At 70.5% G+C, this 57,671-nt stretch carries 49 protein-coding genes and 3 pseudogenes (1 of these 52 cut by a window edge); 31 read left to right on the top strand and 21 right to left on the bottom strand.

Annotated features, from left to right (window positions below; translation table 11 throughout):
- The 3 genes from GA0070624_RS20335 to GA0070624_RS20325 form a co-directional block, all read right to left on the bottom strand.
- Window positions 1-274, bottom strand: partial view of a diacylglycerol/lipid kinase family protein gene (locus tag GA0070624_RS20335; RefSeq protein WP_091343402.1) — the 5' portion only. Its footprint begins 656 nt before the window's first position; 274 of the gene's 930 nt are visible here — the first part of the coding sequence; the start codon lies at window positions 272-274; its stop codon lies beyond the left edge, outside the window.
- Window positions 275-438: 164 nt separating this feature from the next.
- Complete coding sequence (locus GA0070624_RS20330; protein WP_091343400.1) at window positions 439-2,619, bottom strand: M48 family metallopeptidase; 2,181 nt, start codon at window positions 2,617-2,619, stop codon at window positions 439-441.
- Between the two features lie 97 nt (window positions 2,620-2,716).
- Window positions 2,717-3,805, bottom strand: coding sequence for a serine hydrolase domain-containing protein (locus GA0070624_RS20325; protein ID WP_141715106.1), 1,089 nt, complete (start codon window positions 3,803-3,805; stop codon window positions 2,717-2,719).
- 182 nt (window positions 3,806-3,987) lie between these two features.
- On the opposite strand from GA0070624_RS20325, the gene GA0070624_RS20320 reads away from it, so the two are divergent.
- The 9 genes from GA0070624_RS20320 to GA0070624_RS20280 all read left to right on the top strand — a co-directional run bounded on the left by GA0070624_RS20320 (window position 3,988) and on the right by GA0070624_RS20280 (window position 13,648).
- A complete protein-coding gene (locus tag GA0070624_RS20320; protein ID WP_218105226.1) occupies window positions 3,988-5,535 on the top strand; it encodes an ABC transporter substrate-binding protein in 1,548 nt (515 codons plus the stop codon).
- 62 nt (window positions 5,536-5,597) lie between these two features.
- Entirely contained in the window at window positions 5,598-6,566 is a 969-nt protein-coding gene (locus GA0070624_RS20315; RefSeq protein ID WP_218105225.1) for an ABC transporter permease, read from the top strand.
- A gap of 49 nt (window positions 6,567-6,615) precedes the next feature.
- Window positions 6,616-7,506 carry an ABC transporter permease gene (locus tag GA0070624_RS20310; protein ID WP_218105224.1) on the top strand — a complete coding sequence of 297 codons (891 nt, stop codon included), beginning with the start codon at window positions 6,616-6,618 and terminating at the stop codon, window positions 7,504-7,506.
- Window positions 7,503-8,408: an N-acetylmuramic acid 6-phosphate etherase gene (gene murQ, locus GA0070624_RS20305; protein ID WP_091343392.1), complete on the top strand. Its 906-nt coding sequence runs from the start codon at window positions 7,503-7,505 to the stop codon at window positions 8,406-8,408. Before GA0070624_RS20310 ends, murQ begins: the two co-directional genes overlap by 4 nt.
- 11 nt (window positions 8,409-8,419) lie before the next feature.
- A complete protein-coding gene (locus GA0070624_RS20300) occupies window positions 8,420-9,583 on the top strand; it encodes an anhydro-N-acetylmuramic acid kinase (protein ID WP_218105223.1) in 1,164 nt (387 codons plus the stop codon).
- On the top strand, window positions 9,580-10,554 hold the full coding sequence (locus GA0070624_RS20295) for an ABC transporter ATP-binding protein (protein ID WP_091343388.1): 975 nt from the start codon (window positions 9,580-9,582) through the stop codon (window positions 10,552-10,554). Before GA0070624_RS20300 ends, GA0070624_RS20295 begins: the two co-directional genes overlap by 4 nt.
- Window positions 10,555-12,126, top strand: coding sequence for an RNA-guided endonuclease TnpB family protein (locus tag GA0070624_RS20290; RefSeq protein ID WP_218105222.1), 1,572 nt, complete (start codon window positions 10,555-10,557; stop codon window positions 12,124-12,126).
- Window positions 12,126-13,121, top strand: coding sequence for an ABC transporter ATP-binding protein (locus GA0070624_RS20285; RefSeq protein WP_091343383.1), 996 nt, complete (start codon window positions 12,126-12,128; stop codon window positions 13,119-13,121). Before GA0070624_RS20290 ends, GA0070624_RS20285 begins: the two co-directional genes overlap by 1 nt.
- Complete coding sequence (locus tag GA0070624_RS20280) at window positions 13,118-13,648, top strand: GNAT family N-acetyltransferase (RefSeq protein ID WP_176731792.1); 531 nt, start codon at window positions 13,118-13,120, stop codon at window positions 13,646-13,648. Before GA0070624_RS20285 ends, GA0070624_RS20280 begins: the two co-directional genes overlap by 4 nt.
- 19 nt (window positions 13,649-13,667) lie before the next feature.
- Here GA0070624_RS20280 and GA0070624_RS20275 read toward each other — a convergent pair whose 3' ends face one another.
- The 3 genes from GA0070624_RS20275 to GA0070624_RS20265 all read right to left on the bottom strand — a co-directional run bounded on the left by GA0070624_RS20275 (window position 13,668) and on the right by GA0070624_RS20265 (window position 15,752).
- Window positions 13,668-14,165, bottom strand: a complete 498-nt coding sequence (locus tag GA0070624_RS20275; RefSeq protein WP_091343379.1) for a CBS domain-containing protein — start codon at window positions 14,163-14,165, stop codon at window positions 13,668-13,670.
- Window positions 14,166-14,168: 3 nt separating this feature from the next.
- Complete coding sequence (locus tag GA0070624_RS34895; protein WP_176731791.1) at window positions 14,169-14,372, bottom strand: rhodanese-like domain-containing protein; 204 nt, start codon at window positions 14,370-14,372, stop codon at window positions 14,169-14,171.
- Window positions 14,373-14,573: 201 nt separating this feature from the next.
- Window positions 14,574-15,752, bottom strand: coding sequence for a CaiB/BaiF CoA transferase family protein (locus GA0070624_RS20265; protein WP_091343375.1), 1,179 nt, complete (start codon window positions 15,750-15,752; stop codon window positions 14,574-14,576).
- Between the two features lie 75 nt (window positions 15,753-15,827).
- Between GA0070624_RS20265 and GA0070624_RS20260 the strand changes: the two genes are divergently transcribed.
- The 7 genes from GA0070624_RS20260 to GA0070624_RS20230 all read left to right on the top strand — a co-directional run bounded on the left by GA0070624_RS20260 (window position 15,828) and on the right by GA0070624_RS20230 (window position 24,019).
- Window positions 15,828-16,154, top strand: a complete 327-nt coding sequence (locus GA0070624_RS20260) for a DUF4326 domain-containing protein (RefSeq protein WP_091343372.1) — start codon at window positions 15,828-15,830, stop codon at window positions 16,152-16,154.
- A 326-nt stretch (window positions 16,155-16,480) separates the two neighbouring features.
- Window positions 16,481-16,888, top strand: a complete 408-nt coding sequence (locus GA0070624_RS20255; RefSeq protein ID WP_091343370.1) for a hypothetical protein — start codon at window positions 16,481-16,483, stop codon at window positions 16,886-16,888.
- Between the two features lie 13 nt (window positions 16,889-16,901).
- A complete protein-coding gene (locus GA0070624_RS20250) occupies window positions 16,902-17,573 on the top strand; it encodes a zinc metalloprotease (RefSeq protein WP_091343368.1) in 672 nt (223 codons plus the stop codon).
- Window positions 17,574-17,718: 145 nt separating this feature from the next.
- Entirely contained in the window at window positions 17,719-18,102 is a 384-nt protein-coding gene (locus GA0070624_RS20245) for a hypothetical protein (RefSeq protein WP_141715105.1), read from the top strand.
- 15 nt (window positions 18,103-18,117) lie between these two features.
- The gene (locus GA0070624_RS20240) at window positions 18,118-19,749 is read left to right on the top strand and encodes an amidohydrolase (RefSeq protein ID WP_091343366.1); all 1,632 of its coding nucleotides are present in this window, start codon (window positions 18,118-18,120) and stop codon (window positions 19,747-19,749) included.
- A 152-nt stretch (window positions 19,750-19,901) separates the two neighbouring features.
- On the top strand, window positions 19,902-21,284 hold the full coding sequence (locus tag GA0070624_RS20235; protein WP_141715104.1) for an RNA-guided endonuclease InsQ/TnpB family protein: 1,383 nt from the start codon (window positions 19,902-19,904) through the stop codon (window positions 21,282-21,284).
- Window positions 21,285-21,310: 26 nt separating this feature from the next.
- Window positions 21,311-24,019, top strand: coding sequence for a penicillin acylase family protein (locus GA0070624_RS20230; RefSeq protein ID WP_091343364.1), 2,709 nt, complete (start codon window positions 21,311-21,313; stop codon window positions 24,017-24,019).
- Window positions 24,020-24,067: 48 nt separating this feature from the next.
- Here GA0070624_RS20230 and GA0070624_RS20225 read toward each other — a convergent pair whose 3' ends face one another.
- From GA0070624_RS20225 to GA0070624_RS20215, 3 genes are all read right to left on the bottom strand, one after another.
- Entirely contained in the window at window positions 24,068-26,122 is a 2,055-nt protein-coding gene (locus GA0070624_RS20225) for a beta-propeller domain-containing protein (RefSeq protein ID WP_176732029.1), read from the bottom strand.
- 210 nt (window positions 26,123-26,332) lie between these two features.
- On the bottom strand, window positions 26,333-27,115 hold the full coding sequence (locus GA0070624_RS20220; RefSeq protein WP_091343363.1) for an ABC transporter permease: 783 nt from the start codon (window positions 27,113-27,115) through the stop codon (window positions 26,333-26,335).
- A complete protein-coding gene (locus GA0070624_RS20215) occupies window positions 27,112-27,969 on the bottom strand; it encodes an ABC transporter permease subunit (protein ID WP_091343362.1) in 858 nt (285 codons plus the stop codon). The genes GA0070624_RS20220 and GA0070624_RS20215 overlap by 4 nt, the downstream gene beginning before the upstream one ends.
- A 1,058-nt stretch (window positions 27,970-29,027) precedes the next feature.
- Between GA0070624_RS20215 and GA0070624_RS20205 the strand changes: the two genes are divergently transcribed.
- Entirely contained in the window at window positions 29,028-30,092 is a 1,065-nt protein-coding gene (locus tag GA0070624_RS20205) for an alpha/beta fold hydrolase (RefSeq protein ID WP_091343360.1), read from the top strand.
- 335 nt (window positions 30,093-30,427) lie between these two features.
- Entirely contained in the window at window positions 30,428-30,991 is a 564-nt protein-coding gene (locus GA0070624_RS20200) for an NADPH-dependent F420 reductase (protein WP_245718892.1), read from the top strand.
- On the opposite strand, the gene GA0070624_RS36915 is transcribed toward GA0070624_RS20200, so the two are convergent.
- On the bottom strand, window positions 30,898-31,338 hold the full coding sequence (locus tag GA0070624_RS36915) for a helix-turn-helix domain-containing protein (protein ID WP_091343358.1): 441 nt from the start codon (window positions 31,336-31,338) through the stop codon (window positions 30,898-30,900). The two genes, GA0070624_RS20200 and GA0070624_RS36915, sit on opposite strands and share 94 nt — an antisense overlap.
- 319 nt (window positions 31,339-31,657) lie before the next feature.
- A complete protein-coding gene (locus GA0070624_RS20190) occupies window positions 31,658-34,375 on the bottom strand; it encodes a helix-turn-helix transcriptional regulator (protein WP_091349144.1) in 2,718 nt (905 codons plus the stop codon).
- A gap of 96 nt (window positions 34,376-34,471) precedes the next feature.
- Here GA0070624_RS20190 and GA0070624_RS20185 point away from each other — a divergent pair, with 96 nt between their 5' ends.
- Window positions 34,472-34,711 (top strand): hypothetical protein, encoded by a 240-nt coding sequence (locus GA0070624_RS20185; RefSeq protein WP_091343357.1) that lies wholly within the window; start codon window positions 34,472-34,474, stop codon window positions 34,709-34,711.
- Window positions 34,712-35,648: 937 nt separating this feature from the next.
- Here GA0070624_RS20185 and GA0070624_RS34165 read toward each other — a convergent pair.
- The gene (locus tag GA0070624_RS34165) at window positions 35,649-35,960 is read right to left on the bottom strand and encodes a hypothetical protein (RefSeq protein WP_176731530.1); all 312 of its coding nucleotides are present in this window, start codon (window positions 35,958-35,960) and stop codon (window positions 35,649-35,651) included.
- Between GA0070624_RS34165 and GA0070624_RS36910 the strand changes: the two are divergent.
- Window positions 35,877-36,246, top strand: a pseudogene (locus tag GA0070624_RS36910) (SpoIIE family protein phosphatase). The gene GA0070624_RS34165 and the pseudogene GA0070624_RS36910 sit on opposite strands and share 84 nt — an antisense overlap.
- Here GA0070624_RS36910 and GA0070624_RS20175 read toward each other — a convergent pair.
- Window positions 36,192-38,840 carry an AAA family ATPase gene (locus GA0070624_RS20175; protein ID WP_176731790.1) on the bottom strand — a complete coding sequence of 883 codons (2,649 nt, stop codon included), beginning with the start codon at window positions 38,838-38,840 and terminating at the stop codon, window positions 36,192-36,194. The pseudogene GA0070624_RS36910 and the gene GA0070624_RS20175 overlap by 55 nt on opposite strands.
- A gap of 1,373 nt (window positions 38,841-40,213) precedes the next feature.
- On the opposite strand from GA0070624_RS20175, the gene GA0070624_RS20170 reads away from it, so the two are divergent.
- A complete protein-coding gene (locus GA0070624_RS20170; RefSeq protein WP_091343354.1) occupies window positions 40,214-43,051 on the top strand; it encodes a helix-turn-helix transcriptional regulator in 2,838 nt (945 codons plus the stop codon).
- Window positions 43,052-43,285: 234 nt separating this feature from the next.
- On the opposite strand, the pseudogene GA0070624_RS36905 reads toward GA0070624_RS20170, so the two are convergent.
- Together GA0070624_RS36905 and GA0070624_RS20165 are read right to left on the bottom strand one after the other, a co-directional pair.
- A pseudogene (locus GA0070624_RS36905) lies at window positions 43,286-43,510 on the bottom strand (CoA-binding protein); the annotation flags it as partial.
- 330 nt (window positions 43,511-43,840) lie between these two features.
- Window positions 43,841-44,110 carry a WhiB family transcriptional regulator gene (locus tag GA0070624_RS20165; protein ID WP_218105221.1) on the bottom strand — a complete coding sequence of 90 codons (270 nt, stop codon included), beginning with the start codon at window positions 44,108-44,110 and terminating at the stop codon, window positions 43,841-43,843.
- A gap of 286 nt (window positions 44,111-44,396) precedes the next feature.
- Between GA0070624_RS20165 and GA0070624_RS34885 the strand changes: the two genes are divergently transcribed.
- Entirely contained in the window at window positions 44,397-44,546 is a 150-nt protein-coding gene (locus GA0070624_RS34885) for a hypothetical protein (protein ID WP_176731789.1), read from the top strand.
- A gap of 887 nt (window positions 44,547-45,433) precedes the next feature.
- Here the strand turns inward: GA0070624_RS34885 and GA0070624_RS20155 are convergent.
- Both GA0070624_RS20155 and GA0070624_RS20150 read right to left on the bottom strand, forming a co-directional pair.
- Window positions 45,434-45,766: an SDR family oxidoreductase gene (locus GA0070624_RS20155; protein ID WP_218105220.1), complete on the bottom strand. Its 333-nt coding sequence runs from the start codon at window positions 45,764-45,766 to the stop codon at window positions 45,434-45,436.
- Between the two features lie 786 nt (window positions 45,767-46,552).
- Window positions 46,553-47,051, bottom strand: a pseudogene (locus tag GA0070624_RS20150) (hypothetical protein).
- Window positions 47,052-47,177: 126 nt separating this feature from the next.
- Between GA0070624_RS20150 and GA0070624_RS20145 the strand changes: the two are divergent.
- Both GA0070624_RS20145 and GA0070624_RS20140 read left to right on the top strand, forming a co-directional pair.
- The gene (locus tag GA0070624_RS20145; RefSeq protein WP_091343352.1) at window positions 47,178-47,732 is read left to right on the top strand and encodes a hypothetical protein; all 555 of its coding nucleotides are present in this window, start codon (window positions 47,178-47,180) and stop codon (window positions 47,730-47,732) included.
- 186 nt (window positions 47,733-47,918) lie between these two features.
- Window positions 47,919-48,263 (top strand): helix-turn-helix domain-containing protein, encoded by a 345-nt coding sequence (locus tag GA0070624_RS20140; RefSeq protein ID WP_091343351.1) that lies wholly within the window; start codon window positions 47,919-47,921, stop codon window positions 48,261-48,263.
- 111 nt (window positions 48,264-48,374) lie between these two features.
- On the opposite strand, the gene GA0070624_RS20135 is transcribed toward GA0070624_RS20140, so the two are convergent.
- Window positions 48,375-48,572 (bottom strand): hypothetical protein, encoded by a 198-nt coding sequence (locus GA0070624_RS20135; protein WP_091343350.1) that lies wholly within the window; start codon window positions 48,570-48,572, stop codon window positions 48,375-48,377.
- Window positions 48,573-49,167: 595 nt separating this feature from the next.
- On the bottom strand, window positions 49,168-49,617 hold the full coding sequence (locus tag GA0070624_RS20130; protein ID WP_091343349.1) for a MarR family winged helix-turn-helix transcriptional regulator: 450 nt from the start codon (window positions 49,615-49,617) through the stop codon (window positions 49,168-49,170).
- A gap of 285 nt (window positions 49,618-49,902) precedes the next feature.
- Here GA0070624_RS20130 and GA0070624_RS20125 point away from each other — a divergent pair, with 285 nt between their 5' ends.
- From GA0070624_RS20125 to GA0070624_RS20085, 6 genes are all read left to right on the top strand, one after another.
- The gene (locus GA0070624_RS20125; protein ID WP_091343348.1) at window positions 49,903-50,211 is read left to right on the top strand and encodes a hypothetical protein; all 309 of its coding nucleotides are present in this window, start codon (window positions 49,903-49,905) and stop codon (window positions 50,209-50,211) included.
- A gap of 588 nt (window positions 50,212-50,799) precedes the next feature.
- Complete coding sequence (locus GA0070624_RS20115; RefSeq protein WP_091343346.1) at window positions 50,800-51,309, top strand: VOC family protein; 510 nt, start codon at window positions 50,800-50,802, stop codon at window positions 51,307-51,309.
- Between the two features lie 854 nt (window positions 51,310-52,163).
- Window positions 52,164-52,352, top strand: a complete 189-nt coding sequence (locus GA0070624_RS20105; protein WP_091343345.1) for a bleomycin resistance protein — start codon at window positions 52,164-52,166, stop codon at window positions 52,350-52,352.
- Entirely contained in the window at window positions 52,349-53,710 is a 1,362-nt protein-coding gene (locus GA0070624_RS20100) for a dihydrolipoyl dehydrogenase family protein (protein WP_091343344.1), read from the top strand. Before GA0070624_RS20105 ends, GA0070624_RS20100 begins: the two co-directional genes overlap by 4 nt.
- Window positions 53,711-54,519: 809 nt before the next feature.
- Complete coding sequence (locus tag GA0070624_RS20090) at window positions 54,520-54,867, top strand: hypothetical protein (protein WP_091343342.1); 348 nt, start codon at window positions 54,520-54,522, stop codon at window positions 54,865-54,867.
- A 14-nt stretch (window positions 54,868-54,881) separates the two neighbouring features.
- Entirely contained in the window at window positions 54,882-55,259 is a 378-nt protein-coding gene (locus GA0070624_RS20085) for a VOC family protein (protein ID WP_091343341.1), read from the top strand.
- Window positions 55,260-55,276: 17 nt separating this feature from the next.
- On the opposite strand, the gene GA0070624_RS20080 is transcribed toward GA0070624_RS20085, so the two are convergent.
- Together GA0070624_RS20080 and GA0070624_RS20075 are read right to left on the bottom strand one after the other, a co-directional pair.
- Complete coding sequence (locus GA0070624_RS20080) at window positions 55,277-55,573, bottom strand: MoaD/ThiS family protein (RefSeq protein ID WP_091343340.1); 297 nt, start codon at window positions 55,571-55,573, stop codon at window positions 55,277-55,279.
- The gene (locus tag GA0070624_RS20075; protein ID WP_091343339.1) at window positions 55,570-56,685 is read right to left on the bottom strand and encodes a WD40/YVTN/BNR-like repeat-containing protein; all 1,116 of its coding nucleotides are present in this window, start codon (window positions 56,683-56,685) and stop codon (window positions 55,570-55,572) included. Before GA0070624_RS20075 ends, GA0070624_RS20080 begins: the two co-directional genes overlap by 4 nt.
- Window positions 56,686-56,844: 159 nt before the next feature.
- On the opposite strand from GA0070624_RS20075, the gene GA0070624_RS20070 reads away from it, so the two are divergent.
- Window positions 56,845-57,666, top strand: a complete 822-nt coding sequence (locus GA0070624_RS20070; RefSeq protein WP_218105219.1) for an alpha/beta fold hydrolase — start codon at window positions 56,845-56,847, stop codon at window positions 57,664-57,666.
- Window positions 57,667-57,671 lie beyond the last annotated feature (5 nt).

The raw sequence follows: 57,671 nt of genomic DNA, 5'->3' as shown, positions 1-57,671 counted from the left end.
GGTGGGCGAGCAGGCGCGCGGCCGTCCCGATGGTGCCGTCGCCACCGCCGGCGACCAGGAGGTCCGGCCCGAGGTCGGCGGCCGCGGCGAGGCTCTGCTCGAGCTCGCCGGGCTGGTCGACCGGGTACGTGCCGAGCAGGGTGAAGCCGGCCGCGATCAGCCGTGAGCGGGCCCCCTCGTAGAGCCGGCGGCCCCGGCGGGAGTGGGCGTTGACGACGAGCGCCGCCCGCCGCTCCCGCCGGATGGCCGCGCCCAACTCCTGCTTCGTCCGCACAGGACCAGACCCTATCGCCGAACGCCGGGCCAGGAGCCTGGGTGCGGAGAAGCCCGCTCAGGTCAGCGGCGACCGCCCTATCGACGTCGATGGTTGTAGCGCTGATTCCCGCCACAGCGGAGGCCCCCGATGGGGGCCGAGCCGAACCTGCGGGTAGCTGGGCATCACTCCAGCCTTATGTTGAGGCCGATCACGATGCGTATCGCCATCGCGAGCCGGTCCCGCGCGGCGAGGCGGCCGAGCCAGTGCCGCGCCGACACCGAGGTTGAGCCGAGTACCGGCCCGGCCAGTTCGGTGCCCCACAGCAGCGCGCCGAGCACCATGTCGCGGCTGTCGAGGTCTCCGACCGTTAGCGCCTGCATGATGCGCCTGCGTACCTGCTGGGTCCGAGCTGCGTCGAACGGCGTGTGATTCGGGTCGGTGTTGCCGGAAGTGCCGGGCTGATAGAGGCCCATCAGCTCCAGCCGGCGAGCCGCCGCATCGGCGACGTCTGCTCCGAGCAGCTGCAGCCACTGGTACGCGGGGCGCGGCCAACCGGCCGCGACGCGAGCGAGCACACTGTCGAGGAACCGGTCCCCGGTGGACGTGACGTCATGGACGGCGACAATTGCCTCGTCGGTGTCGGTCAGTGACACGCGGGCCCGTAGCCGCAGTTCGGCGAGTGCGGCGGCGGCCAGCCCCGCCTCGAAGGCGTCAAGGGGCACTCGACGGAGGCCCTTCGGCTCGTGCGCGAGGAGGAACAGCTCGTCCGGCAGCAGCAGCTCGTTCTCCGTTGAGGGTTGGGTGCCGGAAGAGGTGGGGGTCACCGGGCCGATGTCCAGCGGGGTTCTCCCGGGCACTGCCCAGTTGATCACGCTTGCCTCGTCGACGCCCAGGCCGAGCAGGAAGGTCCGGAGCCGCGCTACGCCGGTGGCGTCGTGACACGCCCCGGTGACCAGCGGCCGCAGCGAGATCGGCTCGTCGTCGTCGGACACCAGCATCATGGGTTCCGACCACGAGTGCTGCCAGCGTGCCCCACCGCAGGCGACAACCGTTGCGGCCGCCGCGGCGAGTACGAGGTCGAGGATCTCGTCGTCGCCGTCCGCCGCGCCGTGCCCGTCCGTGCCACGGGGTTCCTCGGCCGAGCGTGGCTCCTCGAGACGGTGGACCGGAGGCGCCAACGCTTGGCGCAACTCGCTGCGTCGCCCCTCGGCGAGGAGGTCGAGCACCCGCCAGAGTCCAGATCGGCCATCGCCGGCGACGGTGGCCGCCGCCTTGTACAGTCGGTCGGCGTCGCGTTCGGCCTCTTCCTGGGCGACCCGTTGCATGTGCTCGTCGAACCTGGTGGTCTGGAGCGCGGCCATCGTGTCGAGGCCGGCCACGAGCACCGCGCCCCGTCGCGGGTCGGGCACGACGGAGGGATCCGCCTCGCGTGCCATCATCGCCACGCGCTCGGCGATCGGGGGGTGCGTTCTGAATGGTGGGGCTGGGCGCGGTCGGAGCTTCCCTGCCTGTTCCAGCTCGGCCGCACCACGTTCGACAAGCCGGCCGAACCGGGCCAGAATCACAACCGGGGTGTACCCCCGGGTGCGGGTCCATCTGACATAGCCGCCAAGAAAGCCGTCCCAGGCCTTGTCGAGGCGAATCAGATCCTGGAGCGCGAGCATCGCTGCCTGTCGCCCTGCGGCCCGCACCGCGGCACGGTCGGCCTCCAGCTCCATGCGCCGCACGACCGCCAGCGCAACGGGAACGAACAGGTAGGCGTAGCCGCCGTAGACCAGACCGGCGAAGCTCGTCGGGCCTGCCCCCAGGATGGTTTGCACGATGACGTACACGCCCCGGTACGTCACCGCACCCCACCGGGTGTGCTGTAGCGAGTAGTGGGCCAGTTCGTGCGCCAGCACCGCCCGGACCTGCGTCACCGTGAATGTCTGCAGCAGCGGCACGCCAAGGCAGAGATAGCGCCGGCCGGGCCGCAGCCCCAACAGGCGGGCGTCCTCCCGTACTCGGGCGTCCGCCTCGAAGACGAGCCGGATCTCGTCGGGCGGCCGGGTGCCCACCATGTCCGCGAGCTCGCGGACCTGTGACCACAACTCGGGCGCCTGCTGCTCGGACACCGGCAGACCCTCCGGCGGCGGCTGGGGCCGCGCCCGGAGCACCTTCCATGCCGGCACGACCAGTGCCACCCCGATGGGGGCGACAAGGTAGCTGAGGTCCCGGGCCGCTTGGCCGGGAAAGGCGAGCCACAGCCAGACACCCAGCCCGGCGAGACCGACAGGGAGCCCCACCACGACCAGGTAGAAGCCGGCGAGCATGCCGACGGCCAGTGCGGCACGGATCGTGATCCCCCGAGTCACGCGCTCCATACCGGAATGGTGGCAACCCCGCACCACCCTGGATATCGACGGGACGCTCGGACTGGCGTAGGCGCCGTCATGCCTGACAGCGTTCGCCACGCGTCGGTCAGCTGCCCGCAGCGAACTCCGCCACGGCCCGCCGGATCGCCGCGATGTCGGACCACTCGCGGCTGGGGTGCACGCGGTTGGTGAGCAGGACCACCACGAGGTCCCGGCTGGGGTCGACCAGGACGGACGTGCCGGTGAAACCGGTGTGGCCGTAGGCCCCGGCCGCCGCCAGCGGGCCCATCCAGTGCGGGTCTCCGATGCGTACGCCGAGGCCGTGGCGGAAGCCCGGGTCGATGGCCGGCGGCAGCTGATCGCGGGTCATCTCCGCCACGGTGTCCGGGCGTAGGACGCGGACCCCGTCGACGGCGCCGCCCTGCCGCAGCATCTCGCCGAAGCGGGCGACGTCGGCGGCTGTGCCGAACAACCCCGCGTTGCCCGCCGTCCCGCCGAGGGACCACGAGTTCTCGTCGTGGACGCCGCCGCGCAGCATGCCCCGGCCGATGTGGGGCTGGTACTCGGTGGCCGCTGCCCGGGCCGCACCCGCAAGTTCGGGCAGGAAGCCGGTGTCGGTCAGGCCGAGGGGCCGGCAGACCCGCTCGTGGACCAGGTCGGGCAGCCGCTGGCCGGTGGTCCGCTCGGCCAGCAGTCCGGCGACCATGAACCCCACGCAGGAATACTCGAAGGTTACGCCGGGTCGGTTGACCAGTGGAGCGTCCAGCACCGCCTGCACCCGGGACGCCCGGTCCGGCCAGTCGGTCCAGAGTTGCAGCAACGCCGGCAGCCCGGAGGTGTGGGTGAGCAGGTGGCGCAGGGTGATGCGCCGCCGCTCGCCGTCGCCGAAGGTCGGCAGCCACCCGGCGATCGGGTCGTCGAGGCCCAGCCTGCCCTCCTCCACGAGGGTGAGCAGAACGGTCGTGGTGAACAGCTTCGTCACCGAGGCGAGGTCGAAAATCGTCGACTCCACGGCGGGCTGGAGCTTCTCCGGTGCGATCGGAGTGCCGTCCGCGTCGGCGTACCGGGCCAGGTTACCGACGGTAACCAGGTCGGCGGGGTGACCGTTCCGCTGAATCAGTGCGACGGCAGCGCTGTAGTGCGGGCGGTGTCCGCCTTCCAAGCCGCTGACCAGCATTGCTCTCAGTCTGGACACGGAGAGCACGATAGCGCAGGCGGCAACTTTTTTCACCTCGCGCCCGCACTCCGGAAACTATTGACAGCGCTCCGTAACGCCTCGATACTCGGTCGCCGGGCGTACGGCTGCCAACGGCGGCGGAGAACGCAGCGCCCATGACACTCGCGGCGATCCGGCCGTGGCATACGGAGGGAAGGAACGTGAAGCTCCCCAGCGCGCTGAGCTCACCAGCGACCAGGTGTCTGGTGGCCGTCGCGGCCGCCGCCCTCGTCGCGACGGGCTGCTCCAGCGGCACACCCGGCAAGGAAGGCTCGGCCGGCGGCGGCACCCTGGTCATCGGCTACACCGCCGACCCCAACACGCTCGAACCATGGAAGGCCACCCAGTTCCAGGCGGTGCGTCTGCTCGAGCAGATGTACAGCACGCTCACCGAACTCGACGGCGACCTCAACGTCGAGCCCGGTCTGGCCGAGAAGTGGCAGTACTCCGACGGCAACAAGACGCTGACCCTGACCCTGCGTAAGGGCGTGAAGTTCCACGACGGCAAGGAGTTCAGCTCCGCCGACGTCAAGTCCTCCATCGAGCGGATCCAGAAGCCGGAGACCGCGGCGGTGGCCGCGGCCACCGTCAAGTCGATCCAGTCGGTCGAGGCACCCGACCCGCAGACCGCCGTGCTGCACCTGACGGCGCCGGACGCCGGACTGCTCGCCGGCCTCGCCACCACCAACCTGGCGATGCTGTCCAAGGACGACACCCCGGAGGCGGTCGGCAAGAAGCCCAACGGCACCGGCGCGTTCAAGTTCGACAGCCGCACGGCCGGCCAGTCGGTGAAGCTGACCGCCAACGGCGACTACTGGGGTGGCAAGCCGAAGCTGGCCGGCCTCGAGTTCCGCATCATCCCGGACCAGACGTCCGTCGTCGCGGCCCTGCAGTCCGGCAACGTCCAGTTCGCCACGCTCGACGATCCGCTGGTGGCCAAGTCGGCCGAGGGCAGCGGGCTCAAGGTGACCAAGACGCCGAGCCTGTCGTACCACGTGCTGCAGCTCAACGCCCGCAAGGCGCCGCTGGACAAGCGGGACGTACGGCTCGCCATCTCCTGTGCGATCGACCGCAAGCAGGTGCTGGACACGGCCGCTCTCGGTGAGGGCGAAGTGACCGGGCCGATCACCTCCCCGGCCTACAAGTCCGACCCCGACGCGCGCCCCTGCCCCAGCCGGGACGTGGCCAAGGCCAAGCAGTTGCTGGCCGGCGCCGGCCTCGCCAACGGCGTCACCATCCCCGCGATCGTCTCCCAGGGCGAGTACGCCACCTCCGTCAACGAGGCGCAGAACCTGCAGGCCCAGCTCAAGGAGGCCGGCATCAACCTCACCCTGCAGACGCTGGAGTCCGGCGCGTTCGTGGACAAGTGGGTCGCCGCCGACTTCAGCGCGGCCGTGGCGCTCAACGGCGGCCGGCCGGACCCCGACGGCATGTACGGGCGCTACTTCACCAGCACCGGCAACCTGAACAAGGTCGCCGGCTACTCCTCGCCGGAGCTCGACAAGCTCTTCGCCGAGGGGAAGGCGACCACCGACGCCGCCAAGCGCAAGGAGATCTACACCCAGGTTGCCCGGCACCTGGAGGACAACGCGGCATGGGTGTGGCTGTTCTCCAGCTACAGCTACACCGCGACCACCCAGGGTGTCTCCGGCTTCACCCCGCTGGCGAACGGCTCCCTGCAGAACCTGCGCGAGATCTCGCTGCAGTGACCGCACGACCTGCCGGGCGGTGCGTGCACCGCCCGGCAGGACCCTCACTCAAGGAGGTGCCGGTGCGGTCCATCGCACGTCACCCGCTGCTCCGCAGGCTCGTGGAGACGGTGCTCACCCTCTTCGGGGTCGCGGTGCTGGTCTTCACCACCCTGCGGGCGATTCCCGGCGACGAGATCACCGCCACCCTCGGCACCGAGGCCGCCGGGCTCAGCGCCGAGCAGCAGGAATCCCTGCGCGCGTACTACGGCCTCGACCAGCCGCTGGTCCTGCAATTCTTCTCCTGGCTGGGCAACGTGCTCACCGGCAACCTCGGCTTCTCCCGCCGAGCCGGCGCCTCGGTCCTGGAGATGACCGCGAGCGCCCTGCCGGTCACCATGGAGCTGGCGGTCCTGGCCACCATCATCGGTCTGCTGATCGGGGTGCCGCTGGCCATGCTCTCCGCGTCGCGCGCCAACGGCATCCGCGACGGGTTCGGCCAGCTCGTCGGCCTGGCCGCCCTGTCCGTGCCGAACTTCCTCCTCGGCGCCGCGCTGCTCACCGTGATCTCCAAGTACGCGCACTACAACCCCAACGCCCAGGGTTTCGCGCACCTCACCCAGGACCCGCTGCTGAACCTGCAGCAGATGCTCTTCCCGGCGGTGGTGCTCGGCTTCGGCCTCGCGGCCCCGATCATGCGTACCGCGCGGTCGGCGCTGCTGGAGGTGCAGACCCAGGACTTCGTCCGCACCGCCCGGGGCAAGGGCGTCGCACCGTGGCGGCTGCGGGTGCGCCATGTGCTGCACAACGCGCTGAACCCGATCGTCACCATGACCGGCATCCAGTTCGGCTACCTGCTCGGCGGCGCCGTCGTGGTCGAGCAGATCTTCTCCGTGCCGGGCCTCGGGCGGCAGGTCCTCGGGGGAATCCAACAGAAGGAGTACGCCGTGGTGCAGAGCACCGTGCTGGTGATCGCGACCACGTTCGTCGTGGTCAACCTCCTCACCGACCTGCTGTACCGGGTCATCGACCCGCGGGTGCGTGCCGCATGAGCCGGCGCAGCTGGTACGGAACTCGTGGCCTGCGCGGCGGAGCGCCGGCGTGACGGCCGCAGTTGCCGGGCAGCAGGTGCCGGTCGCTGCACCGCCGACCCGCGCGGCGGCGTGGCGGCGGCTGCTGCGCAGCCCCGCCGGTCTGGTCGGCGCGGTGCTGGTGGCGCTCGTCGTCGCCGCCGCGGTCACCGCCCTGCTCGGGATTACCCCGTACGACCCCATTGCCCAGCACCCGCAGGCCCGCCTGCAGCCGCCGTCGGCGCAGTACTGGTTCGGCACCGACCAGTTCGGCCGCGACGTCTTCTCCCGGTCGCTGGCCGGCGTGGGCAACTCACTGCGCGTCGCCGTCGTCGCGGTCTTCCTCTCCGCCCTCGTCGGCACCACCGCCGGCATCTGCGCGGGTTTCTACGGTGGCAAGGTACGCGGGCCCGTGCTGGCCGTGACGAACGTGCTCTTCGCCTTTCCGCCGCTGCTGCTCGCGCTGACGCTCGCGGCCACGTTCACGCGCAACTGGCTGACCATCGCGATCGCGATCGCCATCGTCTACGTGCCGATCTTCGTCCGGGTCAGCCGCGGGCCGGTGCTGTCGCTGCGCGAGACCGACTTCATCAAGGCGGCCCGGGTGCTCGGCATCCCGACCTGGCGGATCCTGCTGCGTCACCTGCTGCCGAACCTCGCCGCCATCGTCATCGTGCAGGTGACGCTGTCGCTGTCCTGGGCGGTGCTCACCGAGGCCGCGTTGAGCTTCCTCGGCCTGGGCAGCCCGCCACCCGCGCCATCGCTGGGGTCGATGGTCTTCGACGCCAAGATCCTGGCCGGTACGGCCTGGTGGAACCTGGCGGCCCCAGGTGCCGTCATCGTCATCTTCGTGGTCGGGCTGAATCTGCTCGGCGACGGGCTGCGCGACGCCCTCGACCCGAGAAATGGACGCAACGCATGACGGATCGCCTTGGTGACCTGTTGACCGAGCAGGTCGACGACCGGTACGCCGGCCTCGACACCGCCTCGGTCGCCCAGTTGGCGGCGGTCATGAACGACGCCGACGCGACCGTGCCCGGCGCCGTGCGTGCCGCGCTGCCGCAGATCGTGCCCGCCATCGAGGGGATCGCCGACCGGCTGGCGGCCGGCGGCCGGCTGGTCTACGTCGGGGCGGGCACCGCCGGCCGGATGGGGGTGCTCGACGCGTCGGAGTGCCCGCCGACGTTCAGCACCCCACCGGACCTGGTGCGCGCGGTCATCGCAGGCGGCAGCGAGGCGTTGCTCGCGGCCAAGGAGGGCGTCGAGGACGACGAGGCGGCCGGTGCGGCGGTGATCGCCGAGTGCGCGATCACGGCCGCCGACGCGGTCGTCGGTATCTCGGCGAGCGGCCGTACCCCGTATGTCCTGGCGGCGGTGCGGGCCGCCAGGGAGCGGGGCGCGCTGACGATCGGGCTGTCGTGCAACGCCGGCACGCCGCTGAGCGCCGCCGCCGATCGGGCGATCGAGGTGCTCGTCGGCCCCGAGGTGCTGGCCGGCTCGACCCGGCTGAAGGCGGGCACGGCGCAGAAGTTGGTGCTCAACATGATCTCGACGATCTCGATGATCAGGCTGGGCAAGACGTACGACAATCTCATGGTCGATCTGCGGGTGACCAACGCCAAGCTGCGCGACCGGGCGGTCCGCATCATCCGGCGGGTCACCGGAGTCCCCCGCTCGGAGGCGGAGGCGGCGCTCGACCGTGCCGATCTGGATGTCAAGACGGCGATCCTCATGCTCGACCGCCCGGCCGACGCGGCGGACCCCCGCCAGCGGCTGGCCGCGAGCGGCGGTCGGCTGCGGGAAGCGCTGGAGGCGGGCGCGTGAAGGTCCTGGGCATGATTTCCGGTACGTCCCACGACGGCATCGACGTGGCGGCTGTCGACTTCACGCTGCGAGACGGGCTGCTGCACGGCACCGTCGACTACGCGGGTAGCTCGCCGTACCCGGAGGAGCTGCGCGTCCGGCTGATGCGGGCCCTGCCCCCGTCGGCGCTGACCTTCGCCGAGGCGTGCGAACTGGACACGCTGATCGGTCGGGCGTTCGCCGAGGTGGCCGCCGACGCGGCCGAGCGGGCCGGTGGGGTGGACCTGATCTGCTCGCACGGGCAGACCGTCTACCACTGGGTGGAGGGGCGACAGGTGCGGGGCACCCTGCAGATCGGGCAGCCGGCCTGGATCGCCGAGCGCACCGGGATCCCGGTCGTCGCCGACGTACGGGTGCGCGACGTGGTCGCCGGGGGTCAGGGCGCGCCGCTGGTGTCGCTGATGGACGTCATGCTGCTGTCCGGCCTGCCGAGCCGGCCGGCGGCCCTCAACCTGGGCGGCATCGCCAACATGACCGTGCTGCGGCCGATCGGTGGCGGCGGTCCGGTGGCCTACGACACCGGGCCGGCGAACGCCCTGATCGACGCCGCCGTCGTGCGGGCCAGTGACGGCCGGCTGCGGTACGACGAGGACGGCCGCCTCGCCGCCGCCGGCCGGGTGGACGACGCCCTGCTCACCGAGCTGCTCGCCGAGCCGTACTACCGGCTCGACCCGCCGAAGACCACCGGCAAGGAACTGTTCCACGCCGACTACCTGGCGGAAGCGCTGACCGGGCACCCCGGTCTGTCGGACGCGGACGTCGCCGCGACCCTGACCGCGCTGACCGCGCAGACCGTCGCCGACCAGGTACGCCGGCACCGGATCGACACCCTGGTCGCCTCCGGCGGGGGCTGCGCCAATCCGACCCTGATGGCGATGCTGCGGGAGCGGCTGACCGGGGTGCGGGTGACGACCACGGCCGAGTTCGGCGCGCCGACCGACACCAAGGAGGCCATCGCCTTCGCGTTGATCGGCTGGCACACCGTGCACGGTCTGCCCGCCACCGTCCCGTCGTGCACCGGCGCCAGCGGCGCCCGGGTGCTCGGCGCCATCGTGCCCGGTGCCGGCCCGCTGCGCCTGCCCGAACCACTGGCCACCGCCCCCACCGGGCTGCGCCTGAGCGGAGCCATCGGATGAACGCCCTTCTCGAGCTTGCGGACCTGCGCGTGTCGGCGCGGTCCGGCGGCGCCGACCGGGAGATCGTGCACGGGGTCGACCTGACCGTGGCGGCCGGGCAGACCGTCGCCGTCGTCGGGGAGAGCGGCTCCGGCAAGTCCCTGACCATGCTGGCCGTGATGGGCCTGCTCGCCGAGCCGCTGCGCGTCTCCGGCGGGACCGTGCGGCTCGGTGACCGCGACCTGACCGCGCTCTCCGAGCGGGAGCTCCGCGCGATCCGTGGCACCGACGCGGCGATGATCTATCAGGACCCGATGACGTCGCTCAACCCGCTGATGCGCGTCGGCGACCAGGTCATCGAGGCGATGACCGCGCACGGCGTGCCGAAGGCCGAGGCGCGCCAACGGATGCTCGACCTGCTGGCCCGGGTCGGCATCCCCGACCCGAAGCGCACCGCGCGGGCCTACCCGCACGAGTTCTCCGGCGGGATGCGCCAGCGGGTGATGATCGCCTGCGCGCTGGCGATGCGCCCCCGGCTGCTCATCGCCGACGAGCCCACCACCGCGTTGGACGTGACCATCCAGCAGCAGATCCTGGCGCTGATCGACGAGCTGCGCCGGGAACTCGGCATGACCACCATCTGGGTCACCCACGACCTCGGCGTGGTGGCGCGCCTGGTCGACCGGGTCGTGGTGATGTACGCGGGCCACGTGGTCGAGGACGCGCCCGTGCGGCAGGTGTTCGCCGCTCCGCAGCACCCGTACACGAAGGCGCTGCTGGCCGCGCTGCCCGACCCGAGCGACGACGCCCGGCCGCCGCTGGCCCAGATCCCCGGACGACCGCCGGCCGCCACCGACCCGGTCGAGGGATGCCCGTTCCGGCCACGGTGCTCGCAGGCCGTCGACGCGTGCGCGACCCGCCCTCCCCTGCAGCCGCGGTTGCAGGGCCGGGCCGCGTGCTGGGTGCCCCCGCACGAGTGGAGGAGAGACTAGTTGTCAAGTTCCTCCGCATACCTGTCTATCGTTTCCTGTTGTGGGCAGCGGCATTTCGAAGACTCCGAAGTGCTTTCCCGGGCTGCGATGCTTGGAGAGGGACGTCAAAGGGGCGGACCTGACGGTGGAGGCTGGCCGGTGAAGGTCACCCGGATCGCGTACTCCACCCGCCTGAACCCGGGCAAGTACGCCGCCCTGGCAGAGCAGGCCCGCCGGTTGGGTCAGGTGCGCAGCGAGGTGTGGCAGCGTTACGGGTCGATCACCGGGGTCGGGTCCGGGCTGAGGGACCGGCAGGTGCGGGACCGCTGGCTGGCTGACGGCACGCACTTGCGGTTCGGTGTGCTGGCGAACGCGTGGAAGGAAACCGTCCGCGACGCGATGGCCGACATCGCGGCGAATTTGGCCTCGGCCAAGGTCGAGGTCCGGCGGGCGATCACCCGGCGCACCAACGATCCGGTCGAGCGCAAGCGGATGTTCACCGCGCTGAAGGCTGACCAGTGGGCCATTGATCCGTTCCTGGCTCGGCAGATGCGCAAGCACTGGAAGCGTGGCCGCAACCGCACGCACGATCAGATCGTCGTGCGCGCCGACCAGTACAACAGCGTCACCGACGCGCGCGGCCGATTATGGCTGGCGGTCCCGGGCCTCGAACGCCGCAAGACGGTCAAGATCCCACTGTCGTCGACCATCGCCCCGACGGGCACTCTGCGGCTGATCCTGCGCGGCGGCCGGGTTGAGGTGCACTACCAAGTCGACGCGTCGGAGATGCGGTCGTCGCAGCGGCCCTGCGGGCAGCGGGCAGTCGGCGTGGATAAGGGCTACACGGAGGTCCTGACCGACTCCGAAGGTACCCACCACGGCACCCGCCTCGGCCAACTGTTGAGCAGTGAGTCGGACCGGTTGAAGGAGCGTAACCGGCGTCGGGCGAAGCTGCGCTCGATAGCGAACAACGCCGCCCTCCGCGGTGACCACGCGAAAGCGCACCGGATCGCGGTCAACAACCTCGGCACGGTCAAACGGGACCGGCAGGCCGCCCGCCACCGCGCCCGGGTGCGTACGGAGATCTTCACCGCCGTGCACCGGGTCGTCGACAAGGCCGCCACCGTGGTCGCCGAAGACCTCGCCAGACGCTTCGCCGGGCGCAAGAAGCTCGGGAAGAACGTCAACCGGCGCCTCGCCGCCTGGACCAAAGGGGTCACCGCCGAGGCCCTAACAAACGTGTCGGAGCGCAGAGGTTCTGCGCTCGTTCACGTCAACGCCGCCTACACCTCACAAACCTGTCACCGCTGCGGCCGGCTCGGCCGACGCGACGGGGACCGGCTTCACTGCAGCCCATGCGGGGTGGTGTGGCAGGCCGACGTGAACGCCGCGATCAACATCCTGCAACGAGCCGGCGACCCCGACATCGCCCTGCACACCCCTCACTACACGGTGAGGCAGATCCTGCAGGACAGGACCGATCGCCACCGGACCAGACTGCCGGTCCAGGACTCCAGCCCGGCCACCATCCGAGCGGAGAGCGAACCATCCGAACCGCTCAAAAACGAGCAACTAGTAGGAAGCAGGAATTGATGCTGACGGCGACCGACCTGGTCAAGGACTACCCGGTGCGGGGCGGCGACGGTGTCGTGCACGCCCTCGCCGGGGTCTCGCTGGCCGTCGGGGACGGCGAGACCCTCGGCATCGTCGGCGAGTCCGGCTGCGGCAAGTCGACGTTGGCCAAGCTGCTGGTACGGCTGGAGGATCCGACCTCCGGCCGGGTGGAGCTGGACGGGGTGGACCTGACCGAGCTGCGGGGCCCGGCGCTACGCCAGCAGCGCCGGCACATCCAGATGCTGTTCCAGGACCCGTACGCCTCGCTCAACCCGCGGCTGCGCGTCGGCCAGGCGCTCGGCGAGGTGCTGTCCGTGCACCGGCTCGCCGACGGCCGGCAGCGCGAGCGGCGGGTGGGCGAGTTGTTGGAGATGGTCGGGCTGGGCGCGCCGTTCGGCGCGCGCTACCCGCACGAGCTCTCCGGCGGGCAGCGGCAACGGGTCGGCATCGCCCGGGCCCTCGCGGTGGAGCCGAAGGTGCTGCTGCTCGACGAGCCGGTGTCGGCGCTCGACGTGTCGGTCCGGGCCGAGATCATGAACCTGCTGGTCGACCTGCGCCGCGACCTCGGCCTCAGCTACGTGTTCATCAGCCACGACGTGGCCATGGTGCGGCACATCAGCGACCGGGTCGCGGTGATGTATCTCGGTCGGGTCGTCGAGGTCGGCGACTGGAAGTCGGTGCTGGACAACCCCCGGCACCCCTACACCGCGGCCCTGTGCGCCGCGGTCCCCGCGCCCAACCCGGAGCTCTCCCAGCCGATCGAGGCCACCGTCTCCGGTGAGGTGCCCAACCCGGCTGCCCCGCCGTCCGGCTGCCCGTTCCACCCGCGCTGCCCGCTGGCGCAGGACGACTGCCGGCGGCTCGACCCGGCGTTGCTGCCGCTGCCGTTGAGCTCCGGCCACCAGGTGGCCTGCCACGTCGCCGCCGAGCAGGTGAGCGACCGGTCGGCGCAGCTCGCACCGTCCGGCTCGTGACGGTGCGGGTCCGCCGGGCGGTAGCGGCCGACGCCGACGCCGCCGGTGCCGTCTTCCTGGCCTGCTGGCACCGGTCGTACGCCGACCTGCTGCCGCCGCGGGTGCGGGCCCGCTACGACGAGGCGAGCGCGGCGGCGCTGTGGCGACGCGTGCTCGCGGCCGCGCCGGACGGCGTGCTCGTCGCCGAGGTGACCGGGCAGGGAGTTCGGGCCGTCACCCGCTTCGGCGTGGACCCGGACGACGCGCGCCGCGGGCACGTGTTCAGCCTGTACGTGCACCCGGACGCCCAGGGTCTCGGTTTGGGTCGGACGCTGCTGCGCGCCGCAGCCGAGGAGTTACGGGCGGCGGACCACGCCACGGCGACGTTGTGGGTGTTCGCGGCAAACCATGCTGCTCGCGCCTTCTACGCGGCGCAGGGCTGGACGCCCGACGGTGGCACCCGGGTCGAGGAGGCGTACGGCGAGCCCGAGGTGCGGCTGCGACGGAACCTGTCCGAAGGCGACGACAGCACCCGCCGACGTCCGTAAGGGACATCGTCGCCATGCCTCACCTGGGCTTGGCGTGACCGTCGTGCCCGGCACCGCCTGTCAAGTCCTGGAGGTGAACCGTGCCCAGCAGGTGCCCTTCCGGGTCGGTGATGATCGCGTAGGTCAGGTGGTGGTCGCGGAGGTCGGATGCGACGCCAGCCAGGGCCAGGTGGGGGCGCAGTGTCGAGAGAACGGGTTCCATCACTTCGTGGGCTGCGGCGCCGGGGGCGGTGGCGAGGGCGGCGTGCCGAAGCCGGCCGAGCAGGGTGCGATCGCTGGCGAGAACGAGAGCGAACCGGTAAGGGGAGGCGTCGACGCGGGCCCGGACGGCGGCGAGCGTCTCGTCAGGCGCGGCGGTGGGGACGTCGTGGCGCAGGCGGCTACCGGCGGTAGGTGCGTTGGCCGCCGCCCCCTCGGTGGGCAGGTTGTGCGCGAGCCAGTCCACCTTGCCCGCAGCGTAGTCGTTGACGTCGGTGAACCCGAGGGCTTCGAGCCGGCACGCGGCTCGTGGGCTCATGTCTCAAAGGCCGTCCCAGCAGTAGACGACCACGGGGCGGGTGCGATGGAGGGCAGCGGTCGTGTCGGGATTGAGGGTCTTGAGGGGGATGTTGACCGCCCCGGGCAGATGCTGGTCGGCGTACTCGACGGCGGGCAGCACCTCGACGAGTTGAGCGCCCGCGCCGAGCAGCGCACGCAGCCGCGACAGATCGACCCGGGCGACCATCAGTTGCCACCTCGACCCTCGGCGTTCCTCGACATACGTGTCTCGAACGCCGCATACCCCGCGCCTCGGGCTGACTAACCACGATCTCGCCGAAGCAGCGGGATGACCACGAGCAGGCCGGCGAGTCCACCGACCAGCGCATCGACGAACCACGGCGCCGCCAGGTCCCATGGCTGGCGGTGAGTTTCCTCGGGTTGGCCATCACACGTCCTGGGTGGGCGGGGCGCTTGGCGCAGGAGCGAGCCAGTTGAGCACCTCTGCGGTGTGCTCACCGAGCCGGGGCGGTGGCCGGTGATAGCCGGCGGGCGTACCGGACAGCGTGATCGGGTTGGCGACCTGCCGGACTGGTTGCGACCGGTCCGGCCCGTCGATGTCCACCACCGGCGCCAGTCCCAGTTCCGTGGCGAGGCCGAAGGCCCCGGCGAGGTCGTTCACCGGCCCGGACGGCACCCCGACGCCGCGGAGCGCCGCGGCCAGGTCGTCGGCGGAACGCAGCGCCGTCCGCTCGGACAACGTGGCGATGAGCGCTTCGCGGTGGCGTACCCGGTTGGCGTTGCTGACGTAGCGCGGCTCCTCGGCGACGGCCGGGATGCCCAGCACCCGGCACAGCGCGGTGAACTGCGCGTCGGTGCCGACCGCCACCGCGAGCGGCCGGTCGGAGGTGGGCAGCAGTTCGTACGGCACGATGCTGGGGTGCGCGTTGCCCAGGATGCCCGGGACCACGCCGGCTGAGACGTAGCCGGATGCCTGGTTGACCAGCGCGGACAGCAACGACGAGAGCAGGTTGACCTCGACGTGCTGGCCGGCGCCGGTGGCCTGGCGGTGACGCAGCGCGGCCAGGATGCCGACCGTGGCGTGCAGCCCGGTGATCACGTCGACCACGGCCACCCCGACCTTGACCGGCTCCCCGGGCTGGGCTCCGGTGACGCTCATCAGCCCGCCGACGGCCTGGACGAGCAGGTCGTATCCGGGCCGGTCGGCGCCGGAGCCGGAGCCGAAGCCGGTGATCGAGCAGTAGACGGCGCCCGGGTTGGCGGCCGCGATGTCGGCGTAACCCAGGCCGTAGCGCTCCATCGTGCCGGGGCGGAAGTTCTGCACGATCACGTCCGCCCGGTGCGCCAGGCCCCGAGCGGTGGCCAGGTCGTCCGGATCGGTCAGGTCCAGCGCCGCCGACCGCTTGTTGCGGTTGACGGACAGGTAGTAGGTGGCGGTGCCGTCGCCGTCGTACGGCGGACCCCAGGCCCGGGTGTCGTCGCCCGCGCCGGGCCGTTCCACCTTCACCACGTCGGCGCCGAGGTCGGCCAGGAGCATGGTGGCGTACGGGCCGGCGAGAACCCTGCTGAAATCGGCGACGAGCACCCCGTCAAGAGCCCCGGGCATGCGGACCACTCCTCAACGACTGGGACGTCGCGGCGCCACCGGCAGCGCCGCGCTGCAGGGTACGTTTGCTGAACCATGCAGGCAACCACGGTCGTGAACCTGAAGGGCCACCGCGACGACCCGGCGTACGCCGACGTGATCTATGTCGGGCGCGCCATGTATCGCGGCGGCTGGCGTCTCCCGGGCTCCCCCTTGTCCAGCCCGTACCGCCCCGGCCCCGACGGCACCCGTGCGGAGGTCCTCGAGAAGTACCGCGCGTACCTGCTCGGCCGCCCCGACCTCCTCGCCCTCCTCCCCGAACTGCGCGGGCGCAGGCTCGGTTGCTGGTGTGTGCCGGAGCGCTGTCACGCCGAGGTGATCGCGGAACTCGCCGACTCGCTGCCGACGTCGAGCCTCCCGTAGCAGGTAAGGCGGATCGAGTTTCGCCGCGCTTCCCACTGAATAGCTCGATTCGCCCTTATGCCGCTCCGTCATTTTTATGACGGAGCGGCATAGGCATCAGTAGCAGAGCGTCCTTGACCCGGTGCAGGGTCGCCGCGTAAACCGTCACCGCCGCGCACGGCTTCCGGGTTGGTCCCACGGATCGAGACACGTGTCAATTTATAGACAGAAGGCAATGGCCGGAAAGGCCGGGAATTCAAGGGCGAGCACCGTTTGTGATCATTGTAAATATGTAGATGTGTAGATAGCCTGAGCCGATCTGTTCGCTGATGGTGGAAGGGACCACTATGCAGCATCGAGAACGGCTCCATGCCCAGATCATCGGGGCGGTGGTCATCGCGTTCGCGCTCATGGCCGCCATCCTTGTCATCTCGGGGCGGTCGGCCGACGCCGCCCGACCGGATCCGGCAACCTATCTGCAGTGCTCCGGGGACCGGTTCATCACGACCGAGGTGACGCACGATTCGACCACGAAGGAGACGCGCACCCCGGGCCAGCTGGCCGACGCCTGGGCCAACGGGATGGCGGGACAGCGTCCGGACTTCCAGCCGGTGGCCCACCGCGACGCCTTCTCCACCGAGAACGGCCGCGACGTGGCCTTCACCAACACCGCGGGGCGAGTCGTCGCGGTGTTGTCCTACGAACGGGACGCCAACCTCGGCTGGCGCCTCGAGTCCGCCATCGAGTGCGCGTGAGGGGAGTCCGGGCGTGAACACCATCAAGATCGTGCGGATCTTCCTGGCGACCCTGCTCGCGGCCGCCGGATTCGTCGTAGTGACGCCGTCCGCCGGGCAGGCGCACACCGTGAGCACCTACTTCACCCGGGGTCGGTGGCCGTCGAACGCCTCAATCGCATACGGCCTCAACACCGGCTTCCCGACCGGCGCCTGGCGCAGCCGAGTGTGGGACGGCAAGGAGCAGTGGAACAACGCGACCAACTCCGGCGAGCCCACCGTCTTCTGGACTCTCGCCGACGACGTCAACCACGGCACGGCCGGCAACCCCTGCGGCATCTCGGGCGTCAACACCGGAGCGGGCTTCTGGAACAACCTCGACTACCTCAGTACGAGCACGTTGGGGGCGACCCGGCTCTGCACCGGCAGCGGCACGATCTACAACTTCACCATCGAGTTCGACAGCACCCGGTCGAACTGGTACAACGGCACCGGCGACAATCCCGGTGGTAACGCCGACTTCTGGAGCACCGCGACCCACGAGTTCGGCCACGCTCTCGGCTTCTGGGAGCACATCGCGGAGAGCGACTCCGCCTGCCCCGACGACAGCACCCGCAGCACCATGTGCCCGACGATCTACAACGGCACCGAGCGCCAACGCACGGTCGCCACGCACGACATCCACACCTACGACGGCGCCTACTGATCCGCCCCGCGCCGGCCGCTGCCGCCCCTCGGGTGGCGGCAGCCGGCGCGGATTGGCGTGAACCGCCGGCCCCACCGGAACGTCCAATCTCAGCTCGGTCGGCAACCTGGCCCCAGGTTGACATGCAGGCTGAAGGGAGCTCTCCATGAGCACATCGACAAGGATTCAGCGCGCAACTCTGGGCGCCCTGGCCGCGGTGACCGCGGCTGCCCTCACCGCGGGCTGCTCAGACAAGGCGGAAGCGGCGGACCCTGAAACCCTACTGGACTGCTCCGGCGGTCAGGTCACCTCGACCAACGTCGATCATGATGACACGACGAAGGAGACGCGGACGCCACAGGAACTGGCGGCGGCATGGGCCGCCGCGCAGGGTGGCGCATTCTCCGGTGGCCGCAAGGTCGCCTACAAGTCCGACGAGCGCACCGACATCACGTTCGCCGACGGGCAGGGCAAGGCGACGGCCGTCCTGTCCTACCGCAACGACGATCGTCTGGGCTGGCGCCTGGAGAAGGCCCTCAACTGCGCCTGACCGAGAGGTGGAAGGTTGACCGAGCACGCCGACCTCGTCATCACCGGCGCCGACGTCTACACCGTCGACGCCGCCCGCAGCTGGTCCGACGCGATCGCCGTACGCGGTGACCGGATCGTCGCGGTCGGCTCGGAGCCCGTGTCCGAGCTCATCGGCGCGCGGACCAGGGTGATCGAGGCCGCCGGCGGGATGGTGCTGCCGGGATTCCAGGACGCCCACATTCACGCGCCCTTCGCCGGGCGCAACCGGCTCCGGGTCTGGCTCAACGATCTGGTGGGCCGGCCGGCGTACCTGGACCGGATCGCGCGCTATGCGGCCGACAACCCCGACCAGCCCTGGATCATCGGTGGCGGCTGGGCGATGGAGTCCTTCCCGGGCGGCACCCCCCGCAAGGAGGACCTGGACGCGATCGTGCCGGACCGACCGGTCTTCCTGTTCAACCGGGACGTGCACGGGGCGTGGGTCAATTCCAAGGCACTCGCGGTCGCGGGCATCACCAGGGACACCCCGGACCCCGAAGACGGCCGGATCGAGCGCGACCCGGACACCGGCGAGCCGACCGGCACGCTGCACGAGGGCGCGGCGTACAGCTTCAACGACCGCTACGTGCCGCTGCCCGGGCGCACCGAGTGGGAGGAGGCCATCCTCAACGCCCAGGAGCACCTGCACTCGTTGGGCATCACCGGATGGCAGGACGCCTGGGTGACGCCCGGCACCCTGGAGGCGTACCGGTCGCTCGCCGCGTCCGGTCGGCTCGCGGCCCGGGTCGTCGGTGCCCTGTCGTGGGACCGGCACCGCGGCCTGGACCAGATCCCCGAGTTCCTCGCCCAGCGCGAGTCCGCGACGGTCGGCAGCTTCCACCCGAGCACGGTCAAGATCATGACCGATGGCGTGCTGGAGAACTACACCGGAGCCCTGCTCGAGCCGTACTGCGACGGCTGCGGCGGTCACACCGACAACCGCGGCCTGACGTACGTCGATGCCGAGCTGCTCGCCGCCGCGGTGACCGAGCTGGACCGGCTCGACTTCCAGGTACACCTGCACGCGATCGGCGACCGCGCCGTACGCAACGGCCTCGACGCGGTCGCGGCCGCCCGTACGGCCAATGGGCGCACCGACAACCGTCACCACATCGCCCATCTGCAACTCGTCCAACCGCAGGACGTGCCGCGCTTCCGGCAGTTGGGCGTGACCGCGAACTGCCAGGCCTACTGGGCGCAGATGGAGCCGCAGATGGAGGAGCTGACGCTGCCGTTCCTCGGCCGGGAGCGGGCGGAGCTGCAGTACCCCTTCGGTGATCTGCTGCGCTCCGGCGCCACCCTCGCCATGGGCAGCAACTGGTCGGTGACGACCGCGAACCCGCTCGAGGAGATCGAGGTCGCCGTGACCCGGATCGACCCGGAGAGCCGCGGCAACACGCCGTTGCTACCGGCACAGGCGCTGCCGCTACCCGTCGCGCTCGCCGCCTTCACCGCCGGCTCGGCGTACGTCAACCACGACGCCGACGGCGGCACGATCGCGGTCGGCAAGCGCGCGGACCTGGCCGTGCTCGACCGCAATCTGTTCGCCGCCGGCGCGGGACTCCCGGCCGACGCTCGCGTCACCCACACGATCGCGAACGGCACCGTCGTCTACGAACGCTCCTGACCACCACTGCAAGATCACCTACAAGATCGACCCGGGCGCTAGTGCCGGTGTCCACTAACGTTCGCCGGGTCGGCCGCAGCTGTGAAAGTGTCGTACCGGTGGTGTTGGCTCGGTTCGTGCCTCGTCGTCGGGATCCGTGCGCGCCTTCGGTGGTGCACCGCACTGCGCGCGTCGCGTTGCGGGTGACGCCCGGGCAGCGGCGGCGGTGTTTCGGGCTGCTGCGCTCGGCCGGCGATGTGTGGGCGTGCGTGTTGGAGGTCAACGCGTGGCGGCGCCGCCGCCACGATTCGCCGCTGGTCGGGTATCAGGAGTTGTGTCGGGAGTTGGCGGCGTCCGGGCCGGGCACGTTCGCGGAGCTGGACACCACGGGTGCCCGGTCGGTGTTGCGCCGGTTCTCCGATGCGTGGTTCGGGGCGGCGAAACGCCGCAAGGCCGGTGACCTGTCGGCCCGGTTCCCGCGCCGCCGGCGGGGGTTGCTGCCGGTGCGCTGGTACCACGGCACATTCACCCTCGATGGGCGCCGGGTACGGATCCCCACCGCTAAGGGCACGTCTCAGTTGTGGGTTCGGCTGGCTCGGGATCTGCCGTATCCGGTGGAGCAGGTCCGGTCGATCACCCTGTTGTCTGAGGCTGGCCGCCTGTTTCTCGATGTCACCGCCGAAGTCCCGATCACGGTCTACCCGGCAGGTGAGGAACCGGACCCGGGCCGGGTGGCCGGGGTGGACCTCGGTGTGATCCACCCCTACGCGGTGGCCGGCCCGGACGGGGAGGGCCTGTTGGTGTCCGGGCGGGCGATCCGCGCCGAGCACCGCATGCACCTGGCCGACACCAAAGCCCGCAGACGTGCGGTCGCCCGCCGGGCGCCGAAGCCGGGCGAGAAAGGGTCGAGGCGGTGGCGCAAGTACCGCCGCCGGGCCCGCCTCGTGGAGGGCCGGCATCGGCGGCGGATCCGTCAGGCCCAGCACGAAGCCGCCCGAACGGTCATCTCCTGGGCGGTCCGCCAGCGTATCGGTGTGCTGCACGTCGGCGACCCCCGCGGCGTGCTGGACCTGCCGGCGGGGCGGCGGCACAACCTGCGGCTGCGGCAGTGGCAGATCGGCCGCCTCATCCAGGTCCTCACCGACAAGGCCACCCTCGCCGGCATCACCGTCCGGCTGGTCGACGAACGCGGCACCTCCTCCACCTGCCCCACCTGCGGTAGGCGGGTGCCGAAACCCCGCGGCCGGACCCTGTCCTGCCCACACTGCCACTTCTCCGGGCACCGCGACCTCGTCGCGGCGGCCAGCATCGCCACCCGCACCCCGGGCGGCGGACCCACCACCGAGACAGCCGTCGTGCTGCCGCAGGTGGTCACGCACCGTCGAGCCGGCCGACACCTCCCCGGTACCGGCCGGTCCCGACGTGACCCCCGCCGCCCACCCCGGACGGCGCGAGGATCAGTTGGCCCGCGGAGGCCCGCCCCACCACCCGGTGGGGAGTCGCTCGCCCACACAGCGAGGATCCACAACAGGCACCGGACATCCGGTGAACGTTAGTGGACACCGCACTAAGATCCCGCGACGTGAATCCCGTACGCATTTCCTGGTCGCGGGTGCGGAAGATCGCGCTCTGGACCATGGCGGTCCTCCTGGTGCTGGTCCTCGTGCTCGCCATCGCCGCCGTCTGGGCGGTGCGCCGCTCGTTCCCGCAGCACGACGGCACCCTGCGGCTCCCCGGACTCTCCGCGCCCGTCACCGTGCACCGCGATGGCCACGGGATTCCGCAGGTTTACGCGAAGACCGCCGACGACCTCTTCCGCGCCCAGGGCTACCTGCACGCGCAGGACAGGTTCTGGGAGATGGACTTCCGCCGCCACGTCACCGGCGGCCGGCTCGCCGAACTCTTCGGCGAGAGCCAGGTTGAGACCGACATCTACCTGCGCACCATGGGCTGGCGCCGGGTCGCCGAGCAGGAGTGGCAGCTCCTGGCCCCGGACACGAAGCGCTATCTGCAGGCGTACGCCGACGGCGTGAACGCCTGGCTCGCCGACCACGACGGGGGCCGGGCGAGCCTGGAATACACCGTGCTCGGCCTGCAGAACCCGGACTACGCGATCGAGAAGTGGAGCCCGGTGGACAGCCTCGCCTGGCTCAAGGCGATGGCGTGGGATCTGCGGGGCAACATGGAAACGGAGATCACCCGCGCAGCACTGCTCGCCGCGGGCCTGACCCGCCGGCAGGTTGAGGAGCTCTATCCGGCGTACCCGTACGACCGCAACTCGCCGATCGTCACCGGCGGCGGCATCGTGGCCGGCGCCTTCGATCAGCATGCCGTAGCACCCAAACCGCCGGTGCCGCCAACCCCGCCGACAGCTCCCGTCACCGCCGGCACGGGTGGCGGCGGAACGGGGGGCGGCGGGGCCGGCGGTGCCGCGGCCACCACGCAGACGATCAAGGCGATGGGCGACGGCTTGTCCCGGCTGCCGATCATGCTCGGCAACGGCGGCCAGGGCATCGGCTCGAACTCGTGGGTCATCGGTGGTGGGCTGACCGCCACCGGCAAGCCGATCCTGGCCAACGACCCCCACCTGAGCCCCAGCATGCCCGGCATCTGGTATCAGATGGGCCTGCACTGCGAGTGCGCGTTCGATGTCGCCGGCTTCACCTTCTCCGGCGTGCCCGGCGTGGTCATCGGCCACAACGCCCGCATCGCCTGGGGCTTTACCAACCTCGATCCCGACGTGACCGACCTGTATCTGGAGCGGGTGGACGGCGACCGGGTGCAGGTCGACGGGGAATGGCGGCCGCTGGAGACCCGCGCCGAGACCATCAAGGTCGCGGGCGGCAAGGACATGTCGATCACCGTACGCACCTCCGGGCACGGGCCGCTGCTCTCCGACGCCTCGGCGTCCCTGCGGGACATCGGCGTCAAGCCGCCGGTCAATCCGGCCGGCTCACCGGCACCCGTCGCCGCCACCCCGCAGCTCTCCCCCGCCCACGCGACGAACGCCGGCAGCGACCGGCGGGACGGCTACGCGATCGCGCTGAGCTGGACGGCATTGCGACCGGGCCGGACCGCGGACGCCCTCTTCGCGCTCAACGCCGCGGCGAACTGGACCGCGTTCCGCGCCGCGGCCGCATTGTTCGAGGTGCCCGCGCAGAACATCGTCTACGCCGACGTCGACGGCAACATCGGCTACCAGTCCCCCGGCCGGATTCCGGTGCGCGGCAGGGGCGACGGGCGGTGGATGGCGCCCGGCTGGGACTCGGCGTACGACTGGAAGGGATTCATCCCCTTCGCCGAGCTGCCCAGCGTCTTCAACCCAGCCGACGGCTACCTGGTCACCGCCAACCAGGCCGTCGTCGGCCCCGCCTACCAACGCTTCCTGACCAGCGACTGGTCATACGGCTACCGCAGCCAGCGCATCCGCGACATGATCGGCTCGGCCCGGGACCGGAAGATCACCGTCGCGGACGTGCAACGGATGCAGTTCGACAACCGCAACGGCTTCGCGCCGACGCTCGTCCCGGCGGTGGTCGACGCCCTCGATGCGGCCGATCCCTCCGACAGCGCCCGGGTCGCCGCCACCGAACTGTGGAAGGAGTGGGATTTCCAGCAGCCGGCCGAGGGCGACGCGGGCAGCGCCGAGGGACGCAGCTCCGCCGCGGCCGCGTACTACAACGCGATCTGGCGACACCTGCTCGCGGACACCTTCGACGAGCTGCCCGCGGGCAACCGGCCCGACGGCGGCGACCGGTGGTACGAGGTGGTGCGGGGGCTGCTCGCCCAGCCCGGGTCGCCATGGTGGGACCGCAGGGACACCCCGGGCGTCGAGCGCCGCGACGACATCCTGCGGTCGGCGGCCACCGACGCGGCCGAAGAGCTACGGCGCGATCAGGGCGACCGGCCGGCCGACTGGCGGTGGGGCCGGATGCACACCCTGACCGTGCGCAACCAGACCTTTGGTAAGTCGGGCATCGGGCCCATCGAGTGGCTCTTCAACGCCGACCCGGTAGGGGTGTCGGGGGGCGACGCGATCGTCAACGCGACCGGTTGGAACGCCGCCGCCGGATACGAGGTCGACGCCGTCCCGTCCATGCGGATGATCGTCGACCTGTCCAACCTGGACGCTTCCCGGTGGATCCAGCTGACCGGCAACTCCGGGCACGCGTTCCACCCCAACTACGACGACCAGTTCGAGCTGTGGCGCACCGGCCGGACCCTGCCCATGCGCTGGGACCGGACCGCCATCGCGGCCGGGGCGGCACAGACGCTGACCCTGAAGCCATGACCGGCGTGGAGTCCGGGGCGGCGGGCCACCCCGGACACCACCCTTTCGTCATCCCGTACGCAGCCAGCCGAGGGTCTGCAGGGTGGAGAGGCTGGTCGCCTTGAGGCCGGCGTCGGAGACGGTCCACAGTACTCCGTCGACCACCAGTGACCGGCGGATCGGCGCCAGATCCTCCGGACGCCCCGTGCCCAGCGTGTGATCGACCGTGCCGACCTCGGTGAACCCGCCGTCGCCGACCCGCAGCGCCAACGCCACGTTGCTCGGCAGGCCCGGCTTGCCCACGACACTCCGGTCGTTCACCGCACCAGAGCTGCTCACCGCGCCGTAGACGGTCAATGGGACCACGACCAGGCGTTCGGCCGGCCAGTAGAGGAACGCGTGCGGGTCGAACTCCGCCTCCGAGTGCCCCTGCCTGACGTGATACTGGGCGATCCGGGTCGGCTTGGCCGGATCGGTGACGTCGAAGAGCGAGAGTTGGGTGCCCTGGACACGACCCTGGTCGGACGCCTCCTGCCCGACGCCGAGCAGCCGTCCCTCGCCGGCCGGGTGCAGGTACGCCGAGTACCCGTTGATCTTCAGCTCGCCGCTCACCTTCGGCGCCGCCGGGTCACGCAGGTCGACGGTGTAGAGCGGATCGGTCTGCCGGAAGGTGACGACGTACCCGGTGCCGCCGACGAACCGCACAGCGTGGATCCGTTCCCCCTTGCCCAGTCCGGTGACCTTGCCGACCTGGGTCAGCGTCGTGCCGTCGGCGCGCAGGACGTACACGCTGGACGTCGAGTCGGGCTTGTTACCCCAGGTACGACCACGGGTGGTGGCCACCCGCAGGTGCCCGTCCCACTCCGACATGGCGTACTGGTTGATCAGCCAGCCCGGCACCGACGCCGCGGCGACGTACCGCGGGGCACCCGCGCCCGAGGTGTCGAACTGGTAGAGCTCGGTGGTCTCGTCCTTGGGATCGGGTGCGGCGTTCCGCGCGGTCAGCGCCGGCAGGACCCGCCAGCGCTGGTCGTTGGCGACGTACAGCCGGGGTCCGTTGCTGTAGACGGTGTCGCCGTCGGCGATCACGGTGACCGGGTCGCCGGCGCCGAGCGTGGCCACGCCGAGGTCGAAGCTGAGCACGGTCACCAGCGACGTGCCGGAGTAGCTGGCCGGCCGGCTCACCCGGTCGCAGCCGACCCGTCCGGTGCTGGTTCGTCCGCCGGAGGTGATCTCGTACCGGGGCAGCCAGTCGTCGGCGGTCGCGTTGTCGATGATCTCGCGGCTGGCGGCGGTGCGCTGATCGTCGGTGGCCCGTTCCCGGTACGGGAAGGTCAGCCGGGGTGCGGAGCGGACCACGACGCGGACCGTCGTGCCCACCTGGCGGGCGTCCACCAGACTGCCGTCGATCCGGTATTCGCCGATGATCTTCGGCTCGCCGGAGAGGTCGACCATGATCAGCCGGGGGCCGACGATGTCGTCCGGCATCGGGCCGTCTGCCGGGGCGCGGCGCGCGCCTCCCTCGGGGACGGCGGGTTTCGCGATCCCGGCCCACCCCTCGCGGAGCAGCACCAGCGCCCGGTCACCCTGTAGCAGCAGGCTGGCTTCGGCCCCGCCGAACCCGTCGGCACCGGGTGCCAGTTTCAGCTCCCCGGTCAGCCGGCGGGTGGCCGGGTCGATCACGTACAGCTTGCCTCGGTTGACGGTGACGATCCGCTTGCCGTCGGTCTTGACCAGGTCCGGTTCGTCGACCCCGGCCTCGTGGGTGTTGGTGCCCGAGTAGCCGGGGGCAGCAGCCCCGGCCGCCGTGTCGCCCGGGGCTGCCGCGTTGGCCCCGGGCGCCGCATCCGCCCGCTTCGCTGCGGCAGGCGCCCCGGCCTGTTCCGCGCCGCTGAAGGTGCGGACGTCGCCGCTCGGCCCGAACCCCCAGGGCCCGACGTACGCCTTGGCCGCCGTCTTGAGCTGCTGCAGCGCCTCCGCGCAGGAGTCGAACGCGACGAGCTGGAACCCACCGGCCGGCACTTTCCGGTCACGAGGTGGCGCGGGGACCGGCTCCGCCGTACAGCCCGTGACCAGGGCCAGGCTGGCGACCAGGGCCAGCCCCGTGAGCCGGGCTGGAGTCATGACCCGGGAGATGCCGGTGGCGGCCGCTCGCCGGGGTACGTGGACGCTGCTACCTGTCATGCCGCCTACGACGTATCTGTGCCGGGCTGGGTTCCCAGCCCGGCGCAGCCGGTTCAGGCCGGTACGGCCCCCGGTCGGCCCACCGCGACGACCCAGCCCGCCGCGGCCGACTCGGGAGCGTCGGGCGAGTCGATGGCGACTGAACGAGCTTCAGGCGTCCCGGAGCCGGAACAGGATCGCCCCACCGATCACGGTCGCCGCCGCGTACGCCGACAGCAGCCCCAGCCCGGCCCATGGCCCGATGTGCGTCGTGGCAGCGACGTCGCGGGTGGCCTGGATCGCGAGGCCGGCGTCCATCGGGGAGAACCGGTGGATCCGGTGCTGCCACCGCGGATCGGTCACGAACAGGGCGACGACCGGAGAGCCGTAGAACAGCGCCAGGATGGCCGCGACGGCGCCGCCGGTGTCGCGGATGACGAATGCCAGCCCGGCGCTGAACACGGCAACCAGGCCCAGGTAGAGAACCGTCCCGATGGCCGCCCGCAGGATGAGGTGATCGGTGACCGACAGCGGCGGGTACCCGTTGGCGGGGGTGAATCCCTTACCCGGCAGGACGGCTCGGGCCGCCAGCAGAGAGCCGATCACCCCCGCCACGCCCGCCGTGAGAGCCAGCGCTGTGACCACCACCAGCTTGCTCGCCAGCACGCGGATCCGGCCGGGCGTCGCGGTCAGGGTCGGCCGAATCGTCCTCGTCCCGTACTCCGCGGTCACCGTCAGGGCGGCGAGGATCGCGACGGCGACCTGTCCGAGGCGTACGCCGATGAGGCTCATCTTCGGGAGGTCCTCGTGGCAGGGAGCTTGACAGTGATCGATGTCCAGGGCCCCGGTGACGGCGAAGCCGAGCGCCACGGTCGCGCCGACGGCCAGCAGGAGCAGCCAGGCCGTGCTGGGCAGGGTCCGAAGCTTCGTCCACTCGGCGCGCACGGTCCTCACGCGTCGCTCCGCCGCAGTCGCCACCAGGCCAGCGCCAAGGCGACGGCCGCATACGCCGCCACCACGCCGATGCCCGCCCACGGCCCGATGAGGCTCCACGGCTCGGCGAGCGTCTGGGTCGGCGGCTTGGCCCGCTGGGTCGCCAGGCCACCGGCCAGCGTCGTGTACATCAACAGCCTCGGCAGCGTGCCGGGCAGGATCGACCCGACGATGACCGGCAGGACCACCAGGACGATCGTCAGCGTGATCGCCGCCGCGCTGTGCCGCAGCAGGACGCCGACCGCCATCGCGAACATCGCCAGCAGGGCCATGAACGCCGCGGACAGCAGCAGGGTGCGGACGACCGCCGGGTCCGAGATGGACTCGTCGGGGAACGCGGGCGGTGCGAAGCCGTTTTCCCGAACCATGGGCCGGGCCACCAGGTACGCGACCACCACGCCGATGAGGCCGAGGACGAACGAGACCCCGCCGAGCACGAGCGCCTTCGCCGCGAGCACCCGGCCACGCCGCGGCACGGCGGCGAACGTCGTGCGGATCATGCCCCGCCGGTACTCGGAGGTCGCGTAGAGAACGCCCACCGCGATGAGAGCCATGACCCCGGCGATGATGCCCAGCAGCGACGCCTCCACGGGGTCGTCGTCCTGCTCCTGTGGGCCGACGCGGCCGGATCCGGTGACGGTGTACCTGCCGCCGGACTCGCTGAAGTCGCCCTGCATGCCCCGGCGCTTGGCGGAGTTCTCGATCTGGCGGTCGGGCGGCATGAGGACGGTGTCGTTACGCCACGCGCCGGCCGAGCCACCGGCCAGGTCGACGTGCTCGAACGTGGCGGTGGCGCTGGTGGACCTTTGACCCACCGACGATCTGCCGGCGCCCCGGGAGACGTACACGGTGGGCGCGGAGGAGACGTAGAAACTGATGATGCTGTAGCGGCCATCAGCGGCGCAGGCGGCGGGCGCAGGGGCCGCCGTCGAGGAAGGTCTGTGCGGGAGCTGGCGCTGGCCCTCGGGGTGTCGCACCAGTGAGCCCAACAGATCCTCGCGGAAGCGCCGGGGGCCCCTCACCGCCTGGCGGTGCCCGGCAGGCCCCCGTTGGTCTGCGGCAGCGTGGCAACGAGGTGAGCCGTCACAACCGGGTCATGAACCTACTTGACGGCCGAGGCTTCAGCCCGCTCGGCCGAGGCCGCCTCCGTCAGTCGGGCCCTCCCTCCGCGCCTCGGTGGCGACCGATCTCCGCCGTCCCGCCTCGCCCAGATCTTCCAGCAACAGGTCGATCAACCGCTCCTCCATCACCGCGCGCCCGACACGGCGCATCGCGTCGGACAACCTGGGGTCGATGCCCACACGGAGGGCGAGGCGCTATGCCGCTTCGGTCTGGACGGCAGAGCCTGCGCGCCTCGGAACCCGCTAGACCGCGTGAGACGCTGGTCCGCCGGGCTGACGGGCACCATCACGCGTGGTGATGCCATCGGCGAGTATTCGACTCGAGGACCCGCGCGAGCGATGGTCGAGCGGTGATTGAGACTTCGGCCGGCGAGCGGCGCGACCTCAGAGTGCAAACGGCCCGAGCAGGCGTTGCCGGGCCGGCATGCTTACCGGATGCACCGCGCATTCGCGCGAGGCGAACGGATGGGGCCGTGCTCGTCAGGACGCGCCCCTGGCGTCCAGCCGCAGCGCACCGCCGCTGGCCAAGGAGCGCACCGAGACCAGGGTTGCAGACCAGGGTTGCAGACCAGGGTTGCAGACCAGGGTGTTCGACGGGTGCGACGAGCCTGCTCCAAGCACGACATTGGTGCCCGCAGTGGCGCGGGGCGGTGACAGGAGGCGGCTCCCACAAACTCATTTCTCCCGCGCCGTAGCCGAGATGGTTTCCGTAACAGGAGGATGCTTTGATCAAAACCGAACCCACCGAAGCGATGTCCGGTCCAAGACGGCGCGCCCTACTCGGTGCAGCGGCCGCGGCGGTCGGCACCGCTGCCCTCGCGCCGCTGGACGCGCTCGCCGCCCACCCGGCGCACGCCGCCGGCGAAAACCAGTCGCAAAACCCGACGGGTCCCGGCTCGGTCTCCGGGGCTCCGCAGCTCCCGGCCGGGTTCCGCACCACCTTCACCAGCCGGTTCATCTACGCCAACGGATTGCGCCAGCACGTGGTCATCGGAGGCGACGGGCCTCCGTTGCTGCTGGTGCATGGCTGGCCGGAGAACTGGTACGCCTGGCGTTTCCTGATGCCGGCGCTGGCCCGGGACTTCACGGTCATCGCAGTCGACCAGCGCGGCATCGGGCTGACCGACAAGCCCCAGGACGGCTACGACGCCGGCACCCTCGCCAACGACCTGGCCGCGCTGATGGAGGCGCTCGGCCACGAACGGTTCGCCGTGGTCGGCCACGACACCGGATACTTCATCGGCTACGCCCTGGCCGCCGATCACCGCGACCGGGTCGACCGCGTGGCCCTCGCCGAGATCCCCGGGCCTCCCGGAGTGGTGATTCCGGGGCCGCCGCTGTTCCTCCCCGAGGCGCTCAACAACCGGCTCTGGCACATCCCGTTCAACCGGGTCAACGACGAGCTGATCGTGGACATGGTCCACGGGAACGCCGACGCCTTCTACCGCTACGAGTTCACCATTCAGGCCGGGCCGATGCTGCTGCCCGAGTACGCCATCGATTACTACGTCAGCCTCTACAACCGCGACAGGGACGCCCTACGCGCTACCTTCGGCCTCTATCGAGCCTGGGACGCCATGATCGCCCAGAACATGCAGCGCGCATCCCAAAAGCTCACGATGCCCGTCCTCGGCATCGGCGGCGAGAAGAGCTGGGCGGAGCATGCCGGACAGGGGATGGAAGACATCGCGACCGACGTGCAAACGGTCGTCATCCCCGGCGCCGGCCACTGGGTCGCCGAGCAGGCTCCCGAGGAGATGCTGGCGGCGCTGACCGCCTTCCTGGCCCCGTACCGCGCTGCCGCCGCAAACCGCTAGATCACGATGCTCGGCCGTCCGGGCATGCCCGGACGGCCGGGCATGCCCGGACTCGGCAGAGCATGACGGTGAGCGCTGCGACGAGTGGTTGACGCAGCTGATATCTGGCGGTGTCGCGGGCCTGTACCCATCTACACCGCAGGAGCACAGCCGACAAGCGCGCGCCTACGCGCCCGTCGAACTCTACGGCACGAAGGTGATCCCCATGGTCCGCGACATCCTCGCCAGCTGAGCTGCCCACCGGCGCGACGCCGAACCGAACGGAACGACATGAACGACACCGCCCCTGACGGTCCCCGAACCCCGGCATCCTCGGCGCCGGCAAGCTGGGCATCGTGCTGGCCCGGCTCGCCCTGGCCGCCGGCTACAAGGTTCTCATCGCCGGCTCCGGCGACCCCGCCAGGATCGCCCTCACCGTCGAGGTCCTCACCCCCGGAGCGGTCGCCACCACCGCCGCCGACGCCGCGACCCGCGCCGACATCGTCATCCTCGCCCTCCCGCTCGGCAAATACCTCACCATTCCCGCAGACGCGCTACGCGGCAAGCTCGTCATCGACGCCATGAACTACTGGTGGGAGGTCGACGGCATCCGCGAGGATCTCACCGACCCGCGCACCTCCTCGAGCGAGATGGTCCAGGCGTTCGTTCCCAGCTCCCGCGTCGTCAAAGCGTTCAACCACGTGGGCTACCACGACATTGAGGACGAAGCCCGTCTCGCCGGCGAACCCGGACGCACAGCCGTCGCGATCGCCGTGGCGGGTGCCGCGCTGGCGTTCATCGACCTCGCGGTGCACCGGCTACCAGATCAGCCACCCTGCCAGCGTTCATCGCCGCCGTCGCCCTGCTGGTCGTTGACGGGGTACGGCGGCACCGTCTCGCCGACGGCGTCGGCACCCTGACCGGCACCGCAGCCAGCGTTTCCTCCTTCTACCTCCGGCTTGCGCCCATCGCTCATGGCGGCACCATTGCCGATGTCGCCGGACATCGCCTCGCTGGTGTGCCGGGCGCCGCGTGCTGGTACCGGCTCGATCAGGTCAGTCATCGTGCAGTCCAGGATGTCCAGGAGCGCCATCAATGTGCGCAGGCTGAGCCGCTCCGGCCTCTCCACCACCAGCCGATACACCTGGCTCGGCGACAGATCGATACCACGCTCGGCCAGCAGCGGACGCAAGTCTGTGGTGGAGAACATGCCACGACTGGCCATGACTTCCCGCAGATGCCAACGATAGTCCAGATTCCCGGTCATCCCGTCTGCCTGTCCTCGGCCTGAAGCGCCGGCTCGGCGCCATGCGCCTCACCGTGTTTATGAACGACTCACTGAGGTTGGTGCTGGACGGGTTGTGGCAGCGCATCTAGCCGTTGCTACCCAAGCCCGAGCGGAATCCTGACGACTCCGCATCCGGGTGGGAACGCCGCGACGACATCCACGAGCGTTCCTCGCTTCGCTACCGTGGTCGACGGCGAGCGGACCGACACTGCATCATCACGTACCGACACGTCGTACGACTTTGTTAGGAACTCTTCGAGGAATGCACACCGCAGAATCAGCCGATTCCTGGTCGCTGTCAGGGGAAGCGGTCAAGCTGCTTGCGCGAGGTGATACCCCGCTTGGCGAAGACCTTACGAAGGTGCCATTCGACAGTGCGGGGGCTGACGTACAGGTGGCTGGCGATCTCCTTGTTTGTCAGGCCGGTGCGGGCTAGCCTCGCAATCTGCGTCTCCTGGGGCGTGAGCTGGTCGCAGGTTCCGACCGTACGTCGGCGGACGGTCTCGCCGGTGGCCAGCAGTTCGCGCGCCGCGCGATCGGCGAACGCCTCGAGGCCCATCGCCGCGAACATCTCGTGGGCGGTGCGCAGCTGCTCACGCGCTTCCATCCGGCGCCGCTCGCGGCGCAACCATTCCCCGTACAGGAGGTGGGAGCGGGCGAGCTCCGGCCGGACTCGGGTGCGGCCGAGTCGATCGATCGCCGTACGGTAGAGGCTCTCGGCGTCCTCGCCCTGGCTGAGCAGCGCCCGCGAGCGGGCCTCGATCCCGAGAGCCCAGTCGGTTTGACTTGCTTGGGTGGTCTGGACGAGCTGCTCGAGGGCTTGGGAGGCGAGTTGGCTATCGCCACTGCGGACGGCCGCCTCGACCAGTTCCGTCGGCGCCCAATGTGCCGCGGCGCCGGGTGCTGGTGGATCCGCGCTAGCGCGCTGCGCGGCGGCGCGGGCGTCCTCGTAGCGGCCAAGGCCGTTGTAGAGCACGGCGCTCGCCCAGTCGCAGACAGTCAGCCCGATTCCCTCGCCCCGGGCCCCCGCCTCGCTGGCGGCTGCACGCACCAGCTGGCCGACCTCGGCTATTCGTCCCTGCCAAGCCGCGAGCATCACCGCCCCATAGTTCGTGAGCTCAGATTTGGTCGTTGCGATGATCATGCGCAGGTCCTCGTTCAGCGCCGCCGCCTCAGCCAGTTCGCCCTCGAAGATGAGCACCATGACGTGTGTGCTCAGGCCCAGCGGTAGCACGGCGAGCGCCGCGGCGCGACGGGCAAGATGGGCGTGGCGCTCGGCCAGCACGTGACAGGCATTGTCGTCCCACAGAGCCACGGCGATGACGTACGCGAGCCATAGCCAGTGGAGCTCCTCCTCAACGGAAATATCGGTGCTGGAGAAGGCGCGCAGGGCCTGGCGCATGGCGGGCGTCGCGAGGCGTGGGCCCTCCGTGAAGTGCAGGACCAGGGCGTCGAGGAGGAGGTCGGCGGCACGGGGGGTGACCGGCGCGGGCGGCGCCGCACGGGCGGCGGCGACGACCTCCCGGAGGTCACCGGCCTCGGCCAGGCGGCCGGTGAACATCGACGAGGCCAACGCTTGCAGATACGTCGCGCGTGCGGCTGCCGCGTCCAGCGGCTCGAGTTGCCTGGCGGCGTTGAGCAGCATCCGCGGAGCAAGGTTGCCACGATTCGCGGTGATCGCAATCTGTCCGCGCAGTAGTTCCACGTGGGCGAGTCGCAGCTCGTCCAGCGGCCCGGCTTGAGCCGCCGCCAGCAGCGCCAGAGCGGCCTCGGGCGCGCCGGCCAGGTGCTTGGCCTGCGCGGCGGCCAACGCGCGCTCTGCCCGACGCCGAGAGTCGGGAGTGAGCGCGGCCGCCCGCTCCAGGAAAGCGGCGGTAGCGGCCACACCACCGCGCACCTCCGCACGTACAGCCGAACGCTCGAGTCCCGCGGCCACCTCCTCGTCCGGCTCCGCGGTGGCGTGCGCGCGGTGCCAGGCGCACCGATCCGGATCGGTTTCGACGTCGGTCGCATCCGCCAACGCCCGATGGACCCTCCTGCGCTCCTCCGGCGAGGCCGCACCGTACACCGCCCAACGCAGCAGCGGATGCCGGAAGCGGACCCGGGCACCGAAGTCGATCATTTCGTCCGCGGCGGTGACGGCCGCTACGCCAACATCGCCCCCGAGTCGCTGAGCCGCGCGCCAGAAAAGCGCCGGATCGCCGAGCGGCTCAGCGGCCGCCAGCAGCAACAGCTGCCGCGTGTCCGCGGGCATGGGCTCCAGCCGGCGCTGGAAGCTATCCTCGATGCGGCCCGAAAGCGTCTGCGCGGTTGGCGAACCGAACCCGCCCGCCAGTTCAGCATCGCTCAACTCCCGCCGCAGCTCCAGCAACGCCAGCGGGTTGCCGCGGGCCTCCGCGACGATCCGGTCACGTACCTGTTCGTCGAGCCGGCCAGGGATCACCGAGCGCAGCAGCGCCCGGGCGTCCCGGTCACCCAGTCCGGCGACGTCCACCGCCGGCAACCCCGACAGCTCATGCACGTCGCCGGAGTTACGTACCGCGAACACACAGGCCACCGACTTCGCGAACAGTCGACGCGCGACGAAGGCGAGCACCTGCGCCGACGCGCGGTCCAGCCACTGTGCATCGTCGATCACGCACACCAGCGGCCGGTCCTCGGCCGCCGCCGCGAACAGGCTGAGCACGGCCAGACCGACGAGGAAGCGGTCCGGTGCCGGTCCGGTGCGCACCCGGAACGCCGTGCTGAGCGCGTCCCGCTGTGGTTCTGGCAGCCTGTCCAGCAGGTCCAACATCGGCGCGCAGAGCTGATGCAGGGCCGCGAACGGAAGCTCCATCTCCGACCGCACACCCGCAGCGGACACCACCCGGCAGCCGGAAGCTTGGTCGAACAGATGCTTCAGCAGCGCCGACTTGCCCACCCCCGCCTCACCACGCACCACCAGCGACCGGCTCTCACCAGCGCGAACCGCCTCCACCAACCGGTCGAGCGCCGCACACTCCGCCTGCCGACCCAGCAGCCCAAAGCGACGCCGCCCGGCTTTTCCGTCAGGACGGTGGGATCGGTCCCGAAGACCGTCGCCGCTACCTCGTCTGACCGCGAACCACACGTCATGGCCGCCAACCCGTCCACCCGCACCACCAACGAGGTCAACCCCTCGCTCGCCAAAAACCCCAGCATCACCTACCACTGCACCGCGGCCGGAAGCTCCTGCTGGAACAGGTACGAGATCTGGTTCGGGATCACCACCCGCCGGGCCATCCGCCGCCGCACATTCATCTCGGTCACGGGACTCGTGCTGACGACTGACCTCATGGCCGCGTGGGGCACCAACGCCAGGCTGTTCACCTGAACCGCCGCCGCGGACGACATCCTCGCCAAAGTTCGCTGAGTCCACCGCGGAGTCGGCAGACTTCTCGCCACCAGCTGCCGAAACTGTCTTGGGATCTCGAGCCACGGGCTGAACGTACGAGCAACTACGGTTGTCTGCGTACGTAGGACTACGTAATGCCCGCGAGGGTCAGCACGATCTTCCGCGTGACTTGATGCCGAGCTTGTCGGGTACAGGTGGGTCGACACAGTGTGCGGTGACAGGAACAGCAGCCCGGCGATGCCCCGGTCACCCTGACCGTCCGCAGCCCGGCGGGCGATCCGCAACCCCTGAGGTCAGCAGGCTGGCCGCGCCAACCGGACGGCGCAGCCAGTCGCCAGTCGCGTGCAGCTCCGCCCGCACACGATCGGGCCACCGAGGGGGCATCCAGCGCGCCGAAGATCGCGGCCGCCTCGATGCGTTCGCCCACGCACGGCTACCAGGGAGTCCGCTCGCAAACGAAGCGGCGCGGGTGCCGGTGCCGAGTTCGGGAATCCCGGTCCGCCCGCCGTGCGACTCCACCCTGTTCGGGGGCGACGGCGGCGAACTCTTCGCTGCACTCCGGACCGCGCGCCGCCGAGCCGCGTCGGACGGTCCAGGGCGCTTACGATGCTCGCGGCCACGGTGCCGGATAGCCCGAGTGGGGCCGTGCGAGCGCGTAGCGGCAGCAGAACGCACTAATGCGTGCCGTAGTACCTCCATCGAACTCGGGACGAGGCACTTGTTCCAAGACGTTGGATTCGCGATGGGGATTGCCGCTACCGGACGACAAGGCGGAGGCGACCGACAATGAGCCCAGCACCTGCACCGGAAATATCCGAGCGTAGTAGAGGCCGGCGGGCGATCCCTGAGCCGCCGCACCAGCCCCGATGAGCACGGTGTCACCGGGCGGCGGCCACGTGCCGCTGTCCTACCGGCGTCAACTCGCGCGCGAGCGGCACATCAGCCGCGCACTGCACACGCCATCCAGCCCGACACCAGCGTCGTCACCGACATCGACGGCTTGCGGGTCGCCGTGCGATGCCGCAGCGCCGACCCCGCGCTGCGCCTCGGCGGAGACTGGTACCTGATTCGTCCGCTGGCCACCGGAGATCTGATCATGGCCATCGGCGACGTCATCGGTCACGGACTCGACGCCGTCGAGACCATGATCGGGCTGCGGTATGCGATGGAGGCGTACGCCGCCGAGGGCCAGCCACTCACCGGCGATAATCCTGTCCCGACTCAACACGCTGCTGCACCACGCCGACTGCGAGACAACCGCGACCGCTGTCGTCGCAACGTACCGGCCGGGTACGGGCCGGCTCGTCTGGGCGCGCGCCGGGCATCCGCCGCTGCTGCTGGCCGACGGCCACCGTGTGGTGCGCCTGCCCAACCCTCAGGGGCCGCTGCTGGGGATGTTCCCGGCACCGCAATTCGCCCAGGAGTCCCGCAAGCTGCCACCTGGGCACTTGGTCCTGCTCTACACCATCATGGCGGCGAGTTCGTTGCGTGACTTGACGCCGACCTTGGGGTAGATCCGGTAGAGGTGGGTCGTGACGGTGCGTGGCGACAGGAAGAGCCGTTCGGCGATCTCCCGGTTGCTGAGCCCGTCGGCCGCGAGCCTTGCGATCTGCTGTTCCTGCGGGGTCAGGGCATCAATGGCGTCGATCGGTTTGCGTCGGGATTCGCCGGTTGCACGCAACTCGGCCCGGGCCCGTTCGGCCCACGGCGTCGTCCCGAGCGCGTCGAACGTGGCCGCCGCGGCGCGCAGCAGTGGCCTTGAGTCGGCGGCTTGGCGCTGGCGGCGCAGCCATGCGCCGTACGCGAGTTGTAGACGGGCCCGCTCGAACGGCCAGTCCTTGAGGTCCGCGGCGAGTGCGGCGTCGTAGGCTGCCGCGGTGTCGGCCAGCACAGCGCCGGCGTAGCGGAGTCCTACCATGAGCACGGGCGAACGGCTCGTTTCGGCGATGGGTGTCAGTTCGGCGACCACGGCGCGGATCTCGTCGAGCGCACCGCTGAAGGCCGCCGCCTCGGCCAGGTGACCGACGAGGGTGAGCCGCTGGTACGGGTGGTATGCGACGTCGGCCGGATCGAACACCCGAAGCAACTGCCGGAACGCCTCCTCGGGCCGGCCGTCGACGAGCGCGACCACGCCGCGGATGCGTTGTATCAACGACAGCATCGTGTGCATTCCGGCCGTGAGCAGGAGCGTCTCGCCGGCGTCCGCGATCTGCGCGGCGGTGTCGCTGTTGCCGCGCAGCGCCTCCGCCAAACCGAGCTGCAGCTCAGCGGCCAGTGCCCACGACGGCCGGCGGGTTTCGGTAGCGAGCGCCACGCTCTCCGCCGCAGCGGACAGGGCGGCCCGAACGTCGCCGACGATGGCCGCGTTGTAGGCCAGGCACGACAGGGCGTGCATAAGCACGCCGACCCGGCCCTGCGTGCGGAGCGCGGTCACGCTCGCCGTCAGGAACCTGTTCGACAGGGCGTACGCGCTGAGCGTCGACGCGGCGAAGCCGAGGTCGTTGAGCCTCGACGGGGTCAGGTCCAGCCGGTACTGCAATGCCGTCAACCCGTCGAGGCAGTACGCGCCGCGTTCGACGGGCGCGGCCTGGGCCAGCGCGCAGAGCACGCGCACGTCGTCCACCGGGGCGTCGACCAGCTCCGCGACCTCCACGAAGCGAATCCGGGTCCGGTCGTCGGGGTTGGACCAGTAGAACCTCAGGCAGATGTTTACCAGCGAGTCGAGCGTGAGTTCGACGTCGCCGGCCTGCCGCATGGCGTCGATGAGTTCGGTGTAGACACCCAGCCGCGCGCTGCCGGTCCAGCCGCCGCCCCATAACTCGCGGTACCAGGACAGCCGGAACCAGTCCGCCCGGCGCAGCTGCGCCTCGTCCACCACCCCAAGCAGGCGGCGTACGGACTCCGCGTCGCCTTGCTCATCTGCCATCGCCGCGGCCCACAGCAGCCGGCTGCCGCGCTCCTGCGGGTCCTCGCTCAGTTGCGCGGCCCGCTCGATCGCGGCCCGCGCGATCGCCACGGCCCGCCGGTCGCGGGCCTGGGTGGCCACGGCGGCCAGTTCCGCGGCGAGGGCCTCGTCGGGACCGGTGGCCGCGGCCGCGCGGTGCCATAACCGCCGATCATCGGCGGCCACGACCGCCGCGAGGCAGGCGTGCACCCGCCGCCGCTGCGCCGCGCTCGCCGACTGCCGCAGGGCGGAGCGCAACAGTGGGTGCCGAAACCGCAGCCGGTACTGCTCGTCCACGCTGATCAGCCGGCTGACCGCGGCCGGCTCTACGTCGTCGATGGTGATCGGCCGATCCTCGAGCCGGGCGGTCGCCGCAAGCACCTCATCGAGGTCGTCGCCGTCGTCGAGGGCCGCCACAAGCAGCAGCGCCCGCGTCGCGGCCGACAGCTCACCGACCAGCCCCGCGAACGTCCGCTCCACGCGGGTGCTCAGTGGTAGTAACGATGGCAGCAGCGCGGCGCCGCCCGATCGGGCGGCAAGTCCGCCGAGCTCGACCAGCCCCAGAGGGTTGCCGGCCGACTCGGCCAGCACACGTTCGCGCAGGGCGAGCGTGAGTCCGGGCGCGACCTGGTCGAGCAAGACGCGGGCATCGGCCGGCTCCAGCGGCTCCAGCCGCAACTCCGGCAGCGCGGCGGCGACAAGCAGCCGGCCAACGTCCTCACTGTCACGTGCCGTCAGCACGAGCGCGACCGGGTCTGCCTCCAGCCGCCGGGCGACGAAGGCCAACACCTCCCAGCTTGCCCGGTCCAGCCAGTGCGCGTCTTCGACGGCCAGCAGGACCGGCTCGTCGAGCGCGCCGAGCAGACCGAGCACCTCAACCCCTACCCGGAACGGCGACTCGCCCGCGGTCGCATCCAGATCCCGGCGCAGCCGACGGAACAGGTGCTGCACCCCGGCGTACGGGAGCTGGACCTCGGCCTGAACGCCGGTGGTGGTCAGCACCCGCATCCCGCGAGCCCCAGCGGCCGCACAGGCTTCCCCCAACAGCGCGGACTTACCGATCCCGGCCTCTCCCCGTACGACAAGCGCGCCGCCACGGTAATGAGCGGCCTCGTCGAGCAGGGCTGTCAGCGCCTGGATCTGGGCCGTCCGTCCGACAATCACCCGGCGCTCCCCGCCTCTGTGGCCACCCGGACCCCTTCCGTCTGATGCGGGGATCATTCATCAGACGACTGTGGCAGCCTCGAGCGGCGATCGAGCCAGGGAAGCTCCCTGGCCCTGCCCTGGTCCGCCGCCCGGTCGCACCAACCTGCCGGCATGGGGCCGGACCCGGCATTGACCACGGAGTCTCCCTGGGTCAAAAGGGCCGTGGGGCGGTGGTCGGGCCGGCGTTAATCCGTGCGACGGCGAACCGCCTGCCCGCGCTCATCAACGACAGCGGCTGGTCGGGGTCGAGGGCGGGCCGCACAACATCGCCTGGACCCACCCCGACGATGTCAACAAAACGCGGTACTCGTATCGAGGCCCGGCATCACCACCCGGCTCGTCGAACGGGCCGCGAACGAAACCACCTGACCCGCGAATCACTCGCTGGCGGGGCCCGACCAATCCGGCCCCGCCGGCGACGCAGGCAAGCCAGAGATTTCCCGCCTCACCGCGGCGGTGCTGGCCTCGGGCAGCGACCCCGACATCGGCGAGGCGTCCGCCGTCGACGACGCTGCTTCACGCTCGGCGGCGTCATGGCGATCGCGGCGGTACCAGCCCTGATCGCCGCGAGCGGTGGCGGGCGCGGCCCGTGGCCGGTGCGCGCCCACCCGTCACCCCGGACCCAGCTGGCCCGTCCCCGCACCGACGCGGCCCGTCACATCCGCCAACACGACCACCAGAAATGGGGAACATGTGTACGTCGCCGTCGCCCGCCTGCCCGGCGGGCACATCACGGCGTGCGAGACACCGGCGGCCCCCGGCGCCACCGGGTTGCCGGACGGGGCCGTCGCACAACGCACCACGGCCGCTGCCGGGGACAGCACGGCAAGTCCCATGGCCTCCTTACCGCAGATCGTGCTGCGTCGGCGAACGCCCGGAGCACGCTGCACACCCAGGTAGTTGGCTGCGGAGCCGGCTGCTTCCGCACGGCAAGGCAACGAGCTCTAGCGCAGGCTTGATGGCCGCCGCCACGAGAGCGCCAACCCGCCCGGCGGCGCGATCGTGGTCGCCCGCCGGCACGTGTTGGAGGACGTCGGCCACGGCGACATCCGCGTACGCCAGCCAGCACCGCGAGGTTCCGGTTGGCCGACCACCCTGCGTTGGGGCGAGGGTTTGCCCCATCGCCAATAGGGGCATATGCTCTCAACCGCTCAAGGTTTGGAGCAGTGGCGTCGGTCTAGGCCTTATCGGGCCGGTGGCCTAGACCAGCAAGGAGGCCTTGTGAGCGCTCGCGCTAAGCCGGGCGGTGAGAAATCGGCGGTCAGATATCACCTTGCCCCGAGGGACACCATCGCCGCTGCTGAAGTCGCGGACGCGGAGTAAGCCGGACGATGACCGCACGTCCCGGGCGGCTTGGCCGCGCGACAAAGCTGACCGGCCGTCGCAGCGAACGCCATGTGCTCGACCGGCTCATCGATGCTGTCCGCGCCGGTGAGAGCCGGGCTCTGATGGTGCGTGGTGACCCGGGCGTGGGCAAGACCGCGCTGCTGGATTACCTGGTCGACCACGCGGCAGGGTGCCGGGTCTTGCGCGTGGTTGGCGTGCAGTCGGAGATGGAGCTGGCCTTTGCCGGGCTGCATCAGCTGTGCGCGCCAATGCTGGTTGGGCTGGAGCGGCTACCGGTGCCGCAGCGGCAGGCATTGCAGACCGCGTTCGGGCTCAGCCACGGGCCGGCACCGGACCGATTCCTCGTGGCGCTGGCCGTCCTCAGTCTGCTGTCGGAGGCGGCCGGCGAGCAGCCGCTGGTGTGCGTGGTCGACGACCAGCAGTGGCTGGACCGGGCATCGGCGCAGGCGCTGGGGTTCGTGGCGCGACGACTGGCGGCGGACCCGATCGGGCTGGTGTTCGGGACCCGGGTTCCCGGGGAGGAACTGGCCGGATTGCCCGAACTACACGTGGCCGGGTTGCAGGACGACGACGCGCGGGCACTGCTGGATTCGGCGCTGACCGGGCCGCTGGACGCGCGCGTGCGCGATCAGATCTTGGCCGAGACACGAGGGAACCCGCTGGCCCTGCTTGAGCTACCGCGGGGCCTGACGCCCGCGCAGTTGGCGGGCGGGTTTGGGTTGCCGGGTGCGGTGTCGTTGTCAACCCGGATCGAGGAGAGCTTCCGCCGCCAGCTGGACGCCCTGGCGCCCGAGACCCGGCGGCTGCTGCAGCTGGCGGCGGCGGATCCGTCGGGTGACTCGTCGCTGGTGTGGCGGGCTGCCGGGCGCCTAGGGATCCCACCCCAGGCGGCGACGGCGGCGGTCGAGGCGGGCTTGGCAGAGTTCGGCGCGCGGGCATGCTTCCGGCATCCGCTGCTGCGCTCGGTGGCCTACCGGTCGGCCTCGGTTCAGGACCGGCGGGCCGCCCACCTCGCGCTCGCCGAGGCCACCGATCCGCAGGTTGACCCTGACCGCCGGGCCTGGCACCGGGCCCAGGCCGTGGCCGGGCCGGATGATGAGGTCGCGGCGGACCTCGAGCGGTCGGCGGGCCGGGCCCAGGCCCGCGGGGGGCTGGCCGCGGCCGCGGCGTTCCTGGCGCGCGCGGTGCTGCTGACCGTCGATCCAGTTCGCCGCGCCGAGCGCCTGCTGGCGGCGGCGCAGGCTAACCTGCACGCCGGCGCGTTTGGTACGGCCCTGGAACTGCTCGCGACGGCAGAGGCCGGGCCGCTGGACGAGCTGCAGAGCGCCCGGGTGGACCTGCTGCGCGGGCAGGTCACGTTTGCATCAGGGCTGGGCAGCGAGGCTCCGCCGCTGTTGCTCAAGGCGGCCAAGCGTCTCGAGCCGCTCAACCTCGGCCTGGCACGCGAGACCTACCTGACCGCATGGATGGCGGCTCTGTTCGCCGGCGGCCTCGCGGCCGGCGGGGACATGCTGGAGGTCTGCCGCGCCGCCCGGGCCCTCCCGCCGGCGGCGCATCCGCCAGGTACGGCCGAGCAAGTCCTTGACGGCCTCACGCTGCTGGTCACGGATACGGCCGCCGCAGCGCCGAGGTTGCGGAGAGTAATAAGCGCCTTCGCCGACCCGGACATGACCATAGAAGAAGAACTGCGGTGGGGCTTTTTTGCTCAGGTGGCCGCCGCGGCCCTGTGGGACCACGACGCCTGGCGCGTGATGCTCCTACGGCAGGTCCGGCTCGGCTATGACGTCGGCGCCCTCGACCAGCTTACGATCATGCTGAGCGGGCTGGGCCTGGCCACCACGTGGACCGGTGACTTCGCGGCGGCCGCTTCGCTGGTCACGGAGGTCGACGCGGTCTGTGAGGCGACCGGGAGTCGCGCCGCCCCGTATACCGCGATGAGTCTCGCGTCTCTGCGAGGCAACCAAGCCGAGGCCGTCCCGCTGTTCGAGGCCACCATCGCCCAAGCAACGGCCGGCGGGCAGGGACACGCGGTGGCCTACGCGAACTGGATGACCGCGATCCTCTACAACGGGCTCGCCCGGTATGAGCAGGCGCTGGCGGCGGCCAGACAAGCCAGCGAGGACGCACCCGGGCTGTACGGGCGCGACCACACCACCTGCACGAAGACTGCCCCGTCGGCGACCTGCTGGGGCGGACACGTCTCCATGTGGGCGCTGCCCGAGTTGATCGAAGCCGCGGCACGCAGCGGGAATACGGACCTTGCATGGGACGCACTTCCCCGGCTGGCGGAAAGCACCCAGGCCGGCGGTACCGACTTCGGACTTGGGATCGAGGCACGCTCACGCGCGCTGCTGAGCAAAGGTGAGACCGCCGAGAGCCTCTACGGCGAGGCGATCGACCGCCTTGGCCGCACCCAGCTCCGCCCGGAGCTCGCCCGCGCCCACCTGCTCTACGGCGAATGGCTGCGCCGCGAGAACCGTCGCGCCGACGCCCGCGCCCAGCTGCGGACCGCCCACGATATGCTGGCCACGATGGGCGCCCAGGCGTTCGCGGAACGCGCCCGGCGCGAGCTGCTGGCCACGGGCGAGACGGTGCGCAAGCGCGCAATCGAGACCGTCAGCACGCTCACCGCGCAAGAAGCGGCAATCGCCCGGCTCGCCTGTGACGGGCATACCAACCTCGAGATCGGCGCCCAGCTGTTCCTCAGCGCCCGCACCGTCGAGTGGCACCTGCGCAAGGTGTTCGGCAAGCTCGGCCTCAACTCTCGCAGGGAACTGAAGGCGGCGCTGGCGCAACTCGGGCATGCGGACCCGCCAGCGTAGCCCTGCCGCTCGGAGGCCGCGCCGCATCGAGCGCGCCCGAATCGCGCTTGGCCTTGGCCTGAAGACCCATGAGTTTTGTTGGTACGGGCCGGCTTGCGGATCTTGTTGGTGGCGTGCCCACCATCGGTTTGGGTGTCTTCGTCGCCACCTCGGCTGCCGCGGCGTTGTCGGGCAGCGCCGCGGCGCAGCCGGCCGGGGCCGGACTCCCAGGCCCAGCTGCGCATGGCTGGTTCCCACGCACCGGCCGGTGACGACGACCAGCCCCGCGTCGATGGCCAGCCCCGCGGGCGGTTCGGTGCGGGTACCCGGCTGATACCACAACACCTTTGCGCCGGTAGCGACCGCGTCGCGGGCGATCGTGTCGGCCTCCGCCGTTGCCCAACACGCCGACGTCGATCGGCGTGTCGACCTCCGCCAAGGACCGGTAGGCGGGTCGGACGAGGATTCTGGCCGCCGCACGGGTCGACCGGCAGGACCCGGTAGCCTGGTCCCGCAAGAGTCGTCGCTCTTGACAAAGTCTCTACGCGCGCCCGCCGGTGGCGCCGGTCTGATCCTGGTTTGCCACAGCTGACGGACATCGCCGCGCCCAGCAGTGGCTTGCGGTTTGCCTCCTGTTCTGCGGTTTGGATCCGTATTGAGTCCCGTGCTGTGGCCGGCGGCTCGCGCCCGGGAAACACCATGGTGTGGAGGCCGGTCACGCCGCGGGAGCCAGCCGCGCCCTGGTTGAGCTCGTAGTCGCCGCAGCCCCGGCGCGACGCAGCCCTGGGGGCAAATCAGCACGCGGGGGTGTCAACGGCGCTGGCTGTCGGCGAACCGGCGTCGCACGAGTGCAGCCCGTTGCCGCTCTGTCATGCCGCCCCAGATGCCGTACGCTTCACGGTTGCTGACCGCGTACTGCCGACACTTTGCACGGATGGGACATCGCCCGCACACCCGCAGCGCCCGCTCCGCGGCCGCCCCGTCATTCGGCAGTGGATAGAAGACATCCACATCGATCCCGCGGCACGCGGCTCGGTCCCACCAGTCTTCGCGGGCGCCGAGCAGCGTGCGGTAGTCCACGTCCGCCCAGGTGAGCCGCCCGCTCTGTGGGCTCCTGGTCCGGGCGCCCACCTGGGCGGCCTTACCGGGGGCCGAGCTCCGCGCGACCCGACCGGATAGCAACGACACCGTCATCTCTAACCTCTCCCTCGGTTAGCCGGGCACCGAAGCGTCAGCGGCGGGATGTTGTAGGGGCATCACCAGTGCGTAGGGGCGGCGGGCGGCCGCCTGGGCCGTCGCGGCGGCCTGCGACTCGCAGTTCACGTCGAGTGGGACTGCAGAAAGTTGGTCTCCCGCGTCCTGTCCCGTGATCGCTTTCCGGCTCGCGGGCGGCCGCGACGACGTGACGGCCGGCGGCGAGCGCCTTATCGGTGATCTCGGCGCCGCAGGTCTCGGAAAGCGCCGGCACTGGACCACGCTCATGGCGGTACGCCTTTCAATGATCGGTACCTGGTGACGGGTGGAGGGGCGGCGCGCTATACGGTCCAGGTCAGGGCGTCGAACGGCGGCGAGGACTGCGGGATGTCATTGCCGCCGAGGAGGATCTCCAGCGCGCGGCCCCGGCCAACCAGCGTCCGGGTCCGGCTGCGTGAAGCGGCCCGAGCATGAGACCGTCCGAACCGTCGTCGACTGCGGCAATGTGTCGGTGGCGGCGCCACCCGCTGCACCTAGTCACGACAGATACAGTCCACAATGGGGAGTGATCAACGGCCGATTGCACCACACGGAGCCGGCGACTGAGCGGGGCACCGCACCGGATGCATTTCGACTCCGCCGCGACGACCTCGTAGGTGAGTTCGATTAACCACAGATCGAGGGCGGTCAGCGCGGCGAACTGTCCGAAGATGGGACGAGATGCGGGTAGCGCTTCGTCGTGACTCCAACTCGATGGAGCAGGTAACCCGAGGACGCTTAACCACTGCACCCACGGCGCCGTAAGCCAGTACATTGCCGTTCTCCTCTACTATTGACTGCTCCTCTGCCACTGGATTGCGATGCCGCCACACGCGTTTCGGCACCCGCCTCACAAATGGTCGGCGTCAACGACGGCCTGGGCGAATGCGTGGGGTGCGTCCTGCGGTACGTCGTGGCCGACCTGGACGACCCGGTGGTCATACTTTCCGGTGAACTTGCCGCGGTATGCCGAGCCGTCACCGGCGGGCGTGAAGGGATCAAACTGGCCGTCGATGGTGATCGTTGGCGGATGGCACCAGCGGCGAGGCCCAGAAACCAACGACGGTCAGTGTCGACCTGGCCGGCATTTTCCATCAAACCCATCAGGAACTCCTTTTCTCTGTTGCGAGGGATGGCTCGCAGCCGCGGCGGGCGGGGGCGATCGCGAGATCACCTGTGCCGCACACGAATGACCGTGGCGGGGTGGTCGGGCCGGACAGGCGAGCCGTCGATCAGCCCTTGGTGGCGGGGACGGTCTGCTGGCCACCGTCGAAGTCGTAGGTCGCGCCGGGAAGTGCGGGTGTTCACCATCAGGTGGACGGCCAGCGCGGCGACATCAGCTGGCCCGACAACACGCCTAATCGGAAGCCTGGCGCACAGCTGGTTGCGGCGCTGTTCGAAGTCGTCGCCGAGAAGCCGGGCGGGCAGGGGTTTGTCGACGAAGCCAGCCGCGATCAGGTTGACCCGCACCGGCGCGAGGTTGGCGAGTTTCATCTCCACCATCTGAACTCCTCGCTCTCCGTGGAGTCGGCACGGATCGATGCCGGCCTGACCACCCTCGCCCACCCCACGGCCCTTTCGACCCAGGGAGACTCCCTGGTCCGTGCCGGGTCCTGGCAACAAGCCGCATGGGTGGTGCGACTCGCCGGCGGACCAGGGCAAGGGCTCGAGGAGTCCGTGGGCCCCCTGGTTTGCGCCTTCCGGAGACCCCGGGACGGGCCAGGGTTTCTCAGGCCGGTGGCCGATGCGCTCTGCTGGCACGGTGCACCGGCGACGCTGTGGGAAACGGTGGACGTGTCGGTGGCAGCGGTAGCTCGCGCACTGCTGTTCCGGATGGCTACGACAAACGAGCGCGTCGCTTTGCGGAGCTGATGGCCCAGATCTACAGGACGAAGCCCGTCGGTACGGTCTCGCGGCCGCAGCCATCGGCTTGTGACACACGAGACCCCCTGAAAGGCAACCGAGTCTCTTCCCGCCAGCATCAAGGTCTTCTCGCTGCTGGATGTCTGGCCCGCCTCCTTCGACCAACTACCCGACACCCTGGACCCGGCCACCAAACACGCGATCGCCGAGCGGCTGGAACACGGGCACCCTACCGGCCTCCGCGCAGTGGGCCGACCTCAACACCTGAACCACCAGTTGCACGAGGCGGGGCTTGGAGATCGCTGCGGACTTCTAGCCTGTGGAGGGCCGCCACTCGCCAGGGCGGCTGCTCGCCAGCCAACCAGCGAGCTGCCGACTGGGCTCCTCATGGCGGCCTCGTACAACCGCTGGCGGTGCCTTCGGCCGCTACGGACGTGCCGACCCGGAGGTCTCGGACGTCGACGAGCGGGCCGGGCCCGCCGGCCCGGCCTGCTGCGCCTCGATCGCGCGGATGTGCCGAACCACAGCGGTGGGAACGCCCCGACAGCGAAGGACAGGTCCACCACCGTCCAGAGCCACGGGATCTCCGGACCGGCCCACAGATCAGCGCCAGCGGCACGATCCCGACGCAAGCGATCATGCCGAGCTGGGCCACCCAGACGTTGCGCACCGGATCGCGCGGCGGCCCCCAGAACGCCGCCGCGAGCACCAGGTGGGCGAACGCGAGCCAGTCCGTCCCGTACCGCATGAACGGGTAGCGGTCTCCGGTTTCGACCAGCCCGATGTGGACCCGCTCGATCCAGATGACCAGCGCCGGCAACTGGTCGGCGAGCGGGCCGACCGTCCGCAGCAGCCAGCGCACCTCGATCTCGAGCGGGAACGCGGTCACCCCGCTCAGGAACAGTCCCACCACCACAATCCACAGCCAGCCGCGCGGAGCTGGCCGGCGGCTGCGGGCTGCCGGATGCGCTGCCGCTGTCCGGGCGGATCGAGCAAAGCTTTGGCCACCAGCTCGCCGCCCTGCCACCGCCAACCCGGCGGCTGATGCAGCTTGGCGGCTGCGGATCCGGTCGGCGAGCTGGCGGTGCTGTGGCGGGCAGCCGCAACGTTGGACATTGACGAGTTGTCCGGTCGGCTCGTCGAGGTCGCCCGCGCCGCTGGGTCGCTCAGCGAGCTACCCCTCGCGTTGACCGTACGCATGTACCTGCTGTTCTTCTCCGGTGAGCTGACGGCGGCGACGGAACTGATCGAAGATATGGAGATGACGGCCGCGGCGATCGGCAGCACCCAGACACCCTTCGGCGCCCTCGGCCTCGCCGCCCTGCAAGGCCACGAAGACGACGTCACCGTGCTGGTCGAGTCCACCTTGCGGGAAGTGACGCCGCGCGGCGAGGGCATCGGTATCACCACAACCGAGTGGGCGACTGCGGTGCTGTACGGCGGCCTCGGCCGCCACGATGTGGCATTTGCCGCCGCCGGACAGGGCGCCCAGCACCTGGACAATCTGGCGATGGGCCCCTGGTGCCTAGTGGAGTTGATCGAAGCGGCGGCACGCGCCGGCTCACAGCACAGGCGGGCGTGGCCCTGCGGCAGCTCGCGGAGATGACCACGCCCAGCGGCACCGACTGGGCGCTCGGCGTTGAGGCGCGGGCGCGGGCGATGCTGAGCGACGGCGATATCGCAGACCACCTGTACCGTGAGGCGATCGGGCGGCTCGCCCGCACCCGGCTCCGGATGGAGCTGGCCCGGGCCCATCTCGTGTACGGCGAATGGCTGCGGGGCGAGAACCGTCGTGTGGACGCACGAGAGCAGCTTCGCACCACGGGATGTTCACGGCTATGCGGGCGACGGATTCGCCGACCGCGGTCGCCGCGAACTGCTGGCCACCGGCGAGACCGTCCGCAAGCGCAGCATGGAGAGCACCACCGAGCTGACCGCGCAGGAGGGACAGTTCGCCCGGCTCGCCCGCGACGGGCTCTCCAATCCCGAGATCAGCACTCAACTGTTCATCAGCCCTCGCACCGTCGAACGGCACCTGCGCAAGGTTTTCACCAAGCTCGGCGGCAGCTCCCGCCGACAACTCAGAGGCGTAGCGCTGCCACCCGCAGGCGGTCCGGGTGGTCGGCCGAACCCATAGGCCGTCCAGGCCGACGCTATCTGTGGGTGGCCGTCCGGTCGGCGTAGGGCCGCGCCTCAACCACTGGGCCCTCCCCGGCGAGTGGACGGCTGTCCTCGATCGTCGGGTCGGTTAGGGATGTGTTCGGGGAGGTGGGGCGTCGAACGTTTTGCCAGGGCCAGTGTTCCGGTGGAGGAGCACGGCTCCAGTGGCCGCGGCGACGAGCGCGGCGGTGCCGGCGGCGTAGACCAATGCGGTGGCGCGCAGGCCGTAATGGCTGGCCGCGATGCCGGCGGCCAGGGCCGGGACGGCGAAGGACAGGTAGTTCACGGTGTACAGGATCGCGATGAACCCGGCCCGTTCGGCGGCTTGGACGGGAGCGATCGCCAGCCGGAAGGCGCCCAGGAAGCCGGGCCCGAAGCCGAGGCCGGCGACGCCGCTGCCGAGCAGGAACGCGGGTTGTGCGAGCCCGCGAGCTGCTGTACCAGCGAGGGGCCCAAGGATAGGTACAGGCCGCCGAGGGACCAGGTCGCGATCAGACAGGGCATGGCCGCGACGAAGGCCAGCCGGTCTCGACGCGGCAGGTGCACCCGGGGTCGCAACGACTTCAAGGCCCCAGGCTTGCGGTGGATGGTCTGCGGGAGCGTCAGCGCGCTGATCAGGCACCCCAGGGACACGGTGAGCAGTAGCCACCAGATCAGGTGGGTGGGTGCCGGGGCGTACTCGGCGAGCGCGGCAACACGTGGCAGCGGCATGTGGGGAACCCGGTGGCCTGGGTCCTGTGACCAGACGCGATGGCGCACTGCGACTGGAGTGGGAGGCTCGCCGACCGGAGCGTCAACAGCCCAGTTCGGGCTGCTTGATCACGGCCTTCTGCAACACGCTCTGTAGTAGTTCGCTCTCAGTAGCCTTCCGAGAGTCGTGCTCACTCGGCCCAGGGCTGGAAGCCGGTGTGGAGGACGGCTTCGAGGGATGCGCGCAGATGGGCTGCATCGTCGGCTCCGAAGCTCTCCTCGAACCGGGCTTGCACGGCTCGCCACAGTGGTAGCGCCGCATTCGTGCGGGAGAGGCCGTCGGGCGTGATCGTAACGATCCGTGCGCGGCGGTCGGCTGCAGATGGCTCGACGGTCACCAGGCCGTCCCGCGCGAGCGGTTTGAGGTTTGTGGCCATCGTCGTGCGGTCCATGGCGATCATGTCAGCGAGGCTGGTGATCGTTATCTCTCCGTGAGCACTGAGCACTCTCAGGATGGTGAACTGCGTCGCACGAAGACCGACCGGGGCCAGAGCCTTGTCGTAAGTCGCGCCGAGGTACCGGGCCGCCTTGCGCAGCGCCAGGTTGTTGCACACGTCGGCTTGCGCCACCGCAGTGGTCATCGTCTCCTCCAGATCTTCCCGCCCAGGATAGGAAGCATGGTGCTCGCACACATGAAGGGTGCCGCTCGGGCGTCGGCCGCCAGCGGCGGCCCGGCGGGTTCGATCCGAGGGCCTGTCGTTGCCGTCCCGACGATCAGAGTATATGCTCCTAACCCCCGATAGTCACGGAAGGCGGCTCCCGCTAGCTGCTGGGACAACGGTTTGGTGCCCCCGCCGCCACGCCCGGGCTAGCTCCTCCTGCATGAGCAGTGGATCCGGGGCTGGTGGCGGGTCGAGTGCGACGGCGTGCTCCGCGAACAAGGCCCGGTCGGCTTCCGGATCGGGGAACTGAGCGGAGTGCCGCCGCCGCGCCGGTCCCCGGCGCAGGAAGACGCAGTGCGGGTGGTGGCGATCGAGTCCGGCGGGCCGCGCGCCGCCGCCCCGCGCGCCGCCGCGCCGGTGACGAACGGCGCGGCGATCCTCTCCCTGCCGGTCTGCGCGGAGGTGACCCTCCGCGTGCTGAACGCGGACGGCGAGGTGCTGGGCGCGGCAGCGCTGCGTGAGCCCGCGACCGGGGAGCGGATCTTCAACGAGCAGGTCGTCGCGGACTGGTAGCCCTGTCGCTTCAGACGCGGTGGCAGCGGGGAGCGACCGTCAGGCGGCTGCTCCCTCCCGACCGGCGCCGACAGGCGTCGGACCGGCACCGTTGCATTGAGCGTTGGCAAGATCGAGGCAAGCTTGAGCAGAGTGAAGTCATCGACTCGTCCCGGCCCGTGGCTGTCTCCGAGGTCGGCGTTCGTCGGGTTCCGTTTCCCGGCGGAGGTGATCGTCGTCGCCGCCCGCTGGTGTCTGCGCTTTCGACCTCGGCCTCGCCGCAGTCCTCGAAGTAGCGAACGCCGTCGCCGCGCACCAGCGGCGACGCGGCGAGGAACACTGTGGTCGCGGCGCCCTGCTCGAGCGTCTTCCAGCCAGGCGGGATCTCGCCGGAGGCCAGGTCCGCGCCTCTGGACCGTTCGGGCAGGCGAGCCGTCCATGTTGCTGCGCTTGGACCTCAACTCCCTGGGCCCATTCGGAACCACCCCCCGAGGCGGCCGCGTGCCGCCGTAGGCCCGGGCACCAACCAGGGATTCACCCGGGCGCGACTCCGTGCGCCCGGCGCTGAGACTGGCGACAACGCACATCGCGACTCCACCGGAGGTCTTCATGAGTACGCAGGCAAGCAACGACAACGCAACGGCGGCGTCCGGTGACGCGGCGATCCCGTTCCGGCTGGAGGTCGTCGTCATCCCTGTCGCCGACCCCGACCGGGCCAAGGACTTCTACTTGGGACTGGGGTGGCGGCTCGACGCCGACTTCGCCGGCGACGACGGCTACCGGATTCTGCAGCTGACCCCACCCGGATCGAACGCTTCTATCATCTTCGGCAGGGGCGTCACCTCCGCCCAGCCGGGCTCGTTCGACGGGTTGCTCCTGGCGGTGGACGACATCGACAAGGCCCGCAACGACCTTCTCTCGCGCGGCGTCGAGGTGAGTGAGCCGTTCCACGACGCCGGTGGAGGTCTCGGCGGCGGCTTCCACATGGGCAACGAGCAACGCGCCTCCGGGCCCCATCCCGAACGCCGCTCGTATGCCACGTACGCCTCGTTCGAAGATTCCGAGGGCAACCGCTACGTGCTGCAGGAAATCACGGAACGGCTTCCGGGTCGAGTCTGATGCTGGACGGCGGCCAGCTGCTCCGCGAGAACAACGATCCGGCTCTACAACCGGCAACAAGGAGAACTGACGTGGACGTGCCGTCGCTGGCGGATTTGCTGCACGAAGCAGCTCAACATCATGACGCGTACGAGAAGGTCGCCCCTCCGCACGACTGATCGGACTGGTACGCGGCATACATGAACGCGCGTGAGGAGGGGAGTACCCCGGACAAGGCGCACGGACCAGGGTCTTGGGTCGAAAGGGCCGTGGGCCGCGCGAGGGTGGTTGGGCCGGCATCGATCTATGCCGACTCCCGCGAGAACGAGGTGTTCGGATCGTGGATATGAAACTCGAAGCGTCGTGGTGCCCGTGGCCGACGTCGACAGCGCCAAGCAGTTCTATAACGCGTTGGGGTGGCGGCTGGACGCCGACTTCGTCGCCGAGGCGCAGTTTCGTGTCGTGCAGCTGACACCCGCCTGGTTCGCCGTGCTCGATCATCTTCGGCACCGGCATCACGTCGGCGACGCCCGGCTCCGCACAAGGCCTGCACCTGATCGTCACCGACATCGAGGCGGCCCGAGCCGAGCCGGTCGGGCACGGCGCCGAGGTGGGCGAGGTCTTCCACGACACGGAGGGGTCTTCCATCACGCGGGCACGGACGAGCGAGTGCCGGAGCCGGACCCGGACCGCCGCAGCTACGCGTCGTTCAACGACCCGGACGGCAACGGCTGGGTGCTCCAGGAGATCACGACGCCTGCCGGGCCGGTGCTCGGGACCGACGGGTGAACGCCAGCTCGCTCGTCGGGCCGGCGGTTTTTTTTCGAACGAATACGGCCGACTGTATTGAGCCCGGATGGCGGAGGGGACAACTGATGGACATCACGACTTTGACAGGGCTTCTGCGGGAGGCGGAGGAGCACCACGGCGCGTACGAGGCGACCGCTCCCAAGCACAACTGGTCGGACTGGTACGCCGCCTACATCGTCGCCCGCGAGGGTGGCCGCAACCCCTACGAGGCGGCCCGCGACGCCGCGCTGCATATGGAAGCGGTGCTGCGATGAACTACGGCTACGACGTGATCGTCCTGGGTGGCGGCTCTCCCGGCGAGCACTGCGCGGGTGCGCTGGCCGAGGGCGGCCTTAGGGTCGCCCTGGTTGAGCGGGAGCTGGTGGGCGGCGAGTGTTCGTACTGGGCGTGCATCCCGTCCAAGACGCTGCTGCGTCCCGGCGAGGCGGTGCACGGGGCGCGGGAGGCGGCGGCCACCGCCCAGGTCGACGTCGAGGCGGCGCTGGCCTGGCGGGACTTCATGGTCTCCGACTATTCCGACGCCGGTCAGCAACGGTGGCTCGCCGGCAAGGGCATCGACCTGCTACGCGGCACCGGCCGGCTCGCCGGTACAGGTATCGTCGAAGTCGACGGTGTGCGCTACACCGCCGAACACGTCGTCCTGGCCACCGGCTCGTCCCCGTTCCGGCCGCCCATCCCCGGCCTGGCCGACCTGCCTGACGTCTGGACCAACCGTGAGGTTACCGGCATGAAGGCCGTCCCGCGGCGGCTGATCGTGCTCGGCGGTGGGCCAGTCGGGGTGGAGATGGCCCAGGCGGTACGCCGCCTCGGTGGCGACGTGATCCTCGCCGCCTCCACTGGCCGCCTGCTCGACCATGAGCCCGCGCCACTGGGCGAGGCGCTCGGCGAGGTGCTGCGCCGCGACGGCATCGAGCTCGTCCTCGGCGTCCACGCGAGCGCCGCCCGGCGTGACGGCCCCGACTATGTGCTGACTCTCGACGACGGCCGGGAGCTACGCGGCGACCGGCTGCTGGTCGCCACCGGGCGGCGGCCCCGGGTGGACGGCATCGGCCTGGAGACCGTCGGCGTGTCGGCCGACCGGCGCGGTATCCCGGTCGACGCGCGCCTGCGCGCCGGCGAGCGGCTGTGGGCCATCGGCGACGTCACCGGCCTGTGGCTGCTCACCCATGTTGGCAAGTACCAGGGCGACGTCGTGGCCGCGAACATCCTCGGCGAACCGCGTGAGGCGAACTACGACGCCGTGCCGCGCGTGGTCTACACCGACCCGCAGGCGGCCTCGGTGGGCGCCACCGGGGCCCGGTTCGCCGCGACCGTTCCCGTGAACGAGGTGGCCAAGACGGCCACCTACACCCGCGCCTACGCCGAGTCCAACGGCTTCCTGACCCTGCTCAGTGACGGCGAGCGGCTCACCGGCGTCTACGCGTTGGCTCCGGAGGCTGGTGAGTGGCTGCAACAGGCAACCCTCGCCATCCGTGCCCAGGTACCGCTCGCCGTGCTGCGCGACACCATCCAGCCCTTCCCCACCTTCTCCGAGATCTACGTAGCCGCACTGAACGCCCTCCACAACAAGATCACCACCAGCCACCAAACAGCCGGGGCGGGATCGCGATGAACGAGGCCATTGCCGGCTTGGGTACGCCCTCGAGACCGTCGGTCCCGGGAAGTACGCACACCGGGTCGTCAAGGTCGGCCATAACGTGCCGCAGGAAGCCCCCCAGGCATTCGCCCAAGCCGTCGTCGACGCCAACCATCTGTGACCCCTGACCGGAAAACGCCGGGTCGTGGAGAGCGTGACCGTCCGAGGGCTCGCGCGTCCTCGCGGGGCGGCACTGAGTCGCGTTGGAGAACGAGAAATGGATTGGCTCATGTGGTGGGCGCAATGGTTGGACCTCGGCGATTCACCTGGTCCATCGAGCTGGGGTCGCCACGAAGCCGTGGCCTCCCCATGCTCCGCCCTCGACCTTTGGCTCATCCAACTCACCTACGAGGTCGTCGCGGCGGAGTCGACCTGTGCCCGATGCGGTGCCCCGCTCGGTCGTCGGCTCCGCGTAATACCCTCGGCCACCGCTCGTCCCCGGTCCTGGACCGTGTCGATCGTGACATGGTGCAAGGGCTTCAGGCGCCACCGGCACGTCGCCACCGCCGAGAAAGCCTTGAACGATCTCTTACTCGGGCCACTTCGGGCAGGCTGACGGGCGCGACTACCCATCATCAGGAGAGGAGCGCAGGTCGTGTACATGAAATCCTCGGGCATGAACTCAGAGCAGAGATCCTCACCATCCTGGAACCGGCCGATATCGCCGTCGCCCAACTGTCCCTGTTGATCGGCGCGATCACGGGTGGCCGGCGGATCCTGGCCGGCCACGCCGGCAACTCGCCCAGCCAGATCGCGGACAGCGAGTTCCGCCGGTTCATCGACGGGTGTGGGCCGACTACCACGACCTCGACTCGTACCGCGTGGACTCCGCCCAGGACCGTCGGGCAACGTTCCTGGCCGCCCGGAAGATCATCGGCGTCGATCGGGCGCACGACCGCGCCGAGCGGCTCCTTCAGCGCGCCGGAACGTCGCTGCTCGCCGAGGCGACGTCGCGCTCCGAGCACCTCGACAAGCGGCTCAACCGGGTGGCGGCCGGACTGACCGTGGTGGCCGCGCAGTCGTTTCTCCTCGACATGGCAGGCTTTCTCCTACCCCAGGCGTCCGGGGCCCGTGCGGCTCGCCGTCTCGTCGCCCCGCACCACCGTGGTCAACCTGTTGTCTCACCGTCGTGATTGGAGGGCGACTTATGGCCGTTCAGCTCAACCACACCATCGTTCATACGCGCGACAAGCGACGCTCCGCCCAGTTCCTCGTACAGTTGCTCGGCCTGGCCCAGCCGACCGAGTATGGCCCGTTCCTTGTCGTGCACGTCGCCAACGATGTCTCGCTCGACTTCGTCGACGATCCCGGAACGATCCAACCGCAGCACTACGCGTTCCTGGTGACCGAAAAGGAGTTCGACCAGATCTTCGAGCGGATCAAAGCTCAGGGCCTGACGTACTGGGCGGACCCGTTCCATCGGCGGCCAGGCCGGATCAACACCAACGACGGCGGACGCGGTGTGTACTGGGCCGACCCGGACGGGCACAACCTGGAGATCATCACCCGGCCCTACGGCGGATAGCCGGCAGGGACCAGGCCCTATCCCCCGGCCATCGCGCCGAGGATGATGAACGGTTCCTTGCCGGCGACGACCTCCTCAGGCAGTGCTGTGTCGGGCGGGTCGTTGGACAGGTCCTCCTCACACGCGTAGAAGCGGACGAACGCCCGGCGCTTGCCGCTGCGGCGGTCGCGGATCGTACCGAGCAGCATCGGGTACCGCGCCTCGAGGGTGTCCAACACCAGGCGCTGGGTGACCCGCCCGGCCACCTCGAGACGTACCTCGCCGGTGACGTGCGCGAGGTTCTTCAGGTGGGCCGGGAGGACCACCCGGATCACGGCAGCACCTGGACTTCCACGGAGAGCACGGCCGGCAGGTCCCGGACGATCGGCGCCCAGCTGTCGCCTCCGTCCGCCGAGTGGTAGACCTGGCCACCGGTGGTGCCGAAGTAGATCCCGCACGGATCGAGCGTGTCGACCGCCATCGCGTCGCGCAACACGTTGACGTAGCAGTCGGACTGCGGCAGGCCTTTCGTCAACGGCTCCCAGTCGTCGCCGCCGGTGCGGCTGCGGTAGACGCGCAGCTTGCCCTCCGGCGGGTAGTGCTCGGAGTCGCTCTTGATCGGCACCACGTAGATGGTCTCCGGCTCGTGCGCGTGCACCGCGATCGGGAACCCGAAGTCCGACGGCAGGTTGCCGCTGACCTCGCGCCAGTTCGCACCGGCGTCGTCGCTGCGCATGACGTCCCAGTGCTTCTGCATGAACAGGGTGTCCGGGCGGGAGGGGTGTTGGGTGATGCGGTGCACGCAGTGGCCGACCTCGGAGTCCTGGTCGGGGATCTCTCCGGAGCGCAGGCCCTTGTTGATCGGCAGCCAGCTCGCGCCGGCGTCGTCGCTGCGGAACGCACCCGCAGCCGAGATGGCGAGGTAGATCCGGTCCCTGTTGGCCGGATCCAGGATGATCGTGTGCAGGCACATCCCCCCGGCACCGGGCTGCCACTTCGGCCCACTCGGGTGTGTGCGAAGGGCGGTGAGCTCGTCCCACTTCTGGCCGCCGTCGTTGGTCACGTAGAGGGCGGCGTCCTCCGCACCCGCGTACACGGTATCGGGGTCATCGCGGGAGGGCTCCAGGTGCCAGATGCGCTTGAACTCCCACGGGCGTGGGGTGCCGTCGTACCACAGATGCTCGCCGACCTCGCCGGAGTAGGCGAAGTCGTTGCCGACCGTGTTCCAGGTCTTGCCGCCGTCGTCGGAGCGCTGGATGATCTGCCCGAACCAGCCGCCGGACTGGGACGCGTAGAGCCGGTTCGGGTCGGCGGGTGACCCGGTGAGGTGGTAGATCTCCCAGCCACCGAAATGAGGTCCCTCGACCGTCCAGTCGCCGCGCCTGCCGTCCGACGTCAACGTGAACGCGCCCTTCCGTGTGCCTACCAGCACCCGTACGCCGCTCATGCCCTCATCCTTCCGTTTTGTTCGACGATTCACTCGGTAGACCGTGCACCACGCCGAAACTCATCGGTCTCAGTCAGTCGTACTCTCCGGGTACGACGAATGCGAGCCTTCGGAATCGACAACCAAGGCCGTGGAGTGCGACAACGACGAGGGGGACGCATGCCCAGCGCGCGAGTGAACGGCACCGATCTCTACTACGAGGACACCCAGGGGCCGGGCGAGCCGGTCGTGTTCCTGCACGGCTTCCTGTTCGACGGCCGGCAGTACGAGGCGCAGGTGGCCTCGCTGCGTGACCGGTACCGCTGCATAACCCTGGACTTCCGTGGCCAGGGCAGATCGACCGCCTCCCGCGGCGGGTACCAGATCGAGCAGCACATGGCGGATGTGCTGGCCCTGATCCGAAGGCTGGACATCGCGCCCGTGCACCTCGTGGGCCTGTCGATGGGCGGCTTCGTCGCGCTGCGGATCGCGGCCCGGGAGCCGGGCCTGCTCCGGTCGCTGACCCTGCTCAACACCAGCGCGGCCGCGCACGCTCGCTCGAAGTTCCCCAAGCAGTTGCTGCTTGCCGGAGTGGCCCGAGTCGCCGGCGTCTCGCTGCCGCTGCTGAGGTCCGGGATCGAGGGTGAGATGTACGGCGCGGCGTTCCGGAAGGACCCGGCCAGGGGCGCGGAGCGTGGGGTGTGGCGGCAGCGGTGGGAGCGGGCGGACCGGTCGTCGTTGGTGAAGACGCTCCTCGGCTTCATGATCCGACCCGACGTCCGGGACGAGCTCGGCAACATCGCGGTACCGACACTGGTCATCGCCGGCGGGGCTGATGCTTCCCTCCCGCCGACGTTCTCCCGGGAGATCCACTCCCTCGTCGCGGGCTCGCGGCTGGTGGAGCTGCCTGGCGTCGGACACTCGTCGCCCGTGGAGGACCCGGACGGCGTGACCAAGGCGCTGGAGCGGTTCCTCGACGACATCCGAGCCGACAGGCCATGACGGCT

The sequence above is a fragment of the Micromonospora rhizosphaerae genome (assembly GCF_900091465.1).
Lineage (GTDB): Bacteria > Actinomycetota > Actinomycetes > Mycobacteriales > Micromonosporaceae > Micromonospora > Micromonospora rhizosphaerae.
Note: the sequence above shows the minus strand (reverse complement) of the source record. Positions and strands in the feature narration are given on the sequence as shown.

Coding starts and splice junctions, on each gene's coding strand:
- GA0070624_RS20265 (WP_091343375.1), bottom strand. CDS start 15,752: ATGCCCGGGGCTCTTGACGGGGTGCTCGTCGCCGATTTCAGCAGGGTT.
- GA0070624_RS20130 (WP_091343349.1), bottom strand. CDS start 49,617: ATGACCACTGCGGTGGCGCAAGCCGACGTGTGCAACAACCTGGCGCTG.
- GA0070624_RS20295 (WP_091343388.1), top strand. CDS start 9,580: ATGAACGCCCTTCTCGAGCTTGCGGACCTGCGCGTGTCGGCGCGGTCC.
- GA0070624_RS20105 (WP_091343345.1), top strand. CDS start 52,164: ATGGACATCACGACTTTGACAGGGCTTCTGCGGGAGGCGGAGGAGCAC.
- GA0070624_RS20155 (WP_218105220.1), bottom strand. CDS start 45,766: ATGGTGGAGATGAAACTCGCCAACCTCGCGCCGGTGCGGGTCAACCTG.
- GA0070624_RS20255 (WP_091343370.1), top strand. CDS start 16,481: ATGCAGCATCGAGAACGGCTCCATGCCCAGATCATCGGGGCGGTGGTC.
- GA0070624_RS20275 (WP_091343379.1), bottom strand. CDS start 14,165: ATGAGCCCACGAGCCGCGTGCCGGCTCGAAGCCCTCGGGTTCACCGAC.
- GA0070624_RS20100 (WP_091343344.1), top strand. CDS start 52,349: ATGAACTACGGCTACGACGTGATCGTCCTGGGTGGCGGCTCTCCCGGC.
- GA0070624_RS20070 (WP_218105219.1), top strand. CDS start 56,845: ATGCCCAGCGCGCGAGTGAACGGCACCGATCTCTACTACGAGGACACC.
- GA0070624_RS20225 (WP_176732029.1), bottom strand. CDS start 26,122: ATGACTCCAGCCCGGCTCACGGGGCTGGCCCTGGTCGCCAGCCTGGCC.
- GA0070624_RS20185 (WP_091343357.1), top strand. CDS start 34,472: ATGGCCGCCAACCCGTCCACCCGCACCACCAACGAGGTCAACCCCTCG.
- GA0070624_RS36915 (WP_091343358.1), bottom strand. CDS start 31,338: ATGACCGGGAATCTGGACTATCGTTGGCATCTGCGGGAAGTCATGGCC.
- murQ (WP_091343392.1), top strand. CDS start 7,503: ATGACGGATCGCCTTGGTGACCTGTTGACCGAGCAGGTCGACGACCGG.
- GA0070624_RS20075 (WP_091343339.1), bottom strand. CDS start 56,685: ATGAGCGGCGTACGGGTGCTGGTAGGCACACGGAAGGGCGCGTTCACG.
- GA0070624_RS20170 (WP_091343354.1), top strand. CDS start 40,214: ATGACCGCACGTCCCGGGCGGCTTGGCCGCGCGACAAAGCTGACCGGC.
- GA0070624_RS20115 (WP_091343346.1), top strand. CDS start 50,800: ATGAGTACGCAGGCAAGCAACGACAACGCAACGGCGGCGTCCGGTGAC.
- GA0070624_RS34895 (WP_176731791.1), bottom strand. CDS start 14,372: ATGGTCGCCCGGGTCGATCTGTCGCGGCTGCGTGCGCTGCTCGGCGCG.
- GA0070624_RS20260 (WP_091343372.1), top strand. CDS start 15,828: ATGCAGGCAACCACGGTCGTGAACCTGAAGGGCCACCGCGACGACCCG.
- GA0070624_RS20085 (WP_091343341.1), top strand. CDS start 54,882: ATGGCCGTTCAGCTCAACCACACCATCGTTCATACGCGCGACAAGCGA.
- GA0070624_RS20205 (WP_091343360.1), top strand. CDS start 29,028: ATGTCCGGTCCAAGACGGCGCGCCCTACTCGGTGCAGCGGCCGCGGCG.
- GA0070624_RS20300 (WP_218105223.1), top strand. CDS start 8,420: ATGATTTCCGGTACGTCCCACGACGGCATCGACGTGGCGGCTGTCGAC.
- GA0070624_RS20285 (WP_091343383.1), top strand. CDS start 12,126: ATGCTGACGGCGACCGACCTGGTCAAGGACTACCCGGTGCGGGGCGGC.
- GA0070624_RS20245 (WP_141715105.1), top strand. CDS start 17,719: ATGAGCACATCGACAAGGATTCAGCGCGCAACTCTGGGCGCCCTGGCC.
- GA0070624_RS20330 (WP_091343400.1), bottom strand. CDS start 2,619: ATGGAGCGCGTGACTCGGGGGATCACGATCCGTGCCGCACTGGCCGTC.